The organism is Pseudomonas sp. P42, assembly GCF_017973755.1.
Taxonomy (GTDB): domain Bacteria; phylum Pseudomonadota; class Gammaproteobacteria; order Pseudomonadales; family Pseudomonadaceae; genus Aquipseudomonas; species Aquipseudomonas iridis.
In genome coordinates this window covers 280,548-334,882 of sequence record NZ_JACOPU010000004.1, presented here as the reverse complement: position 1 = coordinate 334,882, position 54,335 = coordinate 280,548, and the positions used below count along the sequence as shown (strand labels likewise).

Below are 54,335 nucleotides of genomic sequence, written 5' to 3'. Positions count from 1 at the left end.
CATGTGTGCCGGGAAATACGCAGTGTGTCGGACACGCCGATTGTCATCCTGACGGCCAAGGAAGACGACCTCGATCATATTCTCGGCCTGGAGTCCGGTGCTGATGACTACGTGATCAAACCGATCAAGCCGCCAGTGCTGCTGGCCCGATTGCGCGCCTTGCAGCGCCGGCAGGTGCCGGACAGCAGTGTGGTGCATTTCCTTGAATTCGGTCAGTTGAGCGTCGATCGCAGTTGCCGCGAAGTGCGATTGGCAGGCGAGATCATCGAACTGACCACCATGGAGTTCGAGCTGCTGTGGCTGCTGGCCAGTGCCGCCGGCAATACGCTGTCGCGCGATGACATCCTCAATCGCATGCGCGGTATTGCCTTTGATGGGCTTAACCGCAGCGTCGACGTGTACATCAGCAAGCTGCGCAACAAGCTCAAGGACAACCCTCGCGAACCAGTGTGCATCAAGACCGTGTGGGGCAAAGGTTATCTGTTCAATCCGTTTGCGTGGGAGTTGTAGATGCTGCGGTTATTCCTCGGGCTGTTTCTGGTGATGACGGTCGGTCTGGTACTGGCGTTGCAGACTGTCGAACACACTTTCAACGCGTTGCTCGACAACCAGATGCAGGCCTACAACCGCGAGGCGGTGCGCGGTCAGGCGTGGTCATTGGTGGACCATTTGCGCGGACCCCAGGGCGCCGATCGTGAGCAGAAACTGGAGAGCTTGCGGCCGCATTACGGCCTGTCACTGAAAATGGTCGAGGCCGATCAACTGGCCCTGACGCCAGAGGAAAAAGCCCAGTTGGCGCAGAATGTGCTGGTGATCCGCGACAACTACACCCAGTTCATCAGCAACATAGACGGCGGTTCGCAGGTGCTCAGCATCAAACTCCCGCCAGAACCGAGCCTGATGCCGTTCTACATCGCCGCGGCTTACGGGATGCTGGCGGTGTTGATCGGCATCGTCCTGTTTTTCTGGGTGCGCCCGCACTGGCGTGACCTGGAGAAACTGCGTCTGGCGGCAGAGCGTTTTGGCGACAACGATCTGTCGGCACGCATTCAGTTGTCCAAACGCTCGAACATCCGCGATCTGGCCGAGCACTTCAATTTGATGGCGGCGCGCATCGAAGGCCTGATCGCCAATCAACGTGAACTGACCAATGCCGTCTCCCATGAGCTGCGCACGCCGATTGCGCGGCTGTCGTTCGAACTCGACCAGCTCAAGCAGTTGCCGGACGCCAGTCAGAACCGCGAACTGATTGCCGACATGTACGCCGACCTTGGCGAGTTGGAGGAAATGGTTTCGGAACTGCTCACCTACGCCAGCCTTGAGCGGGGTGCGACGGTGATCAAGCGCGAGAACATCCAGGCGGCCAATTGGCTCGATAGTGTCGTCGGCAGCGTGGCGCTAGAGGCGGAAGCAGCGGGAGTGCAGTTGTTGATCGGCGAGTGCCGGCTCGACACGGTGCGCATCGAACCGCGCTTCATGGCGCGGGCAGTGATCAACCTGCTGCGCAATGCCATTCGCTATGCCGAGCAGCGAGTGGAAGTGACGCTGGTGCGCACCGGGGACTGTTACGAAGTGCGGGTCAACGACGACGGGCCCGGCGTACCGGTGCATGGCCGGGAGAAGATTTTCGAACCGTTCTCGCGTCTGGATGCCAGCCGCGATCGGCGTACCGGTGGTTTTGGATTGGGGCTGGCGCTGGTGCGGCGGGTGTCGCAGTCCCATGGCGGCCAGGTTGAAGTCGGCGATTCGCCGTGGGGCGGAGCGTCGTTTCGGATGACGTGGGCGCATCTGGATTAATGCTGTTGGCTGTAACGGCCTTATCGCTGGCAAGCCAGCTTCCACAGGATTTGTAGGTGTATCGGGATGGCTTGCGTGCCTGTGCTGACCCCGTCGCGAGCGGGCTCACTCCTACAGTTGAAACGCGGTCCCCTGTGGGAGCTGGCTTGCCAGCGATGAGGCCGGGATCTGCAACATTGATGTTGACTGGTTCACCGCTATCGCTGGCAAGCCTGAATCTCCCACAGGGGATAAAGGCGACTTCCGGAAATTTTTATTGGGTCAGCCCGAGGCGTTCATGCCATTGGGCGATGGACTCTTCAGGGTAACGCTCGAATTGAATCTTGCGGCAGATCGAGCAATAGCAGCGTTGATAAGGGTAGGGGTGGGCACTGGTGAGGCTGAACGAAACCTCGCCGCAATGGCATAGCCTTATAGGTGCATGGGTGCTCTCCGATAGCAGGGTTGAGCGCTTGAGCCTGGATCATTCTGCCGGGTGCCTGCCGGTGTGATTCGACGCGCGCCCGCAGCGTCTAGCCCCTGTGTCCCCGCAATCCCATGGGGCGAGACTTCGGAACCCGGCATGCAAGCGCTGTTGAACGAGATCCTTGACGCTGTCCGGCCGCTGATCGGGCAGGGCAAGGTGGCTGATTATATTCCCGCCCTCGGCACCGTGCCGGCCAATCAATTGGGCATCGCCGTGTACGGCAATGATGGCGAGATGTATTGCGCTGGCGACGCCGAAACGCCGTTTTCGGTGCAGAGTATTTCCAAGGTGTTCAGCCTGGTGCAGGCCATCGATCATTCTGGCGAAGCGATCTGGGAACGCCTTGGCCATGAGCCGTCCGGTCAGCCGTTCAACTCGCTGGTGCAGCTGGAATTCGAGCGCGGGCGCCCACGCAACCCGTTCATCAACGCTGGTGCGCTGGTGATCTGCGATATCAACCAGTCGCGTTTCGCCGCACCGACCCTGTCGATGCGTGATTTCGTCCGGCGTCTGTCGGGCAACCCGCAGATCATGATCGACGGCAAAGTCGCCGACTCCGAATATCAGCATCGCGCGCGCAATGCGGCGATGGCTTACCTGATGCAGTCCTTCGGCAATTTCCACAACGACGTCGAAGCGGTGCTGCGCAGTTACTTCAGCCACTGCGCGCTGCGCATGAACTGCATCGATCTGGCCCGGGCGTTCTGCTTCCTGGCCAATGATGGTTATTGCAAACACAGCGGTGAACAGATTCTGACTCGGCGTCAGACTCAGCAGGTCAACTCGATCATGGCCACCAGTGGTCTGTACGACGAGGCGGGCAACTTCGCCTATCGCGTCGGTCTGCCAGGGAAAAGCGGCGTCGGCGGCGGGATCGTCGCGGTAGTGCCGGGGCAATTCACGGTGTGCGTGTGGTCGCCAGAGCTGAATGCCGCGGGCAATTCGCTGGCGGGGATGGCGGCGCTGGAGATGCTCAGTTCGCGGATTGGCTGGTCGGTGTTTTAACCCTATGGCACGAACGCTGTAAAAACCTGTGGGAGCTGGCTTGCCAGCGATAGCGGCGGATCAGGCAACATCAATTTTGAATGTGCCGGCCTCATCGCTCGCAAGCCAAATCCCACAGGGTTAGTCATGTTTGCAGAAGGTGTATTTCAGCGAAGAATCCTATACATTTTCCGACCGCCCTCTGCATGGTGAATCCGCTTCATGTCTCTTGCGCTCGAACGTCTAGTCGCTGGCACGCCGATCCCTTTCGCTGGTAACCGCGTCACCGTGGTCAGCCCCGAGCTGGCTGCGCGTTTTCAGCCCGGTGACCACCTTTTGGTGGAGCAGGTGAGTGGCGAGTTATTGCTGATTCCGGTGGTGGATCAAAAAGCGGCTTCTGTTGCGATCGAGCGCGCGGCTGCGGCGTTTAGCGCATTGTCGGCGGTGTCGGACGAGGCGATCAGCCAATTCTTCGATCTGTTCGCGCAACGTCTGGAAACTGCCGAATGCTGGGCGCAGATCGAAGCCGCCAACCTCACCGATATCGAGCGTGCCAAGGCACGCGGGCGCTCCACTACACGGCTGCTCGCCGATGAGCGCATGCGCCGCGACATGATTGCCGGTCTGCGGGCCTGGCGTGATGCGCCGCCGACGCGCGGCAAAGTCATCAGCAGCGTCGAGCACGACGGCTGGAAGGTCGAGCAAGTGGTTTCGCCACTGGGCATTGTCGCGTTTGTCTTCGAAGGTCGCCCGAATGTATTTGCCGATGCTGCCGGGGTTCTGCGCACCGGCAACACTGCGGTGCTGCGCATTGGCAGTGATGCGTTGGGCACGGCGCAAGCCATCGTCACTCACGCTTTGAACCCGGCGCTGGCGGCAGCGGGTCTTCCGGCCGGGGCTGTGTCGTTGGTGGAGAGCGTCAATCACGCAGCCGGTTGGGCGATGTTTGCCGATCGGCGCCTGTCGCTGGCGGTGGCTCGCGGATCGGGGCGTGCGGTCAGTCAGTTGGGCAGCATTGCGCAGCAGGCGGGGACTGCGGTCAGTCTGCATGGCACCGGTGGTGCGTGGTTGATTGCCGATCGAGACGCTGACGCTCAGCGCTTCGCGGCCGTGGTGCGCAACTCGCTGGATCGCAAGGTCTGCAACACCCTGAATGTCTGCCTGATTCAGCGCGAACGTACTGCTGAACTGGTGCCGCTGTTCCTTGATGCGTTGCAACAGGCCGGCAACGCACGCGGGCAGGGCTGCAAGTTGCACATCGTCGAAGGCAGTGAAAACTGCCTGCCGACCGAATGGCAGAACGCGACGGTGCAGGTTTATCGTGCCGAGGGTTATCAGACTGAAGCGTTGGCCGAACCACTGGCGGAATCTGCGTTGGGCCGCGAGTGGGAATGGGAGGAAACGCCGGAAGTCAGCCTGATGATCGTTGAAGATCTGGATCAGGCGATTGCGCTGTTCAACCGTTATAGCCCGCAATTCACCGTGTCGCTGATCAGTGAAAGTACGCAGGTTCAGGAGCGTTTTTACAACGCAGTCAACGCACCGTTCGTGGGCAACGGCATCACCCGTTGGGTCGATGGTCAATACGCCCTGAACAAGCCGGAACTGGGGCTTTCGAACTGGGAGAGCGGGCGGTTGTTTGCGCGCAGTGCGATCCTTTCGGGGGATGGCGTATTTACTGTTCGCAGTCGCATGACTCAAACGGATCTCACCGTAAAACGCTGAACGGCATACCTTGTGTAGGAGCTGCCGCAGGCTGCGATCTTTAAAGGCCAGATCAAACGATCGCAGCCTTCGGCAGCTCCTACAGGCGTCTATTCAGGCAGCGGCTTTTGCTTGAACTGCGCAAACTGCCGGTTGCTCGGCCAGCGGTACAAAGGTGCGGCGGTCCGAGGACAACGCATCAATCGAGCCGGTCTCGATGTCGTACACCCAGCCATGCAAATTCAGCAGGCCTTTCTCCTGCGCCAGGCGCACGCTCGGATGGGTCTGGATATTCGCCAATTGCGCGATCACGTTTTCGCGCACCATCGAACTCAATTTCGCCGCGTCACTGGCATGCGGCCGCGCCTCATTCACCACTTTCGCCGACTCGGCATGCTGCAGCCAACCGCTGACAGCGGGCAGGTGATCCATGCACTTGCACTGGGCAATCGCCGTCATCGCACCGCAGTCCGAGTGGCCGCAGATCACAATGTCGGTGACGCCGAGCACCGCCACGGCGTATTCCACCGTCGCCGAAACCCCTCCCGGATGCGGGCTGTAGGACGGCACGATATTGCCGGCATTGCGGATCACAAACAGTTCGCCGGGTTCTTGCTGGGTCAGCAGTTCCGGCACGACACGGCTGTCGGAACAGGTGATGAATAATGTGCCGGGCTGTTGGGTGGTCGCCAGGTGTTTGAACAGTTCGGTGCGTTGCGGGAAGGCTTCGTTCTGAAACTTCAGGAAACCGTCGATCAGGGCTTTCATGTGCATGTCCTCTTCAATGGAGATCGGTGGGCCCGCACGCGAGGTGCGGGCCGGGGCGCATCAGAACGGACGCAGTGGCAGGAACTTGCCGTCGAGCGTGACCACGGCGCGGGAACCGCCTTCCGGGTCTTCGACTTTCTTGATGTCCAGTTTGAAGTTGATCGCGCTGATGATGCCGTCGCCGAATTGCTCATGAACCAGGGCTTTGAGGGTGGTGCCGTAGATCTGGATCATCTCGTGGAAACGGTAGATGGTCGGATCGGTCGGCACGCCGCTGAGGCTGCCGCGCAACGGGATGATTTGCATCGCCGATACATCGGCTGCATCCAGCTCAAGTTTGTCTCCGACCACTTGGGCAGCGTTTTCCGGCAGAGGATGCTGGCCGAGCAGGGCGGCGGTGACGAACGCCAGGCTCAGGCCGGTGCCGTCGGTGAGATCCTGCCACGACAGATTTTTGCGTGCCTTGGCGTCGAGAATGCGGGTGGTCAGGGCCAGGCTGGTGTCGTTGTAGGCGTGGGACTGTTGCATGGTGTCACTCCTTTCAGGGGTTGGCTTGCTGTGTGGGATTGATCTTCTGCCGATTGGCTCATAGCGTCCAAGATCCATATACAATGCTTTGCATAAGCCCTGCCTATAGATGGTCTACCCGATGCTGTTAAGACATTTGCGTTATCTGCTCGCCGTTGCCGATCACGGCGGCTTCACCCGCGCTGCTGAAGCGCTGCATGTGTCACAGCCGACGCTGTCACAACAGATTCGTCAGCTCGAGGAAACCCTGGGCGTGAACCTGTTTGATCGCACCTCACGATCGGTCAAGCCGACCGATGCCGGCGAGGCCTATATCGAATGCGCGCGGCGGGTGCTGGTGGAGTTGGAGGCGGGCAAGCGGGCGCTGCATGACGTAAAGGATCTGTCGCGTGGCACCCTGCGTCTGGCCATGACGCCGACGTTCATGGCGTATCTGGTCGGGCCGCTGGTGCGCGACTACATGGCGCGATTTCCGGGGATTCATCTGGAAATTTTCGAGTTGTCGATGGATGACATTGAGGCGGGTCTGGCGGATGACTCGCTGGATATCGCCATTGCCTTCACCCCGGTGCGCAATGCGGATCTTGAATGTATTCCGGCGTTCACCGAAGCATTGGGAATCATGGTGGGGCGCGAGCACCCGCTGTACGACAGCACGTTGAGGCTGACACCGGATGACATCGCACAGCTGGATTTTGCCTTGCTGGCGCCGGACTACATCACGCGCTTATCGGTGGATGAGTATTTCCGTCAGCACGGCATCACGCCCAAGGTGCGTATTGAAGTGAATTCGGTCAGTACGCTGCTGGAGGTGGTGCGACATTCGCCGATTGCGACGATGTTGCCGGAGGCGATTGCGACTGAGGATCGCGCTTTGCGCAGGCTGCGGGTAGAAAGCGAAGCGCCGCAGCGAGGGGCGGCGTTGTTGCGGCGCAGGAATAATTATCACAGTGCGGCGGCGGTGGCGTTTGTGGAACTGGTGTTGAGCATGGGAAGCCCCTCACCCTAACCCTCTCCCGGAGGGAGAGGGGACTGACCGAGGTGTTGGTGGCTAATGCGCCGACCTGAAATATTGAAGTTTGTATATCGCAAGCACGCTCGAGATCGGCTCCCTCTCCCTCCGGGAGAGGGCTGGGGTGAGGGGATAGATTTAACTAACACCACAAAGCTTACGCCATACACAAAAAAGGGCCTGCTCCATCGCTGGAAGCAGGCCCTCTTGTTATTTAAGTTGTAAATCAGCAGAACCGATCAATCACCCGAACTTCATTCTTGTTCTGCATCGAGTCCCACGCTTGTTTCAGCGTCTGCAGAACATTACCGATGAAGTCCTTGTCGGCCGCGGCTTTTTTGCCGACATAACCTTGGCCGCGGCGGTACATCTTCAGGCGGGCCAGCAGGTTCTGATTGTTGCGGTCGAACTCTTCTTCGCCAGCGTGGGGCGCCAAGCAGTCGATATGCACTTGGCCCGATTTGCTGATCCACAGAATATGGCTGTCGAGGCTGTCTTTTTGCGCAGCGAACATACGAGCCAGTTCTTCGATAGTAGGTTGATTGTTCAGATTCATGATTTTGCCCCTTGACCAGTTTGGTGATCTTTCTAAGTTGATTCGCTAATACAGGTAGCCCATCGGTTAGTTGATCCCTGGCACCGAAACCAGGACGTCAGCGGTCGCCCGTTTGAAATACGGGGTCGTGCATCTGTTGCATGTAGTCGTGTTGAATAACTGCTACGCGATAGCGTCACAACGAGGAGAAGCAGCGAAAACCGGGAGGCCCTTGTCGACATTTTCAGGGTCGACCACAAGCGTCTTGAGAATTTTCGCCAGCGCTTCTCGTCCTTGTACTGGACGTTCAGGCCAGGTCAGCTTCTTCAATCTGCCTTGTGGGCAGCGTGTATCCGGAAAAAACAACTCGGCGGTCAGACGAGTTTGCTCAAGCGTGTTACCCGTGTTCCCGATCGGGGAACGTCTTCATCATGCAAAAGCAAAACGACGCCGTCAACGGTTTTGTAGTGATTATTTTTGTGCACTACATGTTGTCGGACAAAGCTGTTTTGGAATGAGAACGGATCCGTTCAGGCAACGGAAACGGGGCTGCGCAGGGTGTAGAAGGTGCACGGGTAACCGTCTACATCGCGGTGGCTCAAGGTGAATTCGACGCCGACCAATTCCGGCATCAGCCTGGCCCAGAAGCGTTGTGCAGGCAGGTTGGCGTCGATATGGAAAATCTGCCACCGACCGGGGATTTGGCTCAAGAGGGCAGAGACGACAAACTGCGCGACGCCTTGGCCACGCATGCGCCGGGTGACGAAGAAGTAGCCGATATTGAATTCGGCGCCGTCGATGTGGGTATCTTCATCCACCGTGATGAAGCCGGCGAGTTCGCCATCGACGCGGATCAGAAAGGGTCGGGTGGCCGGGTGGCGCCAGTAAGCGTCTTTTGGCTGGAGGGCGAAGAAGCCATGCCCGGCGAGCTTCAGTGGCAGCCATTCGCTTAAGTCGTACATGTAGAACTGCATCAGGTTTTCGATGATTTGCAGTTCGTCACGCTGGGCGGGGTGGAGTTTGATGTCAGGCATGCTTTGGGTTCCTGAGGGTGATGAACCTTTCAGGAACAGTAGCGCGTTTTACTTTTTGGCTGCCGGTTTCGCCGTGCGTTTGGTTGTGCCGGTTGATTTGCTGCGCGTCGATTTGCGCTTGTTCTTCCACGGCGTAGCAGCCTTGCCGGCAGGCGGTGGGCCGCTGATGGTCAGGCTCAGGCCGGAACAGCGAGTCACCTGCTTGCTCATCCACGCCGCTTGCTTGGTGACGAATTCTTCCAGACTCATCTCACCGCTCTGCACCATGTCCAGCGCCTGCTCCCAGATCGCCGTGGTGCCGGGGTCGGCAATTGCTCGGGGGACGGCGTCGATCAGACTGAACGCCGCCGGTGTTGCCGCAAGTGCCTTGCCGTTTTTCACCAGATAACCGCGATCGAGCAAACCCTGAATGATCGATGCACGGGTGGCTTCGGTGCCGATACCGGTCGTGTCCTTGAGCTTTTGTTTGAGCAGCGGATCTTCCACCAGTTTGGCAACGTTTTTCATCGCCTTGATCAGATCGCCTTCGGTGTAGGGCTTGGGTGGCTGCGTCCACAAATCCTTGAGCTTCACATCGGCAACGGCGCAATCGATACCCTGGCCAAGCGTCGGCAAGGTTTGTGGTGCCGGCGCTTCACGGCCCTTGGTCGGTGCCAGTGCCTCGGGGAGTGCGCGCTTCCAGCCCGGTTCGATGATCTGTTTGCCGACTGCACGCAACGCTTCACCGGCGCAATCGAAATCAGCCTGGGTGCGGTCGTATTCATGGTTGGGCAGAAACTGCGCCAGATACCGCGCGCGGATGAGTGTGTAGACCGCTCGGTGCTTGCCCGTCAGGCGTTCAAGGTTCTTCGCCGCAGCGGTCGGGATGATGCCGTGGTGCGCGGTGACCTTGCTGTCGTTCCACGCCCGGGAGCGACGTTGCGGCTCTAGAAAGCCTTGCAGCGCTTCGAGGCTCGGGTCGGCCTGACGCAGTGCCGCGAGAATCCCCGGTGCCTCACCGTGCTGGCTCAGCGGCAGAAAACCGCAATCGCTGCGCGGATAGGTGACGACTTTGTAGGTTTCGTAGAGTGCCTGGGCGATGTCGAGGGTTTCCTGCGCACCGAGGCCGAGTTTTTTCGAGCAGACTTCCTGCAACGTACCGAGGTCGAAAGGCAGGGGCGCCACTTCACGCATGCGCTCGGTGCGCAGCTTGACGACCCGAGCAGTGGCGGCGCTGCCGATCGCGGCGGCTGCTTGTTGCGCGAGTGCCTGATTCAAACAACGATCCTGATCATCACAGACGTCCGACGGCGCGCGCCATTGCGCGGTGAACGGCGTGCCGTTGTGCAGCAGTTGCACGTCGATCGCCCAAAACGGCACCGGCACGAAGTCGGCGATGCTGCGATCGCGATCCACCACCAGGCGCAATGTCGGCGTCTGTACTCGACCGACCGGCAATACACCTTGATAGCCCGACTGCCGACCGAGCAGGGTGAACAGGCGGCTCATGTTCATGCCGATCAACCAATCCGCCCGGGAGCGACCCAGTGCCGAGTGATACAGGCTGAACGTCTCGGCACTTGGCTTCAACGCGGCCAAGGCCTTGCGAATCGACGCCTCGTCCAGTGCCGACAGCCACAAGCGGCGGATCGGCCCGCGATAGCGGCAATGCTCGACCAGTTCCCGGGCAATCATCTCGCCCTCACGGTCGGCATCGGTGGCGATGATCAGTTCGCTGGCCTCGCCGAGCAGGCGTTTGACGGCTTTGTACTGACTGGCGGTTCGCGGCTTGACGGTCATTTTCCATTTGTCCGGAATGATCGGCAGATCCGCCAGTACCCAGCGCTTGTAGCGTGCGTCGTAGGCGTCCGGCGGAGCGGTTTCCAGCAAATGGCCGATGCACCAGGTCACCGTGACGTCTGTTCCCAGCCAGCAGCCGTCGCCCCGGCGCTTGGCACCGAGGACGGCCGCAATGTCTTTGGCCTGGGAAGGTTTTTCACAGAGGTACAGCCGCATAACTACCACGTCGATCAATGTCCGAAGAGGTGCACAGAATGGCCGCACTTACGCCCAGGGGCAACTTTTATCTGTATGGATATACAGATAAAAAGGATTGCCGGAAATGACGGGCATTCCGGGGACGGGGCAAGCACTATCGAAAAATCGATTAGCGCCCTGTCTGTGCCTGTGTCAGGTTTTTTGGCGATTCAACCACGCGAGTGACAGGACGATCTCGCCAGAAGATCGCCGCGGTCTGTCGGAAACTGACTACTCTGAAACAAGGAAGTCCATCCATGGCTCAAGCCAAATCCAAAACCAGCAGCGCCTACGACCAAATCGACACCTTCAGTCATCTGTACGACCGTGGCGTCGGGCTGATCAATGGCAAACCCTCGTTCACTGCTGATCAAGCTGCTGACGAAATTCTGCGCAAAGGCCTGTCGTGGGGCGATAAAAACGCTGACGGCAAGATCGACCTCAGCTACACCTTTCTGACCGAAAAACCGGCGAACTACAATCCGAAGCTTGGCAATTTCGGCGAATTCAGTGCCCAGCAGAAAGCTCAGGCCGTGCTGGCCATGCAGTCCTGGGCCGACGTCGCCAATGTCACGTTCACCGAAGGCAAGGGCGGCGAGGGCCACATGACGTTCGGCAATTATGACGTCAGCACCGGTGGTGCCGCGTTCGCTTACCTGCCGAGCGGCGGCAGCTATGACGGCCAATCGTGGTATCTGATCAACAATCAGTACCAGGTCAACAAGACGCCGGATAACGGCAACTATGGTCGCCAGACCTTGACCCACGAAATCGGTCACACCCTCGGCCTGTCGCACCCCGGCGCCTACAACGCCGGTAACGGCAACCCGACCTACGGCGACGCTAAATACGCCGAAGACACCCGCGGCTACAGCCTGATGAGCTACTGGAGTGAAACCAACACCGAGCAGGACTTCAGCAAGGATGGTAGCGGTGCCTACGCTTCTGCGCCGTTAATGGACGACATTGTTGCCGTGCAGAAACTGTATGGCGCCAACTATGAGACCCGCGCCGATAACACCACGTACGGTTTCTACTCCAACACCGGGCGTGATTTTTACAGCGCGACATCGGCGGCGTCGAAGCTGGTGTTCTCGGTGTGGGACGGTGGCGGCGATGACACGCTGAACTTCTCCGGTTTCACCCAGAACCAGAAAATCAATCTCAATGAGGGCTCGTTCTCCGATGTCGGAGGATTGGTGGGCAACGTTTCGATCGCTTACGGTGTGACGGTGGAAAACGCCGTCGGCGGTTCGGGCAATGACCTGCTGATCGGCAACGCAAAGGCGAACTCTCTGTTTGGCGGTGCCGGCGACGACATCCTTTACGGTGGCGGTGGTGGCGATACGCTGGTAGGCGGGGAGGGGGCAGACACTTTCGTGTTCGGCGCTGCCAGTGATTCGACCAATAACCAGCCGGACTGGATCATGGATTTCAAAAGCGGCCTGGACAAGATCGATCTCTCGGGGATCGCCGAGTTTGCAAGTGGTGCCGCCACGTTGAACTTTGTCAACAGTTTCACCGGCCATGCGGGCGATGCAATCCTGACTTACTACGCGCAGCACGGTCAGACCGGGCTGCTGGTTGACTTGACCGGGCAGGGGCAGGTCGATTTTGCTGTGGGCATGGTGGGGCAGGCGGTGATGACGGATATTGTTGCTTGATCTGAAGTAAAACGGGCCAGTCCCGAACTTGTGGCGAGGGCGCTCACTCCCGCTCGGCGGCAAAGCCGTCGCAAACTCAGGAATCGCGTTATACCTGACACACTGCGATTACTGATTTTGGGGCCGCTACGCTGCCCAGCGGGAGTGAGCTCCCTCGCCACAGTTCATTTGTCCTTGGAGAAACCCATGAAAAGCTCCGGCCCCAGCCCCGTCATCTCCCTCGAACAACTTACAGGTTGCCTGCTGGTGAAATTCCACGGCATCCAGGTTGCCGCGTCCTCCCACGTGCTGGTACTGAACGAAGCCAACTATCCGCCCGTGTACTACGTTCCCCGCGAAGACATCGACGAAAAGTATTTCGCCCGCACCGACCACACCACTTATTGCCCGTACAAGGGCGACGCCAATTACTTCAGCCTGCAGGTGCCGGGGCATGAGGGGGCGAATGCGGTGTGGACTTACGAGAATCCAAAAGTCTCGGTGGCGCCGATCCGCGACTATGTGGCGTTTTATCCGGATCAGGTGAAGTTTGAGGTGATCAAGGCTGATGCCTGAAAAGAGGGTGGCGAGAGAGCAAGCGCTCTCGCCACCGATGGTTCTGGCGTTAACTTCAGTTCTTGTCCAGATCGATATTCTTCGTCTCCCGCAAAAAGATCAGCCCCACCACCAGGCTCACCCCGGTAATCAACACCGGGTACCACAGCCCATAAAAAATATCCCCGGTGTACACCACCAGCGCAAACGATACCGTTGGCAGAAATCCGCCAAACCAGCCGTTGCCAATGTGGTACGGCAGCGACATCGAGGTGTAGCGGATGCGGGTCGGGAACAGTTCGACCATCAGCGCCGCGAGCGGGCCGTAGCACATGGCGGAGATGATGATCAGCGCTACGATCAGGGCGACGATCATCGGTTTGTTGGTCTGCTGCACATCGGCTTGTTGCGGGTAGCCGGCGAGGGTGATTGCGCCGCGCAAGGCAGATTCATCGAAGCCGTCGATTCTCACGTCGCCAACACTGACCTGCACGGCGCTGCCGGCCGGTGCGGCGGCGCTGGAGTAGGGCAGGCCTTGTTTGACCAGGAAGGTTTTGACCTTGTCGCACGGGCTGTCAAATTTCGCCTTGCCCACCGGGTCGAACTGGAAGGTGCACGTCGCAGGGTCAGCCAGCACCGTAATCGGTGCCTGACGGCTGGCCTGATCGATCGCCGGGTTGGCGTAATGCGCGAGGGATTTGAAAATCGGGAAGTACAGCACCGTCGCCAGCAGCAGGCCGAGCATCAGCACCGGTTTGCGTCCGACCTTGTCCGACAGCCAGCCAAAGAAAATGAAGAACGGCGCGCCGATCACCACGCTGATAATCAGCAGGGTGTTGGCCAGCGCCGGATCCATTTTCAGAAACTGGGTGAGGAAGAACAGCACATAGAACTGCGCCGCGTAGAAGGTCACCGCTTGCCCGGCGTTGATGCTGAACAGCGCGATCAGCACGACTTTGAGGTTTTCCCATTTGCCGAAGGATTCGCGGATCGGCGCCTTCGAGGTTTTGCCTTCCTCTTTCATCTTCAGATAGGCCGGCGACTCGTGCAGGCTCAGGCGAATCCAGGTGGAAATGCCCAGCAGCACAATCGACAGCAGGAACGGAATCCGCCAGCCCCACACTTCAAACTGATCGCCAGTGAAATAACGGCAACCGAGCACCACCAGCAGCGACAGCAGCAGGCCGAGGGTCGCGGTGGACTGAATCCAGCTGGTATGGAATCCGCGTTTGCCCATCGGCGCGTGTTCGGCCACGTAGGTTGCGGCGCCGCCGTACTCGCCACCGAGCGCCAGGCCCTGAAGCATGCGCAGCACCACCAGAATGATCGGCGCGGCGATGCCGATGCTGGCGTAGGTCGGCAACAGCCCGACACAGAACGTCGCCACGCCCATCAAAATGATGGTCGCGAGGAAGGTGTATTTACGCCCGATCATGTCCCCCAACCGACCGAACACCAGTGCCCCGAACGGGCGCACGATGAATCCGGCGGCAAACGCCATCAGCGCAAAGATGAACGCCGTGGTGTCGTTGACTCCGGCGAAAAACTGCTTGCTGATCACCGCCGCGAGGGCGCCATAGAGGAAAAAGTCATACCACTCGAACACCGTTCCCAGTGATGAAGCGAAGATGACTTTACGTGTATCCGGGCTGGTTTGCGCGCTGTAGGCGGCGTCCAGCGGCTGAGCGTGTTCTGACATATCGGTATCCCTCACAGTGATTGTTTTTGTTGTTCCACTGGTGTTGCCTGTCCGGGTGCTGCGCGATGCCTTGAATTAACGCGGTTCCCTGTAGGAGCAGCCTGCGGCAGCTCCTACAGGGTTTGGGCCAGTTCCGAAGTTGGTGTGTAGATCCTGGTCGGTGGGTTGAGGATCAGCTGCGCGGCCTTCTCGGCAATCATCAGCGTAGGCGAGCAGGTGTTGCCCGAGATGATCCTCGGCATGATCGAGGCGTCGGCAATGCGCAAACCGGGCACGCCGTGGACGCGCAACTGCGCATCGACCACCGCTTCGCCGTCATTACCCATGCGGCAGGTGCCGACCGGATGGAAAATCGTCGTGCCGATTCGCGCCGCCGCTTCGTGCAGTTGCTCTTCGCTTTGCAGACTGTCACCCGGCAAATACTCGACCGGTTTGAACGCTTGCAGGGCAGGGGCGCTGACGATGCGTCGGGTCAGGCGGATGGCGTCGGCGGCCACGCGCAGGTCTTCGGGGTGGCTCAGATAATTGGGTTGAATCAGCGGCGCCTCTTGCGGATCCGCCGAGCGAATGTCGATGCGGCCACGGCTCTGCGGACGCAAATCACAGACCGACGCGGTGAAGGCCGGGAAGCTGTGCAACGGCTCGCCAAAGCGCTCCAGCGACAGCGGCTGCACGTGGTATTCAAGATTTGCCGACGTCTGCTCCGGCCCCGAGCGGGCAAATGCGCCCAACTGACTCGGCGCCATCGACAACGGCCCGCTGCGGTCGTACAGATAACGCAGGCCCATGCCCATCTTGCCCCACACACTGCCGGCGATCTGGTTGAGGGTGCGAGCGTTTTCCAGTTTGTAGATCAGGCGCAGTTGCAGGTGATCCTGCAGATTACCGCCAACCCCCGGCAACTCATGAATCACGCCAATGCCGAGGCGTTCCAGTAATGGTCGCGGGCCAATCCCGGAGCGCTGCAGAATGCTCGGCGAGCCGACCGAACCGGCGCACAACACGATCTCCTTGCGCGCCTTGAAGCGTTTCACCTGACCTTCATGACGCGCACTGACAGAAGAGGCGCGACCGTCCTTGAGCAAAACACGATCGACCTCAACCCCGGTCAGCACCGTCAGATTCGCCCGGTCACGTATCGGTTTGAGAAAGGCTTTGGCCGCGTTCCAGCGCACGCCGGCTTTCTGATTGACCTGAAAGTAGCCGCAACCCTCGTTGTCGCCCTCATTGAAGTCCTCAACAGAGGCAATCCCACTTTGTTCAGCGGCGCTGCGAAAGGCATCCAGAATCGGCCACGACAAGCGCTGTTGCTCGACCCGCCATTCACCCTTGGCACCGTGAAATTCAGCGCTGCCGGCAAAGTGGTTTTCGCTCTGCTTGAACAGCGGCAGCACGTCGTTCCAGGCCCAGCCCGGATTGCCTTCCGCCGCCCAGCCGTCGTAGTCGTTGGCCTGGCCGCGCATGTAGATCATGCCGTTGATGGAAGAACAGCCGCCAAGCACTTTGCCGCGCGGATAGCTCAGGCTGCGACCTTGCAGACCGGGTTGCACTTCAGTCTTGAAGCACCAATCGGTGCGCGGGTTGCCGATGCAGAACAGGTAGCCAACGGGGATGTGAATCCAGGCATAGTTGTCGCGTCCGCCGGCTTCGAGCAGCAACACGCGCTGCAGTGGATCAGCCGACAGCCGATTGGCCAGCAAACACCCGGCGGGACCTGCGCCGACCACGATGTAATCGTATTCATCGAGGGAAGTCTGCATTCCCTGACCTCGCTTTTTGTTTTTATTGTCGGACACTCTAGTTGTTAGCTTTCGTTAAAAGAATGTTAGTTTTTGCGCAGCCGCTGTGCGTTTTCGAACAGCCTTGATGACCCTCGCTGACAAGGACTCTCCATGTTCGACTGGAACGACCTGCGGTTTTTTCTCGAGCTGCAACGCAGCGGACGCTTGCTCACCGCGGCCCGCCGACTGAACACCACCCACGCTACGGTCGCCCGTCACATCGAGGCCATCGAAAAAAGCCTTGGCACTGCGCTGTTCGTTCAGCACGCCCAAGGCTATGAAATGACCCCGGCCGGGGAGGCGCTGCTAAAGCACGCCGAAGCCATGGAAAACGTCGCGTTGCTGGCCCAGGAAGAAATCACCCAGTCCACCGCACCACTGGGCAAGATTCGCGTCGGTGTCACCGAAGGTCTCGGCGTCAAGTTCCTCGCCAGTCGCATGATCGGTCTGTTCGAACGTTACCCGGGCCTGGAAGTGGAACTGGTCGCGGTGCCGCGCTTCGTCAGCATCCTCAATCGCGAGGCGGAAATCAGCATTCATCTGGAGCGCCCGGCGGCGGACATGCTGGTCACCCGAAAACTCACCGACTACCGCCTCGCGCTGTATGCCAGCCAAAGCTATCTCGACAACGCGCCGCCATTGCACAGCCGCGAAGACCTCGGACGGCATGCCTGGATTGGCTATGTCGATGATCTGCTGTTCAGTCAGGAACTGATGTTCCTCAACAGCTTCTGCCGCAGCCCTCGCGTGGTGTTCCATAGCACCAGCGTCATCGCTCAGCAGGAAGCGGCGCGTTCGGGGTTGGGCATCGCCGTGTTGCCGTGCTACATGGCGGCCCCCGACCCGGACCTGGTGCCATTGCTGCCGGATGAGAGCATCGAGCGCAGTTACTGGATCAGCACACGAAGGGAATTGCACAAGTCGGTGCGGTTGCGGGTGGTTTGGGATTATGTGGTGGGGTTGTGTGAGGCGGAGCAGGGGTTGTTGCTCGGATAGTTTTGCCAGCATCAAACCCTGTGGGAGCGGGCTTGCCCGCGATGGCGGACTGACATTCGACATCGGCTTTGCCTGACCCACCGCTATCGCTGGCAAGCCAGCTCCCACAGGGGGCATCGGTGTTTGTGGGTCAGGTGGGATCATTCCAGGGTTGATTAATATATGGATATCCGTATATTCGGATCTCCATATGTACGAAGCCTGTCCCATGATCACGCCCACCGATGTCTTCAAAAGCCTGGCTGACGAGACCCGCGTCCGCGCCACCCTGTTGATTGCCGATCAGGGTGAGCTGTGTGTTTGCGAGCTGATGTGCGCCCTCGACGACAGTCAGCCAAAGATCAGCCGTCACTTGGCGCAACTGCGCAGCAACGGTCTGCTGCTCGATCGCCGCCAAGGCCAATGGGTCTATTACCGCCTCAATCCGCATCTGCCGGATTGGGTTCGCGAGATCCTGCAAGTGACGTGCAAAGCCAATGCCGATTGGCTCAAAGACAACGCCGCGCGTCTGCACAAGATGGATGGACGTCCTGTCCGCGAAGCGGCGTGCTGCTAAATCATTAATATCTGCTGGAGCAACCCATGCGAATCCTGTTCATGTGCACAGCCAATAGCTGCCGCAGCATCCTCAGTGAAGCGATGTTCAACCACCTGGCGCCCTCGGGATTCGAGGCGTTGAGCTCCGGAAGTTTCCCCAAAGGCCAGGTCTTGCCGCGCAGTCTCTTGACCTTGCAGCAGGCCGGCATTGCCACCGATGGCTTGTACAGCAAGGGTAACGATGCGTTCGAAAGTAACCCGCCGGACATCGTCATCACCGTCTGCGACAAGGCTGCCGGCGAAACCTGCCCGGTGTACTTCGGCCCGGCATTGAAGGCGCATTGGGGGCTGGAAGATCCGTCCGAAGTCACGGGCGACGAAGCGGCGATCGACGCTGCTTTCCACGCCACGTTGGCGCGCATCGAGCAACGCTGCAAAGCCTTCCTCGAACTGCCCTTCAACCGCCTCAGCCGCGACGAACTCAAACTTGAACTCGACCGAGTCGGTACGCTTTAAGGAGGCATGACAATGTCAGACCACTTGCCCAATCTTGATCCAACCCTGTTCGAAGGCTTGCCAGCCTCCGCCTCGGGCGAGCACAAACCACGCATCCTGTTGCTCTACGGATCGACCCGTGAGCGCTCGTTCAGTCGCTTGCTGGTAGAGGAGGCCGCGCGCCTGCTCGAGCACTTTGGCGCCGAGACGCGCATCTTCAATCCGTCCGGTTTGCCACTGCCCGACGACGTCCCGGTCGACCATCCGAAAGTGCAGGAATTGCGTGAACTGGTGTTGTGGTCGGAAGGCCAGGTCTGGTGCTCGCCGGAACGCCATGGCGCGATGTCGGCGGTGTTCAAGGCGCAGATCGACTGGGTTCCGCTGGAACTTGGCGCGGTTCGCCCGACCCAGGGCAAAACCCTGGCAGTGATGCAGGTTTGCGGCGGCTCGCAGTCGTTCAACGTGGTCAATCAACTGCGCGTGCTGGGTCGCTGGATGCGCATGTTCACCATCCCCAACCAATCTTCGGTGCCGAAGGCCTGGATGGAGTTCGACGAAGCGGGGCGGATGAAACCGTCGCCGTATTACGACCGGGTCGTCGATGTGATGGAAGAACTGGTGAAGTTCACTGTGCTGCTGCGCGACCGCCAGGACTTTCTGGTTGATCGCTATTCGGAGCGCAAGGAAAGCGCCGAGCAACTGATGGCGCGGGTCAATCAGCGCTCGATTTGACCGTAAACCTGGCCCGCCCGGTATTTGCCGGGCGGGCTTTTTCATGTCCGTCGGGCGGTGAAACTAAAACATCTGGCCAGGGGTCACTCAATCTGCGGAGGTCAATTCAACCCGAACGACCTCGACCCTCGAAGACGCTGCCGTGGCCACACACCTGGATCGCCGAAACAACCTGTCGTTGGACAGCCTGAATTTCTTCCTTGCCGACGTACGCGACGGCCTCGGTCCCTATCTGGCGATTTACCTGCTGGCGGTTCACCACTGGGACCCGGCCAGCATCGGCCTGGTGATGACCATCGCCGGGATCGCCGCGCTGATCACCCAGACACCGGCGGGCGCCCTGGTCGACAACACACGCTACAAGCGGGCATTGATCGCGATTGCCGCGCTGCTGGTCACCGGCAGTTGCCTGCTGCTGCCGTTCGTTGCGTCATTCAGTCTGGTGACCTTGACTCAAGCCCTCAGCGCCGTCGCTGCGTCGATCTTCGCGCCGGCCATCTCGGCGATCACCTTAGGCATTACCGGGCCACGCGCCTTCACCCGACGCACCGGCCGCAACGAAACGTTCAACCACGCGGGCAACGCCTGCGCCGCCTTGTTGGCCGGATTGTTTGCCTACCTGTTCGGCCCGGTGGCGGTGTTTTACCTGATGGCGGTGATGGCGTTGGCCAGCATTATCGCGGTCGCCTTTGTCTCGCCGGCGGCCATTGACCATGGCCTGGCACGGGGCCTGGATCCCGGCGGTGCAGGGCATGGTGCGCAGCCCTCGGGGTTCTCGGTGTTGCTCAAGAACAGACCGCTGCTGATGTTCGCCGTGTGCTGCGCGTTGTTCCACCTGGCGAACGCGGCCATGCTGCCGCTGGTGAGTCAGAAACTGGCACAGGCCAATCTGCAGATGGCCACGCCGCTGACCTCGGCGTGCATCGTCGCCGCGCAACTGGTGATGGTGCCGGTCGCCTTGCTGGTCGGGGCCAAGGCCGATGTCTGGGGGCGCAAGCCGTTGCTGCTTGCCGGGTTCCTGATTCTGCCGTTGCGCGGCGTACTTTACGTGCTGTCCAACGACCCTTGGTGGCTGGTTTCGGTGCAATTGCTCGATGGCATCGGCGCCGGGGTTTTCGGCGCGCTGTTTCCGGTGGTGGTGAAAGACCTGACCCTCGGCACCGGCCACTTCAATATCAGCCTGGGTGCGTTGTCGACGGTCTTTGGCCTGGGCGCGGCCTTGAGCAATGGTCTGGCCGGATTCGTGGTGCAGGCCGCCGGCTACAGCGCTGCATTCCTGACCCTGGCGGCTGTGGCCGCAGCGGCGCTGATGCTGTTGTGGCTGACAGTGCCGGAAACGTTGCCGCGCTCGACTGCGCAGGATGATTTGCAGGAAATGCCCCCGCCGCTAATAGTGCCGTGAACCTGGCAGCCGGATCATTGGCCGTCAGGAATCGACAGCGTCGCGTGTAACCCACCTTCTTGCCGATTGACCAGGGTAATACGTCCGCCCAAGCGGGTAGCAATGGTGTTGACGATGGTCAGCCCCAATCCCGCGCCCTGTGCATTGCCCCGGCTGTAGAAGCGTTCGAACAGTCGGGCGCGATCCGCTTCATCGATTCCCGGCCCCTGATCGTCGACGCTCAAATGACAGAAGCCGTCGGCTCGGGTCAGGGTCACGGTGATAACGCCATGTTCCGGGGAGAAGTTGGCGGCGTTGGTGATCAGGTTGTTCAACGCAATGTCGAGGGCGGCGGCGCTGGCCATGACGTGGAACGGTTCGGCGCTGTCCTCGAAGGTCAGTTCCAGCTGTTTGCTTAACAGCCACGGCGTCAGTTGCACCAGGCTGTTGCGCACGGTTTCGCTAAGGTCGATGCGTTGCAGCGGCGGCGGGTCGGATTTCGGTTCGAGGCGTGCCATGGTCAGCAACTGGTTGACCAGACGGCTGGTGCGGTCGACGCCGGAGATCAGAAACTCCAGGGATTCGCGGCGCTCCTGCTCGGTGCCGGCCTCCAGCAGGTTTTGCGCATGCACGCGCAGCACCGCCAGCGGGGTGCGCATTTCGTGGGCGGCGTCAGCGATGAAACGGCGTTCGCGGCCGAGCACTTCCTGGATCTGCGCGAGCATGCGGTTAAGGGCAGCTTGCATCGGCTCCAGCTCGCTGGGTAGCGGCGTGAGTTGCAGTGGCTCCAGCGAACCACTGTGGCGGGCGCGCAGGGTGGCGGCCATGTTCGCCAGTGGCTTAAGGCCCCAGCCGATAGCGAGCCAGATCATCGCCGCCAGAATCAGGCTGCCGAGCATATTCGGCCACAGGGTGTGCCGCACGATGCGGTCGACCAGATCGGCGCGCACATCATCGCGCTCGCCAACCCAGATGCGCAGGCCGTTCTGTTTGTCTTCCAGCATGAACGCCCGCCATTGCCGGCCTCTCAAATCCACCACGTCGCTGAAGCCCGGTCGGGTCGGCGGTGCGGTGAAGGAGGGCGCGCTGGCGGTGTGTACCAGCACTTCACCTTTGGGGTTCCATACCTGAAAGGCGATCTTGCTTTCGTAAGGATGGCCATCGACCCGTGGCTTGGCTTCGCCCAGGGCCTGATTGAACGCTTGATACAACTGCGCGTGTTCGGTACTCGCCATCGGCATGCGCATCACGCCTTGCAACAGACGCGCGTTCTGCGCCAGTTGAGCATCGTAGACTTCAGCGATTTCGTGGTTGCTGTCATGCACGTTGAACGTGCTGAGCACTGCCAGGCCGGCCAGTAGCAGGCCGATGATCAGCGTCAGCGTGCGGCGCCGGATTGAAGTCATCGACGCTCCTCCACCAGATAACCCACGCCACGGATGGTGCGGATCAGGTCGGTGGAGAACTTTTTGCGCAGGTGATGGATGTGCACTTCCAGAGTGTTGCTTTCGGCTTCCTCGTTCCAGCCGTAGAGCAACTGGATCAGTTGGTCGCGGGTCATCACCCGACCCGGCGGTGAGAGCAATTCGTGCAGCAACTGATATTCCTTGGGGGTCAGCGCCACAGGTTGGCCCTGATAACTGACCTGCTGGGTGCCGGGGTTGAGGCTGATGCCCGCGTGCTCTATCAACGCCTGGGCGCGCCCGGCACTGCGCCGTAACAGGGCGCGCAATCGCGCCTTGAGTTCGGCCAGATCGAACGGTTTGACCAGATAATCGTCGGCCCCGGCATCGAGCCCGGCGATGCGGTCTTCGGTGGCATCGCGGGCCGTAAGAATCAGCACCGGCAGATTCGAACCGCTGTCGCGCAAACGGCGCAGCACTTCGAGGCCGTCCATGCGCGGCAGACCGAGATCAAGTACCGCCAGGTCGAAGGTTTCACTGAGCAGTGCATGCAACGCACTGCTGCCGTCCTTGAGCCAGTCGACGGTGTAACCCTCACGCCCCAGCGCCTGATGAATGCCTTCACCGAGCGCGACGTCATCCTCAATCAGTAATAAACGCACGCGCACTCCTATCAGTCGAGTTTCTTGTTGACGTCCACCAGCAGGGCGGCGATCTCTTTGCGGCGCCCGGCGTCAGCGCTTTCGCGGCCTGGGCGCGGTGCGGCTTGCAGGGCTTTTTGCAGCGCTGCCTTGGCTTCAGCGTAGCGTTTTTCACGGTAGAGGTGATCACCCCAGAAGTACAGGCTGTCGATGCCGTTGGGGTTCAGTTGCAACGCCTGCTTGAGCAATTGCTCGGCCTTGTCGCTGTCACCAAAACCGATCGGCCAGCCCGGCACCCGGTCGTACAGCGCGGCGAGGCTGGTGTAGGCCGAGCCATTCAAGGCTTTGGGATCCAGGGTCAGGGATTTTTCCAGGTCAGCCTTGGCGTCCTTGGCTTTGCCCAAGGCGCCGAGCCCACCTTCGGCGCCGGCCCAACTGCTGGTGACGATGCCCTTCCAGATCCACGCTTCGGCTACGGCGGGGCGTTGCGTGGTAAAGGCAGTGGCCTCGGTTGAGAGCTGTTCGAAGGCGGCGGCGCGCTGTTTTTCCGCGACTTCATATTGGATGTGCGCCCAGCTCTGCTGGATCCCGGCAAGGCGTTGTTGATCGGCGGCGTCCAGCGCCCAGACGGATTGGCTGAGGGCACCGAGCAGCAGGCAGGCGAAGACTTTTTTCATGGTTTGAGGGTCTCGTTTCCGGTTTTTTCGCTGAAGCGTCGGATCAGCGGCAACTGCTTGCGCAGGCCACGATCCACCAGGTGCGGCAGTAAATTGTTCAGGCGTACGAAGAACCGCTCCGGCCACCCCAGATACAAATCGCGGCGACCGCCGGCGATTGCGTGGATCACCGCCGACGCCACGGTTTGCGGGTCATCGACGTTGGCCTTGAGTGCATCGTTCAAGGCTTGCGCGGCCGAGCTGTTCATCGACGTGCGGGTGGCGCGCGGCGCGACGTAAAGAACGCTGACCCGCGTGTCAGCCAGCTCCCGGCGCAGCGCTTCGGAGAAGCCGCGCAAGGCAAACTTGCTCGCGCAGTAACTGGCATAACCGGCATAGCCGATCGAGCCATAGGTGGAGCCAACATTAACCACCATGGCGCTGTCCGCCTGCTTGAGCAGCGGTAACAGCAGTTTCGTCAGGCAGATCGGCGCACTGACATTCACCGCCAGCATGGTGTTGATGTCGCTGTCGTCCAGCTGTTCGAGCATGGCGAAGTGGTTGACCCCGGCCGCGTTGATCAGCAGGTTGATACCGCCGATGCCCTCGGCGGCGGCCAGCACTTTGCGCCGGTCGCTGAGGAAGGTCAGGTCGGCGCCGACCCAGTACAGATTTTGCGGATACCGCTCAAGCAACGGCAGCAGCGCTTCCTGATGCCGGGCCACGGCCAGTACCCGCGCACCGGCAGCGCACAAGGCACTGGCGATGGCCATGCCGATACCGCCACTGGCGCCGGTCAGGACAACACGCGCTTCATGCAGCTGCATGTTGAGCCTGCACTTCACGCGGCAATCCACGGAACATATCGGTGTACAGGCGATACACGACTTTCGAGGCGTGGATCACGGCGGCCTGGTCTTGCGGGTCCTCGAGCTGGTTCATCAAGCGGCGATAGGACTGCATGTGCTCGATGTCCAGCGAACCGTGGGAACTGAGGTAGCTGAACGCCGTTTCCGGCAACGCCAGCCGCTCGCGAATGCTGCCCGCCGCGTGGGTGGCCAGGGCAATGCTGGTGCCTTCAAGCACATTGACCATGCCGAACAACCCCACCGGATTGCCCCGGGCGATCAGGTCGTACAGAAAGCTGACCATCAACTCGATCGACAGCGACGGCTGACCATCGCGCACCGCATCACGGTCACCGCCACACGCGGCAATATCGTTGAGCACCCACTGTTCGTGGCCGTATTCTTCTTCGATGTACTCGCACACGGCTTTGCGCAGCCACTCCAGGCGTGTCGGCAAACGCGCGCCGCAAGCCATCATCAACGGCACCGTGTGGCGCACGTGGTAATAGGCCTGGGCGAGAAATTCCCGATAGCTCTCAAGGCTGACCTTGCCTTGCAGCGCATCAACGATGATCGGCAGGTTGAACAGCTCGTGGCGTTCCCGTTGTGTGGCTTCTTGCAGGGTGTCGAAAAAACTCATGATGCGGATGCCTCGCAGATAACGGATTCGGTTAATTGGGTGTGGTAATGCGCGACAATGGCTTCGCGGCGCGGGCGGCCATTGGCGGTGAGCAGGCCATTGGCGGCGGTGAAGGGGTGCGGTAGACGTGTCCAGCGATGTACCTGGGCGTAATCGGGCAAGGCTTCGTTGGCTTCGGCGACGGCCGCAGCCAGATCAGCGTCGCTGCAATCGGCGCGATGCGGCCAGAGCAGGGCGTGGTTGTGCGGCATCGCTTCGCCGTAGACGAAGGCCTGGGCGATGTGGCGGCGCTGGGTCAGCTCCGACTCGACCCATTCCGGGTTGACGTTGCGCCCGAAACTGGTAACGAACTGATGCTTCTTGCGACCCTTGAGAAAGAGGAAACCTTCCGGGTCGAACTCACCCAGGTCGCCGCTCGGCCACCATTCTTCGGCGTACGGCGCATCCCCCAGATAACCCAGCAGCGGCGAACCCTTGATCAACACTTCGCCGTCCTCGGCCAGACGCACTTCGACATGCGGCAGGGGCCTGCCGACGCTGCCTGGGCGCCGGGCACCAGGGCGATTGAGGCACACCACCGACGCACATTCGGACAAGCCATAACCTTCATAAACCGGCAGGCCGACACGTTGCGCACGGTGCAGCAGATCTTCGGAAACCCGCGCGCCGCCGACGGCGGCAAAACGCAGTTTTTGCGGATCGAAGGCTTTTTGCTCGGCGGCGCTGACCAGCATCAGCAACAGCTGCGGCACCAGAATCAGGCTCTCCGGTGCACGGCTGGCCAGATAACCCAGCAGGCGCGGCACATCGACGCCGCTGGCGCCCTGGATGCCGAGGGTCTTCTGACTCGGCAGACTCAACATCGCACCGGCATACAGCGCCGCATAACAACCGAGGTTTTCCAGCAGAATCGCCAGCGGTAACAGCGCCAGATGATGCGCCGGACCGGTCGGCTCGCTCGCCTGAACCAGCTCGCGTGCAACCCGCAGTAAGCTGTCGGCGCTCAGGCATACCCCTTTGGGCGTGCCGGTGGTACCGGAAGTGAAGGTCAGTTTGGCGGTGCCGGCGGGCATGCGGCTCGGTCCACTGAATGTGCGGCACCAGAACTCGCCGTTTTTCACGTAACCGGCGCCGAGCAATTCGGCCTCCAGCTCTGGTTCAGCAATCACCCGTTCAGCCTGACTCAGCTCCAGACAATGGGCGCGTTGCGCCGGGCTGAAAAACGGCGGCAGCGTCACACAGGTCAGGCCTTCGAACAGCACCGCCAAATCCCAGAGCATCGCGTCGACGCCATTATCCAGCACCAGTGCGACCACTCGCACGTGTTCATCGCGCAAACGCTCCTGGCGATACAGCACCTCGGCGTAGAGGGTCGTGTAATCGATTTTCAGCGTATCGCCCCACAGCGCGACCGCGTTGTCATTGCGCCCGGCATGGCTGCGCAGGGTTTCCTGAAAGCGTTGCAGCTCAAGCGACATGGAAAGCTCCTTCAATCGAAGTCGGCAGTCCCAGCCGGTTGAACAGTCCGATATTGCGCAAATGGATAAATCCGGCTCGGATATTGCCGACGTGAACCCAGGGTTTGCTCTCGTAATAACTGCCCCAATATTGACGCTCGTCACCCAGTCGCTCCGGGTCTGCGGCGCATAATGTCACTGGCTTCAGGCCGAGACGATGGAAGCTGTTGACCAACCCGATGTTGCCGGTGAACGTCACCCACTCCAGACCGCCCATGGCCAGTAAGTAAGTGATGGCGATGATGCTCAGACGCGCACTGCCGGTGTCGCTGGCGGCAAGGTTGCCGACTTCGACGATGCCGTTGCGCGTCACCGGGCGATCCGCCGCCGCGCTGATCAGCGGCTCGATCGGTTCATCCAGGTAGCGCTCAAGAAACAGCGGCTCCAAATGGGCCCGGCGGACACCGGCCACCGCGCACAGCTCACCTGCGGCGTTGTGCATGCCGAACAGCTCGGGCATGAAATGGCGGATGTCAGCGCCGTGCGCTTTGCGAAAGCGCTGCTGAATAAACGTCTCGAATGCCGACCGTTGCCCGTCATCCGGCAAGGCATTGGTCAGCGTCATCTGCGGCGTATCGGCTTGGCCGAAGTGCAGGGGCAGGGGGATGTTCCAGTCGAATTCGGGCATGGGCAGAACGCCTCCCTCAATAGGTTTGAGAGGAGTATCCAAGCCATTTCTTAACGAAGTCTGAAGGTAAAAAAAGGTTAACCTGTGAGCCGATCTTCAGACTGTCTTAAGACTGGCCGGGCAGGCTCACACCGTCGGTTCGCCCGGCTAAAGGAACGTGACCGTCGAGCGCATCGACCGTCACTCACGACAATCACGAGGCGCTACTTATGACCCGCGACAACGCCGTAAACCGTTATGGAAAACTTTCAATCACGATGCACTGGCTGATGCTGGCGCTGTTCGTCGGCGTCTACGCGTGCGTCGAAATCAAGGGCTACATGCCCAAGGGCAGCGAAGCGCGCGGCCTGCTGATGGGCTTTCACGGCCTGTTCGGTGCCAGCATCTTCGCTCTGGTATGGATCCGTCTGCTCGGTCGCCTGACCCCGCGTCCACCGATCACCCCCAAACCCCCTGCGTGGCAAACCGGCATCTCGCACCTGATGCACCTGGCCCTCTACGGCCTGATGATCGCCACCCCGATCCTCGCCTGGCTGATGCTCGCCGCCGGCGACAAACCGTTCCCGTACTTCGGCTTCCACATACCGGCCCCGGTCGCCATCGACCCGGACTTCGCCAAGCGCCTGAAGTACTGGCACGAACTGATCGGCAGCACCGGCTACTGGCTGATCGGCCTGCATGCGTTGGCGGGGTTGTTTCACCATTATTGGGTGCGCGATAACACGCTGGTGCGGATGCTGCCGGGGCGCACAGGTTCACGCTGATCATCTTCCACCCCAATCCCTGTGGGAGCGGGCTTGCCCGCGATGGGGCCGTGGCAGCCGACATTATCAGTGGCTGACACACCGCCATCGCGAGCAAGCTTATGCCACGGGTTTTGCGCTGTCGGGTAGAGCAGGGCAGTTGCCGGATCCGCACTTCGCGTCCACGCTTAGGCTTTGCCGACAAGGAGCGTCCGCCGACCCTCCGTCGCGAGCCCACGGAGCGTGCAGCATGAGCGAAGACAACAAGGTAAAAGGCCCGGCGTCCTACTTCCCCTCCATCGAAAAGAAGTACGGCCAACCCATCGACCACTGGCTGAACCTGCTCGCCAGCGTCACCGACAAAAAACACATGGAACTGGTGGCATGGCTCAAGGAAGAACACGGCATGGGCCACGGGCATGCCAATGCGTTGGTTGCGCATCATCTGGCCAGCGGCAAAAAGTGAGGGCAGGGCAGTGATGAACTACCAAAAATCCAAAACCAGCCGAAACCCCTGTGGGAGCTGGCTTGCCAGCGATGGCGCCGGCCCAGCCACCACCTGAATCCCAGACCAGCCCCAAAACCTGTGGGAGCGAGCCTGCTCGCGAAGACGCCAGCCCAATCACCGAAAATCCCAAACCAGCCGAAACCCCTGTGGGAGCTGGCTTGCCAGCGATGGCGCCAGCCCAGCCACCACCTGAATCCCAGACCAAAATAAACAGACAACCCCGATGCTGTTTAAACGAAGCCTCCAGTAACGACCCAAGCCCTACAACGTCTTGCGCCATCGCCTACGACTACGCCAGAATCCGCCGGCTTGTGCGTCTAGGTCGCGGGTTTTATCGTTTGTCGGTCACTGAAAAACAGTGATCGGGTTTGGTAGCCCGCCATAACTAGTCGCATCGTGCACCGTTCGCAGACCCCGTCGGGTCTCTGCTCAATGGTGGCCATGCGCAGGACACCTTCGGGTGTGCCGGGTCCTAGTTACCGGTCTACCAACCCGCGTACGGCCGCCACCCTTCGTTTGGTAGCGAAGGTGAAGGCTCCTTTTATTAACTAGGAGTTTCACCATGTTCAAACCAACACCCAACCCGCCAGAAACCGACCCCACATCCCCCTACGAATCCCCCGATTCCAGGAAATTTCACGAAGCCGCCGAACGCGCCCTCGACCACTACCTCAAGCCTGCCGACCAAATCATGGCCAGCACCAACGAGCCTGACCGCATGTACTTCGCCAACCCGAAGTACGACACCGAATCCCTGCTAGCCAACGCCAGCGAAACCCTCGGTTCGGCCAGCGAAATGCTCAACAACTTCGCCGCCATGCTGGACATCTCCCACCGCAAAACTGCGCTGGGAATCGCGCAGGTCGTAATGCTCGGCGAACTGGCCGTAAACCAAGCGCTGGACAACGTCGTAATCACGAAATAGCCCTCGGCCAAGACGAGGGGAAACCCTCGTCACATCACACTGTCTCAACCGCGCTGGCACACGGCCACGCCTTGCGCCCCCAGGCCTCGGCTGTCACCCTTCGGGCCGTTCTCAAGGATCAGAGCAAGGAATCAAGGATTGAGCGGCTACGTCCCCAACCCCCCGAAAAATTATCGCTACGAAGAAGCCAAACCCGTCGATATCCACGCCCAGCGTTGGGCTGAATACGAAAAACACGGGAAAGAACCCGCACCCGAGCCTGAGAAAATCGGCATCGCGTTGCGGATTGGGTTGTTCTTTGATGGCACTGGAAATAATGCGAATAACACGGCAGCTGGGTTGCTGTGTGGTGCGCAGCATCCGATTGCGCCTGAGGATATTCCTGCGAGCTGTCAGCCTTATATGGGGGACCCAGACAGCAGCTATGGTGCCGACGCAACCAATATAAAAAAACTCGCCGACCTGTATTACGAATCCCCCATTGCCGAAGGCGAGGGCTCGATAAAACAGGTGTCCCGCCCTTTATATATCGAAGGCATCGGCACCCTGGCAAATGAAAAAGATAGCGTTGTCGGCCAAGGTACGGGACGCGGAGAGACGGGAGTCGCCGGGCGCGTTCAGACGTCATTTACCTTTATCAAGCAAGTTGTTGAAGACGCCCTTCAAGAAAATCCAAACAGTGAAATAGCCTCCATCACCTTTGACACCTTTGGGTTTAGTCGAGGGGCAGCAGCGGCTCGCCATTTTTCAAATGAAATTGTGAGAGGCAAGCAGGGACCTTTAAGGGATTTACTGACCTCTTACGCGAACAATTTCAGTCGTACCTTCAACGAGCAGTACGGAAGTAGCATTAACATGGGCTTTATCGGGCTGTTCGATACAGTGCCCTCGATCGCTGGCTTCACCAATTTTGGTCGAGTTAAGAGTTCCATCGCCCCAGGTATCCGGCTTTACCTTGATCGGCGCTTCTTCCGCGACGTCGTCCACTTGGTTGCCCGCGATGAATGCCGGGCAAACTTCGCTCTCAGTCGAGTAAAACCCGACTATCCGGAATACACATGTCCCGGCGTCCACTCGGATATCGGCGGAAGCTACCTCGACGAAACTGAAGAGTGCGTGTTGGTCAGCCCAATGCAAGCGCTTGATGTGTGGATCAATACTGATGTCACAACCACCTCAATTTATCGGGACGCAGCCAGAGTAAAAAACCAATGGGTAGCCAAAGGGTGGCCGGCTCATTTATTGGAAGTCGTTACACCTGAAGCATTTGACTTACCAACCGATTTGCAAGACAGGCTGGGGCCTAAGCAAAAACGCGTTTACGCCGGGCTCCAACTCAAGCGTCCGGTCAGTGGAAAGCTTTCAACGGTTTATCTCAGGGTGATGTATCAACTGGCGAAGGAAAAGGGTGTTCCTTTTACTGACATACCAAAGCGAAGCGAGTATGCCGTGCCGCAAGAGCTGCAAGGCATGTGTGACAAATTCCTCGCCGGCGACTTCAGCACTACTCCAGAAGAAGAACAGTTGCTGAAACTGAAATACATCCACACCTCTGCCAATTGGAATCATCCACTAGGTCGAAGGGATGGTAGCGGTCTGGAGGCTGTTTACATCAACGCACCTACCGAGGATCGCATTCGCGTACAACATCCTCACGTAGCTGACTGGAAACTCTGGTAATGAAAATAGCTGTAGCCCTTCTGGGCGTTTTACTCCTCACGGGCTGTCAGGTTACAAACGCCAACCCGGGTGAAAGCGACCCCAAATACCCTTGGTGGGAACTGGCGTTCATCAAGCCTAATTTCATGAATGTGTGGGTTGAAGACAGCTCGGTGGAAGACATCAATGGCAAAACCTTCTTGCGTGCGGGAGGAGGTAATGCGAGTGGTGCCGAACCTAATGACGAGAAAGAGTCCGCCCGTGGATGGATCGGCGTTGGCGGTACCGGGAAACCAGTGATTGGTGCGGGTCTACCAAAGCGTATTTTCGTACGTTGGCAATCCATACCAGAGCAAAAAACCTACCGGGCTTGGGTCGATATCCCAGAAGAAGCGAGACAAGTGATGGAGACATCCACACACCAACGCTGCCCCGAGACACCTCAGAAAACGGCACGGTTCATGGCATCGGTCTACTTAGGACTTGCCCCAGGTGGTGTCGTACAGGTGTGGGTAAGAGATTTATGCCGGCGCCCGGTTAAAGTCGCTCGTGCCCAAGCTGAGTTGGAGCCATTAGGACCGGAGCAGGGTAAAAACGGCGGGCAATATGCCTACCCAGTGAGTGAAAAGGCTAAGCGCTATATCGAGAAGTACGGCATTCCTTACGGAAGTTGGTAAGCGAAGGACCAATACAGCTAAGCATCAGGCTGCCATGTACATTGTTCTTGGCCGGATGCCAATCTTCAGATCCGCTATCAGGCAAAACCGATCCCGAATCCGAGTCGTGGTAGCTCGAGTCTACCGAGCCCGTATACATGAGGGCGTGGGGGAGGACAGCGCCGTCAATGATCCAGGGCGATCAGTTTATGAGCGTGCACACTCTCTGGCCTCGATGCGGCCGCTCGAAAGCCGCCTGAGAATATCAAGCCAGAGTTTGAATCACGTGTTTCTGCTTTGATCGTGAGCCAACACATACCCTTTCGCTGTCAACTTGGCAGTCAGGAACCGTAATGCTCGACGAAAGACCGGATGGCAGTCGGCATAAGGTAAATTATCGAATGGAGCCCAAAAAAAGCTGAAGCTATGGCCATGGTCATCGAGCGTGAGATGGTTCCATTGCTGCGGCAAATTTTCCTGCGTGAAACACAGTTGGAATGACCATATCTGGTCGAGATGCTCTGCATCCCAGCAACCCATGTCGCTGACCAGCGAGGCAGTCCCTATGCCGGATTCTTCGCTCAATTCACGCAGCGCGGTCTGAGCTGGAGTTTCACCTGGCTCAATTGTCCCTTTTACCAGTTGTACACCTGCTGTTGGATGGCGGAACAGAAGGATATGGGTGGCAGGAAAACTGGAGAGGATGACGGGACAGGCCTTGTTCGGTGACATGGCGATTTCCTTATCGGCAACGATGCTCACGTTTTTCGGCCTCATCCTCTGCGTGAGTGGGCCAGATATTCTGATGTTGGCTAATGGCGATGGCTGCCACCCAGGAGACTGATCTATTTTCAAGATCCGTTTTTTAAGAAGTATGAAAATAAATCCGTCCCTGAAAACATCTGCTCAAGTCTGGCTGATATCCAGCAATCGAGGCATGGCAATCGCCAGATAATCCTTCGTATCGAGCACCATCGACGCATCCAGCCGCCCCGCGTTGAAGGCTATTTCAGCGTAGCGTGTGGTCAAGGCCGGATCGACGATCAATTGAATCCGGTCATCGAAAACAAAGGGAGGGATGGCGCCGATCCGGCACCCGGTCAGTTCCATGGCGGTTTCGGCCTTTACCAGCTCGGCCTTTTTCCCGCCCAGGGCCGCTCCGACTTTCTTCATGTCCAGCTTCTGGTCGCCCGGCAGGATCACCAGTGCATAGGGGCCGGCCTGACCCTTGAGTGAGCAAAGCATGGCCTTCGCGCCTTGGCCGGGCTCGGTGCCACGGATTTCGGCGACGCGCGCCGACTGGCCCTCGGCATCGTGCATCAACACCCGGTAGGAGGCTGAGCGGGCATCGAGTAGTGCCACGAGGCGATCGAACATGGGGTGCATGTAGTTTTCCTCTGGTTTACAGGAACAGGTCGTAGGACAGTTTGCTGATCAGAATCACCAGCAACACCAGGAACAGAGCCCGGACAAAGGGCACGCCTTTATGAACCGCCAGCCAGGTGCCGGTGAGCGCGCCCAGGATGTTGAATGCCGCCATGGGGATTGCGATCAGGTAGAGCACGTTACCTGTCGGAATGAAGAACATCAGTGCTGCTACGTTGGTCGCGATGTTCACCAGCTTGGCCGATGCCGAGGCATGAAGAAAGTCGAAGGCGAAGCACCGGATAAACAGGAAGATCAGGAAGCTGCCAGTGCCGGGGCCGAACAGACCATCGTAGAAACCGATGGCACCGCCGATGACGATCGCCAGCAGTTTTTCCTTGGTACCGATGTGCATGGGTTTGTGCAGGGCGCCGAAGTCTTTTTTCCAGAAGGTGTAGATCGCCATCAGTACGATCAACACCAGCACCGCCGGCCGGATCACCGACTGGGGTACGAACGACACCGTGGCGGCTCCGAAGAAGGCCATGACAAAAGCCGCGCAGGCAGCGGGGATTACAAGACCCCAGTCGATCACCACCTTGCGCACGAAGGACCGGGCCGCGAATGCGGTGCCGCAGGCGGCCGCGACCTTATTGGTACCCAGCAGCGCCGCCGGTTGAGCGGTGGGCAGCACGTTGAATAGCGCGGGAATCTGGATCAGTCCGCCGCCGCCCACCGCCGCATCGATCAGGCCGGCGGCGAAGGCGAACACGCAAAGGATGACAATATCGACCATGAATCAGGCTCTGACTATATAGGGTTGATGAGGGTCCAGCGGCATCACGCGTGCCGGATCATTGACCCCGAAGACGCGCAACATCCAGCGATCACGGCCGTCGTAGCGGGGTGTAAAACCATCCCGGGCATGCAGGGTTTGCTGGTTCTTGAAGATCAGCATGTCGCCTGGTTGCAGCAGTATGTGGTGCACGACATCGGCATGATTGGCGGCGGCGGCGAACAGTTGGAGGGCGAACTGCGCATTGGCGCAGGTCGTTTCGACACTTGCTTTGTTGTAGCGGCAATACAGGCCATCGGTTGCGCTTCTGTACAGCAAAGGGACGTTTTCCAGCACATTCCCCTGTTTGCCGAAGGAGGCCGGTCGGCGAACGATGAATTTCGGCCGTGACAATTCTTCCTCGACCCAGTCCGGCAGAATGGCCAGCACCTCGTCAATGGCGACGATGCGCGTCGGCACGTCGAGCTCGCAGCGCAGGCCGGTCAGGGACAGGTACTCCGGGCAGGCCGACAACTGCGAGACGGGTTCGCAGGTCAAAGGCAGGTGAGGGTTGTCGATATGCATGTCCAGATCCGCGCGCGAGCCATAGGAGCTCTTTTCGGTTTCTCGCTTGTGCTTGGGCGATACGTGACGGAATACGGTGTCGCTGCTTTCACCCTCGTACGCCAGCGGACGGGTTTGCAGCGTTTGCAGCACGGACAAAATAGCCCCGGCCAGCGTCGACAAGTTCTCGATACCCGGCTCCAGGTCATAGGGCGTGGCGGGCAGTTGCGGGTCCAGCGGCAGCCCCCTGACGATCATCGCCACTTCAGGGGACTGTGGGAAATTGCGTAGCTGCTGAGTTTTCTCGGTGCACAGGACACTTTCCAGCAACTGCCCCAGGACCGGCATGTGGCGGATGCCCGAGGCGCTATCGGTCACGTCCAGCGATGCCAGAGCGGCCTGAAGTGTGTGTTGTTCTTCGAGCGACAGATGAATTTGTGGTATCTCCCGTCGGATAGAAGTCACTGATTTCTTTTCCAGCCATTCATGAATGACTTCATCAACACAAGCTGCGGCTTTCCCGATTTCTTTATCCAGCTTCGACACGTCCGTGCGCTCCTGTTTGCCCAATCCTTGTGGGTTGAACGGGAAGGTTAACGGAAGGGACTTTTTTGTGTTGCAATGCCGCGTTGTGAAAAATGCAATGAGGTGGAGAGTGGCGTTGAATATGTTGGGGGACCTTGAAGCCTTCGCGACCGTGGCTCGCAAGCGCAGCTTCGTCGCCGCGGCACGGACTCTGGGGCGCTCCCCCAGCGCACTGACCCGCGCCGTTCAAGCCCTGGAGGAAAGTGTGGGGCTCAAGTTGTTCAATCGCTCGTCCAATGCCGTGAGCTTGACCGAAGCGGGTGAATGCTTATTGCCCCACGCGTACAAGATGCTCGATCTGCAACGTGAGGTGGATGAAGACCTGGCCGGTCTCGGCGGCCTGGCCTCCGGCTGGATCCGTTTTTCCGCCCCCGAGGTTCTCGCAAACGGGGTATTGCCCCGGTTGATCGCGCAATACTGCGAGCGTTATCCAGACGTCAACATCGATGTGATTTTCACCGATGAGATCATCGATCCGGCCAAGAGCAAGCTGGACTTCTCGATTCGCGGCGCGTTTCCACAATCCAGCGAATTGATCGGCTTTGCGCTCTGGAGTTACTCACGCTATCTGTATGCCAGCCCCGACTACCTGGAGCGCAACGGCATGCCCGACTCCATCGAGGCACTGGAGTCGCATTCGCTGATCCTGCATACGGCGCCACGGATTCTCAAGGAGTGGAATTTTCGCAGTGAGGAGCAGGCCATCAGCTTTCGGGTTCACCCCAAATTTCGTTTCAGCTCCGGTCTGGCGGTATTCCAGGCAGCCCTGGCAGGCGTCGGGATCGCCCGCTTGGCGGACTGGATGGCGGAGCCCGAAGTGGAAGCGGGGCGCCTGTGCCGGGTTTGCCCTGAGTACAAACTCACCTCCAGCAGCGGCGAGAGCCCACAGATGCACGCGGTTTACCCGGCCGGAAATTTGCCACTGCGGGTGAAGGCATTGATGGAGATGATCCGTGGCTTGGGTGAAAGCCTCGAATGTAAACGCGGGTCAGCACTGATATGAGGTTAGGGGGCGTTCAGCCCTGTCCGCTCACTATCGAGAACACGCTGGGGTTTTGATGTTTACCGGACGACGTCATGAGTGCTTGGCCGATTGTGGCCTGTTACGAATGGCTGTAATCGGCCAAAAGCGGCCAGTCCGTGTCGATGAAATACGTTGGTGATTCCAATTTCAAAAGAACAGTGGGGAATACTCAGTTTGATCTAGGCTTGAATGAAATAACGCGGAGAAAAACACATGTCCCTCGCTCCCGGAAATCTATTGGCCCTGGCTTTGGGTGTCTTCTTTTGTGGATCCGTGCTCGGACAAGGGGTAGCAGACACCGATTCTCCACCGGCGATACTTCCGTTGGAGTCCGAGAGTGCGCCGAGACTCATTGCGTACCCGCCGCTTGCCGAGCCGCTCGCCCGCGGAGTTGTCATCATCCAGTTTCGAACAGAGCACGCCAGGATCATGCCGGTATTTGGCAAAGCGGCTGTTGAGGTATCACCACGTTTAGGTCACCTTCACGTGACCGTCGATGACTGGAAAGGTACATGGGCGCACACAAGTGAAGACCCAATTATCCTGGTCGGACTAACGCCTGGTACTCACAAGGTTCTTCTGGAAGTGGCCGACCCGACTCACAAGATCATCACCAGTACGACAGTGAGTTTTATCGTGCCGGAGAAGAAACCAACGGAGGCTCCCCGCACTGACGATGATCACGTAGTAAAACCCTAACTGCTGTGCAACGATCGGCCAATAGCGGACGGCGTATGACAAGGAGCTTCTACAATAAATGCTCGCGTAGAAAATCGATGAACGCCATCGTCCGCGCCGAGCGTCGCCGCTCACGACTGAGCACGGCGCTGACAGGCAGCGCACTGGTCTTATAATTGTCGAGTACGGTACGAACCGTGCCCTGGTCAATGTCAGCTGTGAACAGCCATTCTGGTGAGAGGGAAATACCCAAGCCGGAGAGAACCATCTCGCGGATGGCCTCGCTGCTGTTACTCGTGACGTTGCCTTGAATACCTACATCGAGCTCCTATGCAATGTGCGTAAATTGCCAACGGTCGTAATGCTTAAGCAAAGTGAAGCCGATGCAGTTGTGATCTGAGAGTTCGTTGGGCTCACGTGGCACGCCGTGTAGATCCAGGTAGCTGGGCGCGGCATAGACACGCCGCGGGCTATTGCTCAATGGCAGTGCCACTAATCCCTCGCTCTTCACCACGCCAATGCGGATAGCCAGATCGATATTTTCTTTGAGCAGGTCTTCATTGTGGTCACTCAGCCGCAGGTCAATCCGGACATCGGGATGGCGTTGCAGGAATGTCCCTATGAGCGGCGCGATGCATAACCGTCCATAACTGACCGGGGCGGCGACTCGTAAAGGGCCGGCGATCTGCTCCTGGCCACTGGTAAAGCTACGCGTGGCAGTTTCAACTTGGCCGAGAATTTCCTGGCAGTGGTCGTAGAAGCGTTGACCTTGGTCGGTCAGGGCCAGGTGGCGCGTGCTGCGTGCGAACAATGGCCCACCCAGATACTGCTCCAGCGCGCGCACTTGCTTACTCACTGCCGGCTGCCCCATGTTCAGTTCACGGGCGACCGCCGAGAAAGACCCGCGCTCCACGACGCGAACAAAGACGTGCATGCTGTCGAACAGATCCATCGAAGATTGGGTCTCTTTGTGGAATAAGTCATATGCGAACTGGGTTTCTTATCGGAATGATTAAAGCGCGGCAATCTGTAAGCGTCCATCCCAACACAGGTTCCCGCCATGAAACAGTCCATGCTTGCTGCCATCGCCGAGTCCGCTCAGTCCCCTCTGGCCATCCGTCACATCGATCGCCCTGTTCCCGGTAAAGGGCAAGTACTGGTCAAGGTTCACGCCGCAGGAGTCAATCCGCTCGATACCAAAATCGCCGCCGGCGCAGGGGCTCATGCCCGCCAAGCGCTGCCGGCAGTGCTCGGCCTTGACCTCGCCGGTACGGTCGTCGAACTGGGTGAAGCGGTCGAGGGTTTCACCGTAGGCCAGGAAGTCTTCGGCATGCCCGGCGGGATCGGTGGTGCCCAAGGCACTATGGCCGAGTACATTGCCGTGGATGCCCGGCTGATCGCTGCCAAGCCACACACCCTCAACATGCGTGAGGCGGCTGCATTGCCTTTGGTGTTCATTACCGCATGGGAAGGTCTGGTCGATCGCGCCAATGTCCGCGCCGGTCAGCGTGTACTGATTCATGGCGGCGCAGGTGGAGTTGGCCAAGTGGCTGTGCAACTGGCTAAGGCTCGCGGTGCCGATGTCTACGCCACCGGTTCGGCGGGTAGTCTGGACTTCATTCGCTCGCTGGGGGCTACGGCGATCGACTATCAGGCACAGAGCGTTGAGGACTATGTCGAGCATTACACGACTGGTGAAGGATTCGACATTGTCTACGACACTGTCGGCGGCAGCACACTGGATGCTTCATTCAAAGCGGTGAAAGCTTATACAGGGCACGTGCTGAGTTGCCTCGGTTGGGGCCAGCATAGCCTGGCGCCGTTGTCGTTCAAAAGTGCAACCTACTCGGGCGTCTTCACCTTGGCGCCGCTGCTCACCGGCAAAGGACGCGAACACCACGGTGCTATCCTGCGCGAGGCCGCTGCGCTCGCGAATGCTGGTCAACTGACAATCCGCGTGGATCAACAGCATTTTGCGCTGCCAGACGTCAACGAGGCATTTCGCCAAGTCGCCGAAGGCCGCGGCAGGGGCAAGACGGTAATCCAGGTTGTAAGTGCGTAGCCCCTTGTAATCTCTTCAAAGCGCAATCGGCCAAAAGGCGTCCGCCTATGGCCGATTGCTGCCTGTCATGACTGACCGAAATCGAGTCCTCACGGCAGACAGCTCGGCCACTGGTCTCAAGTGTCATCTTATTGAGCAGCCCAATGCTTCATCTCTTCTGCAATGAAGTGATTCACCAGGTCGCTGTACATTTTCTCGATTGCATCCGGATTTAGGCCCTCCGCCTCTGCCCACTTGCGTCGAGTTAATAGCATGGCCTTGAACCGCTCTGGTGCACGAACTGAAGTCGCCGAGGTCTTGAACTTCGAGGCCGCGAGTACGTAGTGAAAGCGCTTGCCCAACAGCTGAATGACAGCCTGATCAAGGGCATCGATCTCGCGCCGGATTTCCTCCATGCCTGCACACGCTTCTGGCTGCAAATGATTGATGACTTCCATGTAGGGGGACTCCGTTTGTTGAATAAATCTTGGGACTTCATCGTCCTGTTCCGACAGTTAGCAGTCCTTAATGAATAGCTGCCCAATATGGGCTAAAACTGGCCCACCCTCGATTTCGCACCTGTTCAACCTTCTCCAGACCCACTAAATCTATTTATGGCGTCATTCCGCGATGATGTTGAATGCGGTAGCTGCCAACACCTCCCCGTTAACCATTAATTTCACCCCATGTCCCCCAGCAAAATGCTTGCGCGTCGTAAAGTCCTTAATTACTTGGCGCCGTCCAACCACCACACTCCCAAACCCCGGCAACACCACCGTCTTCAACTTGAAAACCTTCCCCGAAACCCCGCCATTTGCCTTCACATAGTCGATCGCATAATCAATCACCAGCCGTTGCTCTTCAGCCACCGTCGACTTCAGCACAAAAGACAGCGTAATCGCTTCTCCCAGCCTCACCACTGCCGGCTCAATCTTCACATCCAGCAACTCGACCTCAGGTTTCCCCCCGGCCCCAATCACCGTCAACGCCCGCAAATCCCCCTGTTTGATCAAACTCCGCAACGCATGCTTCGCAATCCACGCCGTGTGTTTGTTTTCCAGCGACCAGCCTTCGATCGTGTCGAGCACCCACTCGGGATGCACCTTCGTCACGTCATTCAAATGATTCGCCACGGACTTGCGTACGTACAAGCTCTCATCCGCTTTCAACCGATCCAGTATCCCTGCGGCCAACTGCGGATCCGCCTGCACCGCTTCCAGCCGAAACGACCACGGCAGGCGAGGGCGGCTGCCTTCGCTGGCGAGTCGGCGGATGTGGTGGTTTTCGTCCTGGGTCCAGTCGTGCATCCGTTCCAGCGAACGTTCCAGGTTGCTGCGCAGGAAGTGGCGGATGGCGAATTCGGAGGAGCCGAAGGTGGTGAAGTACTTCAGGGCTTCCATGGAGGTATCGAACGCATGGCCGCCGTAGCTGGCGACGTAGTTCGGCAGGAACATGCTGACGAATCCACTGTTCAGTCGTGGTGCGAGTTCGCGCAGCACATCGAGGGAATCCTCGTAGTTCAGCGGCAGCACCGCATGTAGGCTTTCACTCACCCGCGCCATCCGCTGCATCACCGACAACTCAGCCAGCCCATCATTGGCATGCTTCAAGAACGCCTTGGCCTTAAACGCCGGGTACACAGCGCTCATTTCTGTGGCGATGTGTTGCAAACGCTCAGTGTTAAAGATCTCTTTCAGTGCCGGTGCGGCGGTTTCAGGCGCGCTCATGATCAGGACATCGGCGTGCTGACGAACGCTTCAAGCGTTTCAGCGTAGGCAGTGTATTGGGCGATACGCGGGTAGCGCGCCACATCAATCTGGTCGGGGACGACGAGGTCGGTGAAGCTCCAGGCGACGGCAAGACTGATGCCGGCCTGGGTGAGGGTGCCGTCGGTGGGTAAGCCGGTTTTTTCGAGTTCGTGTTCGAGGGCGGTGAAGGCGGCGGCGAGTTGGCCTTCGACGCGATCGACCCACGGTTGGTACTGGATGTCGGCCGGGCGCAGGTTGCGTTCGTAGTAGAGCTGCACGGCTTTTTCGCAGGCGGCGAGGCTGAGGCCGATCAGGCGCAGGGCTTGGGCGCGCTGGTTCAAGTCTTTCGGCAGCAGGCTTTTGCCGGAGGCGGTTTCGAGGTAGTCGAGGATGAGGGTCGAGTCCATGAGGACGACACCGTCGTCGAGGATCAGGGTGGGCGCCTTGACCACCGGGTTGATCTGCTGGAATTGCTCGAAGTGGCGGAACACCGAGACTGACTCGTGTTCGAGGTCGATCCCTAAGCGTTTGGCGGAGATCGCCACGCGGCGTACGTAAGGGGAGTCCAGCATGCCGATCAGTTTCATGACGCGTTCCTTCAAGCCAAACCGGTGGGGTAGGCATAACCTAGCCGAGGTTGAAGGAATTGTCAGTCGTCGAATCCGGCTTGTTCGTGGATCTCATCGACATTCAATTCCAGTCGATAGGCCACGGCCACAAACAATGCCTGGCACAAACACAATGTCGCACTCAACGAACGAAAAGCCAGCGCACTTCCTTCATTGACCAACAACACGCTGTTGGCGCGTTTGGCCAGTGGCGAGAGGAGGCTGTCGGTGAGGATCAGGGTGCTGGCCTGTTGTTCGCGGGCGTGGCGCAGGCAGTGTTGGGTTTCCCTGGCGTAGGGGGTGAAGCTGATGGCGATGACCAGGTCGCCTTCGCGGATGCTGCGCATTTGTTCGCGGTAGCTGCCACCGAGGCCGGAGACGAGGTGGATGCGTTTCTGAGTGTGTTGCAAGTTGTAAACGAGATAGTCGGCAACGGCGAAGGAGCGGCGCACGCCGACGACATAGATGTTGTCGGCGTTGACGATCAGGTCGACGGCTTTTTCGAAAGCCGTGTCGTCAAGTTCGCGGCCCAGACGTTCGATGCCGGAAAGGGTGGCGTCGATGCACTCGCGGGCGAGGTCGCCGTCGCTGGCTTTCTGCGACTGGTTGGCGATCATGTTGCGGATGCGTTGCTGGTAGTTCTGCACCGGCGAGGCTTTGTGCGTGTAGGCGGTGCGGAACAGGGCCTGCATTTCGCTGAAGCCGCTGAAGCCGAAGCGCTGGGAAAAGCGCACGATGGCGGACGGGTGGACTTCGCATTCGCGGGCGATGTCGCTGATGCGGTCGACCATGATCCGGTCACTCTGCTGGCTCATGTAGCTGGCAATGCGTTTAAGCTGGCGCGGCAGGGTTTCGTATTCTTCGGTGATCAGTTGCAGCAGACGCTCGGCAGTGATCGGGGGGCTGGCGAGGGTGGGCTCGTCGGTGGCCGGCAGATCGGGGCGGGGCATAAGTCATCCTTCTGGCTGATCGATATCGCTGTGGCGAGATGTGGCTGATGTTAGTGGTGGTTTACCGGGTCTGCCTGGCTGAAACGATGCACTGGCAGACGAAAAAATTGCGATCAAATGGCGCTTGGTTAGCCGTTTGTCTTCTATATACAGCCGCTCGACTGAATTTCTTGCTATAAACGCACTCCGATAACCGCAATGAAGCCTGTGTCAGAGCCATTTCCGGGCCTTGTCGGACAAATTCCCAGTATTTAGAGTTGCTGATGCCTGAAACGGGCCTTAGACTGCCGCCCCTCGTAAATTGAGTGCCGGGTGGCATTTGCAATAAACGATGCCTTTTCGTCGACCGGACACGGTTCGCCGGAACGCTCCCTATTTCGCCTTAATGCACGTTTTTTTATAGAGATATCAATGACAAAGGACAAGTTGCTGGCCATGCCGGCAGATGACTACATGAATGCTGAGCAACACGCTTTCTTCGCAGAGCTGTTGCAGAACATGAAAGTCGAAACCCACGAGCGCATTGAGCAAAACCGTATCGCCATCGAGAGCCTGGATACCCCGGCTGATCCGGCGGACGCGGCTTCGGTTGAAGAAGAGCGCACCTGGCTGGTCAACGCGATCGATCGCGACCAGCGCATGCTGCCGCAACTGGAACAAGCCCTTGAGCGCATCAAGGAAGACAGTTTTGGCTGGTGCGACGACAGCGGCGAGGCCATTGGCCTGAAGCGCCTGCTGATCAGCCCGACCACCAAGTACTGCATCGAAGCTCAAGAGCGTCACGAGCAGATCGATAAGCACCAGCGTCAGGCCTGATTCCGTGCGGTGACCCATGAATGTCGGTCACCCTGAAAAGATCGCAGCCTTCGGTAGCTCCTTTTAGAGCGGCTGAAGGCTGCGATCTTGTTTTTTTTCGTCTGCGATATTCCGGGCTGTTCCATTGACCTGCTGCAAGACATCACGACTAACGGACCATAGATAATGGCGTTGTAGTGGCGTTTAATGCAGTCACAATAATGAGAACAAGCGTGGGGTGTTGATATGACGAGAGATGGATCTCTGGTTGGGGCTTTGCCTGCACCAGTGCTTTTGCCGAAAAACCGCTGGATCGCACCGACCCTGCAAAGCATCGCCCTGATGCTGATGGTGGCCGGCATGACGCTGGGTGAATGGTCGCTTTACGTTGGCATGCCCTTGGCGGTGCTGATTGTCTGGCTGCCGCGCCTGCGCACCCGAGCCGTCTCCGATGCACCGCCTGCCGACACCGGCAGCGCCATGTCCGAACTGACCCGCGACCTTTCCTACACCACCAGCCATAACGCCCTGTCGGCGGCCGGCGTGGCATTTTCGGTCAAGGAACTGGCGAGCAAGCTCGAATCGCAACTCGATGCCGCGGCACGGATTGTCAGCAACGCCGAAGTGATGATCGCCACCGAGCACGCGACTTCACAGCTCAGCCGCGATGCACTTGCAGCCGCCAGCGAGGCACATCACAGCAGTGCGGCGGGGCGCACCGAATTGATCGATTCGATTTCGCGCATGCGTCAGCTCAGTCAGCGCGCCAATGCCAGTCGTGAATTGATCGAAGCCTTGAGCCTGCGCAGCGATGACATTCAACGTGTGACGTTGGTAATCCAGTCGATTGCCAGTCAGACCAATCTTTTGGCGTTGAACGCGGCGATCGAAGCGGCGCGGGCTGGCGAGCATGGCCGCGGGTTTGCGGTGGTGGCTGATGAGGTGCGTGGGTTGGCAGCGCGGACGGCGTCGGCGACTGGCGAAGTGGGCGAGATGGTCGCCGACATTCAGCAACGCACCGCGCAGGTGGTGGAGCAGATCCGTGAGCTGTCCAGTGACTTGCACACTGGCGTCGAACAGGTCGAACACACCGGCCAGCACTTGGATAACATTGCTCGGCTGGCGGCCGGGGTGGAAAGTCAGGTCGGCGAAATCGCCCATGGTGCCGAGACCAATCGTGAGCAACTCGACAGTCTGTTCAAGGCCATCGAGCAGATGCGCAGCGATCTGGCGATCAGCGATCAACAGACCCGCCGCCTCGCCGATGCGGCGGTGCAGATGGAAGGGCAGGCAGAAACCATCAGCGAACGTCTCGCCGAAGTCGGTCTGGATGACTATCACCAGCGCATTTATGATCTGGCGCGCGAAGGGGCGAGTCAGATTGCGGCGCGTTTCGAAGCGGACGTCGAGCAAGGGCGGATCAGTCTCGAAGATCTGTTCGACCGCCAGTATCAGACGATCGCGAATACTCAACCGACCAAGTATCAAACCCGATTCGACCGCTATACCGATCAGGTTCTGCCGGCGATTCAGGAACCGTTGTTGCCGCGTCACGAGGGTCTGGTGTTCGCCATTGCCTGCACGCAGCAGGGGTATGTGCCGACGCACAATCAGGTGTTCAGCCAGGCACTGACTGGCGGTGCGCAGGTCGATGCGGTCAACAACCGGACGAAGCGCAAGTTCGCCGACCGCACCGGGATTCGCTGTGGCAGCCATCAGCAACCGGTGTTGTTGCAGACCTACACCCGTGACACCGGCGAGTTGATGCACGACCTGTCGGTGCCGATCACGATAAAGGGCCGACACTGGGGCGGCTTGCGTTTGGGTTATAAACCGGAAAGTCCGCGCTGATCGATTGTTACGCTTGATGCAATGAATCTGTGCACGCGCGTCGCTGTTTGCGCTGCGGCGAAGTCATTAACATGCCTGCTTGGTTAGGTAGCTAATGAATTTCGGAGGTCCGCATGCATTGCAGGGTTGATGTTGCCGTGATGATTGGCAGTGGCGTGCCTGCCGGTCTACGCGCGATGGGGCAAAGCGTTTGCTGGGTTGTTTTGCTCAACGGTGAGCGACGTGGCACCGCGTTTGCCAGTCGCGATGAGGCCGAGGAGTGCAGGGCTGCGTGGCTCGCGCAGTTGAAGGCGGAGGTTGGCGACAGCCTGCACTGATCGGGTCACTTGCCGTCGTGCAGGCGTACGTTCAGTTCATCGAAGACAATTGCCCTGTCGTCGTCTTTGCCAATCCACTCTTCAAGTGTCTGTTTTTGAGCTTCCGTCCAGAAATGCGCATCAACCAATTTGGTGTTGGCGTCCAGCGGATGCTTTTCGATGAAATCGTCGATTTGCGTATCCTCTGAAGGCAGACCCAACTGATCGAACAGGGTTTTCAGGTTGTATGTTTCCAGATCCATCGTGTGCTCCTTTTGCGCGCGCCGGGATGGCGTAGTCGACACTCTCTCTATCTGAGGCAGCCACTGGCCAGGAGTTCGATTTGTAATTCGAGTGAGCGGGCGAGCGCGCAAGCCTCGTTATGATCCTCGCGGAAACCTCTTACGCGGCCGGTCGACTTTTCTTTAATGTGAAAGAAAGCGTTACCTGCAGGTACCACCTGAAAGCGTGGCGTCTGGTCGTTCGTTACGGATTCCGGCAGATCTTCCATACCGGTGATATGCAGGATCACAGGCGATTTGAGTCGGGCGTCAGCGGGCATGGCGAAATGAGTCAGAGTGCACATATGAAGTCCTTTTCATCAGTTGGCCGATATTTACAGGCCGTTGTGGGTAGTCTTAATGAGCATCGCTGCTCTAGAATCGCCAGTACCTGTTGACGACAGCGCTTATCTAAAGCAATTTTTCGCAAGCGATATGTCGGAAAAAGAGCTTTTCTTCGTGAGAATTTTCCCTAAAGTTCGTAGTCAACTTTCTCTCATGGCGAGTGAGGATTTTTCCTTCAGGCTTTGGCGACGTTGGAGTGAGTTTCGCGAGTGACAATCCAGTAGTCTTACGAACCTCGCGTTGAACGAGCGCTCTGCTCAGTTCAGGTTTTTATTTGAGTCAATTGGCAGTGCCATCGGCCTGGCCGTTTTTTGCCGTGCGCGTTTCCCGTGTGCGGTTTTTCAGATGTGGGGATGTTTCTTTGGCAGTCAGTAATCTCGATATGCATGCTTTGTTCGTGCTGGGTGATTTGCGTGCAAAGCTGGTCAAGCAGTTCCAATCGCGTTTTGTTTACATCACCGAGCAAAGCGCGGAAGGCATTTACGTTGCCGAGATCGACACGCAAAGTGCGTTGGTAGTCGATGACAAACCAGGACTGAAGCTCAAGGTCGGCGACCACTTCAGTGCATCGGTCTTGCCCAGCCGTGAAGGTGGCAAGATGGATATCCGTTTTCGTGAAATAAAACTCACGGTTTATGGGCTTGGCGATTACGCCTTCGTTGATAGCGCTGATGGCCATGCGATCCTGTTCAAGGAAGGTCACAGCGTGGTGACCGTGTTCGCCGCCAATGAGCAATTGCAGGAAGGCCTGACCAAGACCCTGAAAGCCGTCACTGGCAAAGCCGCGAAGTGGCGCAAGGGCGAACTGGTGACCTTCAAGGCCAGCGAGTGATCGGCGGTTTGAGTCGCGCCGATTTTCATTCGCAGAACATCGACAAGGCGCGTGATGAGGCCGGGCGATTGTTCGCCATGAAGGCCGAGTTGCAAGGCGCGTGGCTGGGATGGGTGGCCTCGCAGATCTATGCGTTGCGTCCAGCGAAATACGCCAGCATGGTCAGACGCGAGCTTCAAAGCTTGCAGGAAAAGTCTGAAAGCTAACCTCGTCTGGGGCCATGCCCTGAAAAAGCAGGAACCTCGTCTACAGTCAGTTGACTGAGTATTCAGAGGCTTGCGGTCTTCTGTCAGGCCATCCTGTCATTGCTGTGAACAGCACGAGGTGTAATGCATGAACGGATTTCGACGGTTATTGGCCGCCAGCGTGGCGACATTCGGCCTGCTGGCGTCAGCGCAATCGACGATGGCAGCACAGGCGCCGATCCATTTCGCCGACCTGAATTGGGAAAGCGGCAGCCTGATCACCGATGTCTTGCGGATCATCGTCGAGAAGGGCTACGGGTTGCCAACCGACACCTTGCCCGGCACCACCATTACCCTGGAAACCGCGCTGGCCAACAATGATATTCAGGTCATTGGCGAGGAGTGGGCTGGGCGCAGTCCGGTGTGGGTCAAGGCTGAGGCTGAAGGTAAGGTGGTGAGCCTGGGCGATACGGTCAAGGGCGCCACCGAAGGCTGGTGGGTGCCGGAATACGTGATCAAGGGTGACCCGGCCAAGGGCATCAAGCCGCTGGCACCGGACTTGCGCAGTGTCAGCGATCTGAAGAAATACAAGGACGTGTTCAAAGACCCGGAAAACCCGAGCAAGGGGCGTTTCCTCAACAGCCCGATTGGCTGGACTTCAGAAGTGGTCAACAAGCAGAAACTCACGGCTTACGGGTTGCAGGACGACTTCACCAATTTCCGCAGTGGCTCGGGTGCCGCGCTCGACGCCGAGATCAGTTCTTCTATTCGTCGCGGTAAACCGGTGCTGTTTTATTACTGGTCGCCGACGCCGTTGCTGGGCAAGTTCAAACTGGTGCAGCTGGAAGAGCCGCCGTTTGATGCCGAGGCATGGAAAACCCTGACTGACGCTGATAATCCCAACCCGAAACCAACCCGCTCGCTGGCGTCGAAACTGTCGATTGGCGTGTCTACGCCATTTCAGAAGCAGTATCCGCAGATTGCCGAGTTCTTCAGCAAAGTCGATTTCCCGATTGCTGAGCTGAACAAGGCGTTGGCCGACATGAGCGAGAAGCACACCGCACCGCGTCAGGCGGCTGAAGCGTTCATGAAGGCGCATCCGGATGTGTGGCAGGCGTGGTTGCCGAAGGATGTGGCGGATAAGGTGTCGGCTGATCTGAAATAGAGGGTTGATGCCACAGGCCTCATCGCGGGCAAGCCCGCTCCCACAGGTTTTTCCGTCGAATACAAAATATGTATACGACACCCGTCACTGTGGGAGCGGGCTTGCCCGCGATGCTTTTAGAATCGGGTCTGCACCGCCAACTCAAAGGTGCGTGGTGTACCCAGGTAATACGCTGGCGATACATGCGCAAACTCGGCATACACCTCATTCGTCAAATTACGCACCCGACCGGTCACGGTGGTGTGCGAATCGACCTTGTAACTGAGGAAGCTGCCAAACAGCGTGTACGACGGCACGGTCAGGGTGTTGGCGCTGTCGGCAAATACCGATGCGACGTATCGCGCATCGACCCCACCTTGCCATTGCGGCGAAAAATCATAAGTCAGCCAGAGGTTGCCAACCCGGTCCGGGACATTGGTGGGCGTGTTGCCCTTGCGCGAAACCACGGCGCCCGCGGCGTTTTTTTCCGTGAAATCATCGTACTGCGCGTCAACCCAGGCGAAATTGCCCTCGGCCAGCAGTCTGTCGGTAATGCGCAAGGAGCTGGCAATCTCGATCCCTTTTGACGTCTGCTGGCCCACCGCAATGCTGCGGGTCGGATCCAGTGGATCGGTGACGGCGAAGTCCTTTCGCTCAATGGTGTAAGCCGCCACGGTCGCCGAGCCTCGCCCGTTCAGGTAGTCGAACTTGCTGCCGATTTCCCATTGCTTGCCGGTCGATACGTCGAAGTCCTGTGTGCCGTTGGGTTGTTCAGCCGCGGTGCTGTATTGCACGTAGACGTTGGCCGAAGGGATGAACTGGTAAGTCAGGCCTGCGCGCCCCGTGACAGGCTCCCAACTGCGCTTGAGGTGCCTTGGATTGGCGGCGGTCACGGCGCGGTGGTTGGTCACGTCCAGATCGATGTCGTCATAACGCAGGCCGGTGAGCAGCGACAGTTTGTCGGTCAACGCCAGACGGTTTTCCACAAACAGCGCTTTGGTGGTGACCTCGTTGGTCTTGTCACTGATCAGTGCGGGGTTGGTGCCGGGAATTTCGTAGAAATACCCAGGACGATAGTGGTTCGGGTTTACCGCGCTCGCGTCTTTTATGTTGAGCGGCGAGTTGGTGGTTTGGTTGACCTTGTATTCGAAACCGCCGGACCACGTCGTATCAAGTCCCAACCAAGTGTTGTCGTGGCGCAGTTCGAACTGGTTGCCGTTCTGTTCGCCTTGGTGCCGCACCTGATACGCCGTCGAACGATTCACTGCCGAGTTGTCGGCGTTGTATTGGTAGGTCTCGAGATTGCGGTAATCGCGTTGGCTGTCGAGGTGGTACAGCGTATTGCGCAGGGTGGTGCTGTCGTTTATCCGGTAGTCGATGATCGACCGCACCCAGATTGTCCGCTGTTCGTAGCGGCCGTCCTCGACGTTGTAGTTGTTGAAGCGATTGTGTTTATCAATCTTCAACTCGCCGGCCTTGGGGTTAAGTGCGGGCGTGCCCCAGTAAGGGCTGTCTTCGTGTTCGTCCTGATACTCCAGGGCCAGGGTATGCGACAGGTTTGGTGTGAAATCGCTGAGTATCGAAAACGCCACGCTCCAGGCATCGCGCTCCTGTCGATCGATGTAGCCATTGCTGGTGTTGTGGCTGACGTCCAGGCGCGCGTAGTGCTGCACCTCGCTGCCTGGATCGGTCAGCGCATGGTTGAGGCCGAACGCGGTTTCGGTGGTGTCGTAGGTGCCGTAACTGACCCTGCCTTCAACGGCCCGTTCATCGCGGGTCGCCAGTCTGGTCACGTAGTTCAACGAACCACCGACCGAACCTGCGCCATTGATTAGTGACGACGGACCGCCCACCAACTCCACTCGGTCATAGATCCACGCATCGACAGGACGGGCGAGGCCTCCGGAAACGTTGATGCCGTTGAACATCTGCGTGATCTGGCTGCTGGTGAAGCCGCGATAGGAGATGAATCCGCCGAAGCCTGGCGGTGCGATGGCATTGACGCCGGGCAGGGTGTTGGCGGCGTCCTGGAAGTTCTGTGCGCCGTGGCGCTCGATGTCGTTGCGATTGGCGATAGCCACCGAAGCGGGTGTGTCGCGGACGCTCAAGCCGAGTCGCGAAGCCATGCCGCTGGACTGGTCGAGGCTCAGGCCCGGTTCGCTGCCGGATTCGCCATCAATGTTGATCGGCGCCAGTTCCATGGTGGATTGCGCCCAGGCGTTAACGGACAGGCAGCCGCACAGGCTCGCCAGCAAAGTGAGTTGTTTCATCATTGAATCCTGAATGCATGTCTAGGAGTCAGCGCACAGGCAAACGCCGCGCGTTGGCGCAGTGGGCCGACAAATCAAAAAGGCAGGAACACTCAGGCGAGCGGTGGGGCTCGTGGGTTGGCCGAGGGCCAGGTGAAGCGGGCTGGGAGGTCGGCGCTGGCAATGGGCGCCAGCGGCGGGCTGTGTTGTTCCGGGAGGATCGCCAGGGTCAGGCTGGAGTTGAACGCTGGCCCCATGCCGCCGCCGACAGAACACAGCGGACAGCCGAAGGCTTTGGACAGCGTCGGCAGTTGTTCTTCGCTGGGATTGGAGGCCAGCGGCGCTTGAGTCGCCGGGTCGACTGTACAGAACTGGCCGCCGATGCCGTTGAGCTGCATGCCGACCATTTGCCCGTGACCGATGCTGCAAGCGAACACGTTGAACAGGACGCAGCAATAGAGCATCCAGGCCAGCAGTGATCGGTCGGAACGGGAGAATTTCATGGGGCGGCACTTTACCTTACCGCTGATCGGTCGTGCACTTGAAAAAAATGCGACTAGGATGATTTGTTCAAATCCCTTTCAAGGATTTCAACCATGACCTTTGTGTTGGCTCAATGGCTGGTGACAGTGTTTGCGGTGATCAGCCTGGTGCATGTGTATTGGGCGTTGGGTGGGCAATGGGCGGCGGTGGTGGCAGTTCCGCAGGTTCCGGTGGAAGGTTTGGTGGCCACGCTACGACCGGCGTTCAAGCCATCGGGATGGCTCACGTTGTTGGTGGCGGCTGGGTTATTGGCGATTGCCGCGCTGGTGTGTCTGCGGGTCGGGTGGGGCGTGGCGCCGGTTCATCACAAGGCGTTGCAGTGGGTGATCAGTGTCATTGCGTTGCTGATGTTTGCCCGGGCGATTGGTGATTCGCATCTGGTGGGGTTTTTCAAGGAGGTGAAGGGCTCACGTTTTGCGCGGCTGGATACGTGGGTTTATTCGCCGTTGTGTGCGGTGTTGGGGGCGGGGTTGTTGGCGGTGGCTTGGATTTGAGGCTGAGCAGATTTATGTGATGACCGGGCCTGCCCGCGAAGAGGCCCGCCCCGGCACCACAAAGTCTGAATTCAGCTACCGCTTTCACTGGAGCGACTACTGACTTCCGCCGGCACATCATCCCCGGCCATGCGTTTGCGGAACAACGCCGCCCGCGCCAGTAGCAACGTGGTCACCGGTACCGTGATTGCCAATAAAATCGGAATCAGCCAGGCATGCAGCACCGGCCCGGACTTCAGCGCTGAAAAACAAATGATCGAGGCTAGCGCCACACACCACGCTCCCAGCGTCGACGCCAGTGCCGGCGGGTGCATGCGCTGGAAGTAGTCCTTCATCCGCAGCAACCCGATTGCGCCGATCAAGGCAAACACGCCGCTGAGCACCAGCAGGATCGCCACAGGAATCTCAACCCAAAGAGACAGTTCCGCGTTCATTCGATGACCTCGCCACGCAGCAGGAATTTCGCCAGGGCAAACGAACCGACGAAGCCGAACAGCGCGATCAGCAGCGCTGCCTCAAAGTAAGTGTCACTGGAATAGCGAATGCCAAGAGTCAGCATCATCAGCATCGCAACGATGTACAGATAGTCCAGCGCGAGTACCCGATCTTGTGCCGATGGCCCTTTGAACAGACGCAACAGCGTCAGCAGCATGGCCAGACAGAAAAGAAACAGCGTCAGCAGAATCGCATTCGACAGTAATGGGCTCATTCGAAAATCTCCATCAGCGGCCGCTCGTAAGTGCTCTTGAAGTGCTCGATGAATTGCGCTTCGTCATCAAGATCCCATACGTGTACCAGCAGAATGCTGCGATCCAGCGCCAGTTCTGACCACACCGTGCCGGGCACTACCGTGCAGATCATCGACAATGTCGCCAGACCATGGGCGTCTCGCAGGTCCAGCGGCACTTTGATGAAGCTTGAGCGCGGCGGACGACGACCTGCATTCAGTACACCCCAAGCGACGATCAAGTTGGACATCACCACATCACGACCAACCAGAAGGAGCAGCCGCACGATTGTCCATGGACGGCGAATACGCACTTGCTTGGGACGCAATTTGCGCATCATCAATGGCGCCGCGAAACCAAGTATTGCGCCGAGCAGCAGGTTGCCGGGGCTGATTGACAGGTTTAGCGTCAGCCACAAGATACACAGCGCCAATGAAAGCAACGGTGCCGGAAATACACGCTTCATGGCTGCACCTCCAACAGGGCGGCCTTGCTTTCCGGGCTCGGTACGGCGCGAGTGCCGAGCACGGCATTGACGTATTGCTGGGGATTATTCAATGCGTCAGCAGTGGCCTGGGTGTAACGCATCAGCGGCTCAGCTTTGAAGGTCAGGACGATGCTCAGCCCCAGCAGCAGGAAAATCGGCGCACATTCGAGTTTGCGCAGCAGCGGTGACGGGCGCTCTTCTGGCGTCCAGAAGCGCTGGATGCCGAGACGCGAGAATGCCATCAACGCTGCCAAGCCGGACAGTATCAACAGCGCCAGCAGCGCCCATGCCGCGTTGGAAATCGGCGCGGCGGTGCCCAATCCCAGCGGATTGAGTAACGCGCTGATCAGGTTGAGTTTGCCGATGAAACCGGACAGCGGCGGCATGCCGATGATGAGCAGGGCGCAGGCGATAAAGCTCAAGCCGAGAAACGCCATGGTCCATGGGATGACCTGGCCGACCACGGCTTTCTGCTCGTCGTCGAGGTTGATGCCTTTGGGCGGTTGCAGGGATTCCTGTGGTCGCGGCAGCAATTCGCTTTCGTCTTCCAGTGGAATTTCGTTGGCCGAGCGCGAACGCTCGATCAACTCGGCCAGCAGGAACAGCGCACTCAACGCCAGCGTCGAACTGACCAGATAGAACAACGCCGCACCGATCAGGTTCGGCTGCGCGAAACCGACGGCCGACAGCAGAATTCCCGCCGACACCAGAATGCTCAGGCTGGCCATGCGCTCAAGGCGTTGCGCGGCAAGAATCGCCAACGCCGCGCAGGCCATGGTCACCATGCCGCCGTAGATCAGCCAGTCGCCACCGAAGAACGCCGAGGCTCCGGCTTGGGCGGAGAACAGCAGCGTCCACAGGCGCAGCAGGGTGTAGACGCCGACCTTGGTCATGATCGCGAACATCGCCGCTACCGGTGCGCTGGCCGAAGAGTAGGCCGGCACCAGCCAGAAGTTCAGCGGCCACATGCCGGCCTTGGCCAGGAACGCTACCGCGAGAATGCCTGCGCCGGCGTGCAGCAGACCTTGGTCGGCTTCCGGAACCAGCGGAATTTTCACCGCCAGGTCGGCCATGTTCAGGGTGCCAGTGACGCCGTAGATCAACGCCGCGCCGATCAGAAACAGCGACGAGGCGAGCAGGTTGATCGAAATGTAATGCAGCCCCGAAGAAACCCGTGCCCGGCCCGAGCCATGGAGCAAGAGGCCATAAGAGGCGGCCAGCAGCACTTCAAAGAACACGAACAGGTTGAACAGGTCAGCGGTCAGGAACGCGCCATACAAACCCATCAACTGGATCTGGAACAACGCGTGGAAGCTCGATCCCGCGCCGTCCCAACGTGCCATCGCAAACAGCAGGGCGCTGACGCCAATGACCCCGGTGAGCACCAGCATCAGCGCCGAGAGCCGATCAACCACCAGCACGATGCCGAACGGCGCCTGCCAGTTGCCCGGCAGGTAAACGCCGATCGAGCCGGGCACGCCGGTGGTTTGCGTCCATTGCAGCAGCATCACTGAGATGAACAGGCCGAGGAGGCTGGAGAACAGGTTGATTTTCGCCTTCAGCGGGCGGTGCCGCTCGCCGAGCATCAGCATGATCGCGGCAGTCAGCAGCGGCAGCAGAATCGGTGCGGCGATCAGGTGAGTCATCGCCATCATTCTTTAGGCTCCCGGCCGTCGACGTGGTCGGTGCCGGTCAGGCCGCGCGAGGCGAGCAGAACGACGAGGAACAATGCGGTCATGGCGAAGCTGATGACGATTGCGGTCAATACCAGCGCCTGCGGCAGCGGATCGGTGTAGTGCAGCAAGTCCTGGGTCACGCCGTCCTTGATCACCGGCTCCTTGCCGATGAACAGGCTGCCCATGCTGAAGATGAACAGGTTGACCGCGTAGGACAGTAGGCACAGGCCCATGACCACCTGGAACGTACGTGGGCGCAGGATCAGCCAGACGCCGGAGGCGGCGAGAATGCCAATGGCGATTGCGATGACTTCTTCCATCAGACGGCTCCTTTGCTGGCAACGGCCTTGGGCAGGGACGCGTTCTTGTGACCACGTACCGATTGGTGGGCGAGAGCGGTGAGGATCAATAGCGTCGAGCCGACCACCACGCCGTACACGCCAATGTCAAAGAACAACGCGCTGGCGATATGGATGTCACCCAGCAGCGGCAGGGTGAAATGCCAGGTGTGGGTGGTGAGGAACGGATACCCGGCCACCATCGCACCAAGCCCGGTGGCGGTGGCAAAGAGCAGCCCCGTGCCCATCCAGCGCAGTGGCCGCAG

59 protein-coding genes and 2 pseudogenes (2 of these 61 cut by a window edge) are annotated in these 54,335 nt (G+C 59.1%); 27 read left to right on the top strand and 34 right to left on the bottom strand.

Annotated features, from left to right (window positions below):
• Nucleotides 1-510, top strand: partial view of a response regulator gene (locus H8B20_RS14720; protein WP_210623931.1) — the 3' portion only. It extends 198 nt beyond the left edge of the window; the window shows 510 of its 708 coding nt (coding positions 199-708); its start codon lies off the left edge, out of view; the stop codon is at nt 508-510.
• A complete protein-coding gene (locus H8B20_RS14715; RefSeq protein ID WP_210623668.1) occupies nt 511-1,797 on the top strand; it encodes an ATP-binding protein in 1,287 nt (428 codons plus the stop codon).
• A gap of 316 nt (nt 1,798-2,113) precedes the next feature.
• Here the strand turns inward: H8B20_RS14715 and H8B20_RS28290 are convergent.
• Nucleotides 2,114-2,212 (bottom strand): annotated as a pseudogene (locus H8B20_RS28290) (GFA family protein); the annotation flags it as partial.
• 147 nt (nt 2,213-2,359) lie between these two features.
• Here H8B20_RS28290 and glsB point away from each other — a divergent pair.
• Together glsB and H8B20_RS14705 are read left to right on the top strand one after the other, a co-directional pair.
• Nucleotides 2,360-3,268 carry a glutaminase B gene (gene glsB / locus H8B20_RS14710; RefSeq protein ID WP_047301820.1) on the top strand — a complete coding sequence of 303 codons (909 nt, stop codon included), beginning with the start codon at nt 2,360-2,362 and terminating at the stop codon, nt 3,266-3,268.
• A gap of 201 nt (nt 3,269-3,469) precedes the next feature.
• A complete protein-coding gene (locus tag H8B20_RS14705; RefSeq protein WP_210623666.1) occupies nt 3,470-4,972 on the top strand; it encodes an aldehyde dehydrogenase family protein in 1,503 nt (500 codons plus the stop codon).
• A gap of 93 nt (nt 4,973-5,065) precedes the next feature.
• On the opposite strand, the gene H8B20_RS14700 is transcribed toward H8B20_RS14705, so the two are convergent.
• On the bottom strand, nt 5,066-5,719 hold the full coding sequence (locus tag H8B20_RS14700; RefSeq protein WP_115147428.1) for a carbonic anhydrase: 654 nt from the start codon (nt 5,717-5,719) through the stop codon (nt 5,066-5,068).
• Nucleotides 5,720-5,779: 60 nt separating this feature from the next.
• Nucleotides 5,780-6,247 (bottom strand): cyanase, encoded by a 468-nt coding sequence (gene cynS / locus H8B20_RS14695; RefSeq protein WP_042559621.1) that lies wholly within the window; start codon nt 6,245-6,247, stop codon nt 5,780-5,782.
• A 121-nt stretch (nt 6,248-6,368) separates the two neighbouring features.
• Here cynS and cynR point away from each other — a divergent pair, with 121 nt between their 5' ends.
• The gene (cynR, locus tag H8B20_RS14690) at nt 6,369-7,256 is read left to right on the top strand and encodes a transcriptional regulator CynR (RefSeq protein WP_210623664.1); all 888 of its coding nucleotides are present in this window, start codon (nt 6,369-6,371) and stop codon (nt 7,254-7,256) included.
• Between the two features lie 229 nt (nt 7,257-7,485).
• Here cynR and H8B20_RS14685 read toward each other — a convergent pair whose 3' ends face one another.
• From H8B20_RS14685 to H8B20_RS14675, 3 genes are all read right to left on the bottom strand, one after another.
• Nucleotides 7,486-7,815, bottom strand: a complete 330-nt coding sequence (locus H8B20_RS14685) for a hypothetical protein (RefSeq protein ID WP_042559618.1) — start codon at nt 7,813-7,815, stop codon at nt 7,486-7,488.
• Nucleotides 7,816-8,324: 509 nt separating this feature from the next.
• Nucleotides 8,325-8,828, bottom strand: a complete 504-nt coding sequence (locus H8B20_RS14680; RefSeq protein WP_210623662.1) for a GNAT family N-acetyltransferase — start codon at nt 8,826-8,828, stop codon at nt 8,325-8,327.
• A gap of 48 nt (nt 8,829-8,876) precedes the next feature.
• The gene (locus H8B20_RS14675; protein ID WP_210623660.1) at nt 8,877-10,823 is read right to left on the bottom strand and encodes a DNA topoisomerase III; all 1,947 of its coding nucleotides are present in this window, start codon (nt 10,821-10,823) and stop codon (nt 8,877-8,879) included.
• A gap of 278 nt (nt 10,824-11,101) precedes the next feature.
• Here H8B20_RS14675 and H8B20_RS14670 point away from each other — a divergent pair, with 278 nt between their 5' ends.
• Both H8B20_RS14670 and H8B20_RS14665 read left to right on the top strand, forming a co-directional pair.
• Entirely contained in the window at nt 11,102-12,508 is a 1,407-nt protein-coding gene (locus H8B20_RS14670) for a serralysin family metalloprotease (RefSeq protein ID WP_210623658.1), read from the top strand.
• A gap of 186 nt (nt 12,509-12,694) precedes the next feature.
• Nucleotides 12,695-13,063 (top strand): DUF427 domain-containing protein, encoded by a 369-nt coding sequence (locus H8B20_RS14665; protein ID WP_210623656.1) that lies wholly within the window; start codon nt 12,695-12,697, stop codon nt 13,061-13,063.
• A 55-nt stretch (nt 13,064-13,118) separates the two neighbouring features.
• Here the strand turns inward: H8B20_RS14665 and H8B20_RS14660 are convergent, their stop codons facing one another.
• Nucleotides 13,119-14,741 (bottom strand): MFS transporter, encoded by a 1,623-nt coding sequence (locus H8B20_RS14660; protein ID WP_047301808.1) that lies wholly within the window; start codon nt 14,739-14,741, stop codon nt 13,119-13,121.
• 113 nt (nt 14,742-14,854) lie between these two features.
• Nucleotides 14,855-16,501, bottom strand: a complete 1,647-nt coding sequence (locus H8B20_RS14655; protein ID WP_210623655.1) for a GMC family oxidoreductase — start codon at nt 16,499-16,501, stop codon at nt 14,855-14,857.
• A gap of 132 nt (nt 16,502-16,633) precedes the next feature.
• On the opposite strand from H8B20_RS14655, the gene H8B20_RS14650 reads away from it, so the two are divergent.
• The 5 genes from H8B20_RS14650 to H8B20_RS14630 all read left to right on the top strand — a co-directional run bounded on the left by H8B20_RS14650 (nt 16,634) and on the right by H8B20_RS14630 (nt 20,684).
• Nucleotides 16,634-17,518 (top strand): LysR family transcriptional regulator, encoded by an 885-nt coding sequence (locus H8B20_RS14650; protein ID WP_042559611.1) that lies wholly within the window; start codon nt 16,634-16,636, stop codon nt 17,516-17,518.
• Nucleotides 17,519-17,726: 208 nt separating this feature from the next.
• A complete protein-coding gene (locus tag H8B20_RS14645; protein WP_210623653.1) occupies nt 17,727-18,074 on the top strand; it encodes a metalloregulator ArsR/SmtB family transcription factor in 348 nt (115 codons plus the stop codon).
• Nucleotides 18,075-18,100: 26 nt separating this feature from the next.
• Nucleotides 18,101-18,571: an arsenate reductase ArsC gene (locus H8B20_RS14640; RefSeq protein WP_042559610.1), complete on the top strand. Its 471-nt coding sequence runs from the start codon at nt 18,101-18,103 to the stop codon at nt 18,569-18,571.
• Nucleotides 18,572-18,583: 12 nt separating this feature from the next.
• A complete protein-coding gene (gene arsH, locus H8B20_RS14635) occupies nt 18,584-19,282 on the top strand; it encodes an arsenical resistance protein ArsH (RefSeq protein WP_210623646.1) in 699 nt (232 codons plus the stop codon).
• A gap of 142 nt (nt 19,283-19,424) precedes the next feature.
• Nucleotides 19,425-20,684 carry an MFS transporter gene (locus H8B20_RS14630; RefSeq protein WP_210623645.1) on the top strand — a complete coding sequence of 420 codons (1,260 nt, stop codon included), beginning with the start codon at nt 19,425-19,427 and terminating at the stop codon, nt 20,682-20,684.
• Between the two features lie 14 nt (nt 20,685-20,698).
• Here H8B20_RS14630 and H8B20_RS14625 read toward each other — a convergent pair whose 3' ends face one another.
• Genes H8B20_RS14625 through H8B20_RS14595 form a run of 7 tightly spaced genes read right to left on the bottom strand, consistent with a single transcriptional unit; the run spans nt 20,699 to nt 26,996 of the window.
• Entirely contained in the window at nt 20,699-22,069 is a 1,371-nt protein-coding gene (locus tag H8B20_RS14625; RefSeq protein WP_210623643.1) for an ATP-binding protein, read from the bottom strand.
• Entirely contained in the window at nt 22,066-22,728 is a 663-nt protein-coding gene (locus H8B20_RS14620) for a response regulator (protein WP_042559606.1), read from the bottom strand. The genes H8B20_RS14625 and H8B20_RS14620 overlap by 4 nt, the downstream gene beginning before the upstream one ends.
• A gap of 11 nt (nt 22,729-22,739) precedes the next feature.
• Nucleotides 22,740-23,384, bottom strand: a complete 645-nt coding sequence (locus tag H8B20_RS14615; RefSeq protein ID WP_042559605.1) for a tetratricopeptide repeat protein — start codon at nt 23,382-23,384, stop codon at nt 22,740-22,742.
• Nucleotides 23,381-24,190 (bottom strand): SDR family oxidoreductase, encoded by an 810-nt coding sequence (locus H8B20_RS14610; RefSeq protein ID WP_210623641.1) that lies wholly within the window; start codon nt 24,188-24,190, stop codon nt 23,381-23,383. The genes H8B20_RS14615 and H8B20_RS14610 overlap by 4 nt, the downstream gene beginning before the upstream one ends.
• On the bottom strand, nt 24,177-24,851 hold the full coding sequence (locus tag H8B20_RS14605) for an iron-containing redox enzyme family protein (RefSeq protein WP_210623640.1): 675 nt from the start codon (nt 24,849-24,851) through the stop codon (nt 24,177-24,179). Before H8B20_RS14605 ends, H8B20_RS14610 begins: the two co-directional genes overlap by 14 nt.
• On the bottom strand, nt 24,848-26,329 hold the full coding sequence (locus H8B20_RS14600; RefSeq protein ID WP_210623637.1) for an AMP-binding protein: 1,482 nt from the start codon (nt 26,327-26,329) through the stop codon (nt 24,848-24,850). Before H8B20_RS14600 ends, H8B20_RS14605 begins: the two co-directional genes overlap by 4 nt.
• On the bottom strand, nt 26,319-26,996 hold the full coding sequence (locus H8B20_RS14595; protein ID WP_210623636.1) for a thermostable hemolysin: 678 nt from the start codon (nt 26,994-26,996) through the stop codon (nt 26,319-26,321). The genes H8B20_RS14600 and H8B20_RS14595 overlap by 11 nt, the downstream gene beginning before the upstream one ends.
• A 209-nt stretch (nt 26,997-27,205) precedes the next feature.
• On the opposite strand from H8B20_RS14595, the gene H8B20_RS14590 reads away from it, so the two are divergent.
• The 5 genes from H8B20_RS14590 to H8B20_RS14570 all read left to right on the top strand — a co-directional run bounded on the left by H8B20_RS14590 (nt 27,206) and on the right by H8B20_RS14570 (nt 31,508).
• Nucleotides 27,206-27,760, top strand: a complete 555-nt coding sequence (locus H8B20_RS14590) for a cytochrome b (protein ID WP_210623634.1) — start codon at nt 27,206-27,208, stop codon at nt 27,758-27,760.
• A 229-nt stretch (nt 27,761-27,989) separates the two neighbouring features.
• Nucleotides 27,990-28,205 carry a DUF4287 domain-containing protein gene (locus H8B20_RS14585; RefSeq protein ID WP_042559598.1) on the top strand — a complete coding sequence of 72 codons (216 nt, stop codon included), beginning with the start codon at nt 27,990-27,992 and terminating at the stop codon, nt 28,203-28,205.
• A 604-nt stretch (nt 28,206-28,809) separates the two neighbouring features.
• Entirely contained in the window at nt 28,810-29,172 is a 363-nt protein-coding gene (locus tag H8B20_RS14580; RefSeq protein ID WP_042559596.1) for a DUF6124 family protein, read from the top strand.
• 138 nt (nt 29,173-29,310) lie between these two features.
• A complete protein-coding gene (locus H8B20_RS14575; protein WP_210623633.1) occupies nt 29,311-30,852 on the top strand; it encodes a phospholipase effector Tle1 domain-containing protein in 1,542 nt (513 codons plus the stop codon).
• A complete protein-coding gene (locus H8B20_RS14570; RefSeq protein WP_047301778.1) occupies nt 30,852-31,508 on the top strand; it encodes a DUF2931 family protein in 657 nt (218 codons plus the stop codon). Before H8B20_RS14575 ends, H8B20_RS14570 begins: the two co-directional genes overlap by 1 nt.
• 261 nt (nt 31,509-31,769) lie before the next feature.
• Here the strand turns inward: H8B20_RS14570 and H8B20_RS14565 are convergent, their stop codons facing one another.
• The 4 genes from H8B20_RS14565 to H8B20_RS14550 form a co-directional block, all read right to left on the bottom strand.
• Nucleotides 31,770-32,219, bottom strand: a complete 450-nt coding sequence (locus tag H8B20_RS14565; RefSeq protein WP_210623930.1) for an NUDIX hydrolase — start codon at nt 32,217-32,219, stop codon at nt 31,770-31,772.
• A gap of 174 nt (nt 32,220-32,393) precedes the next feature.
• Nucleotides 32,394-32,873 (bottom strand): YbaK/prolyl-tRNA synthetase associated domain-containing protein, encoded by a 480-nt coding sequence (locus tag H8B20_RS14560; RefSeq protein WP_210623631.1) that lies wholly within the window; start codon nt 32,871-32,873, stop codon nt 32,394-32,396.
• 16 nt (nt 32,874-32,889) lie between these two features.
• A complete protein-coding gene (locus tag H8B20_RS14555; RefSeq protein WP_210623630.1) occupies nt 32,890-33,648 on the bottom strand; it encodes a sulfite exporter TauE/SafE family protein in 759 nt (252 codons plus the stop codon).
• Nucleotides 33,649-33,651: 3 nt separating this feature from the next.
• Nucleotides 33,652-34,737: a TauD/TfdA family dioxygenase gene (locus tag H8B20_RS14550; protein ID WP_210623628.1), complete on the bottom strand. Its 1,086-nt coding sequence runs from the start codon at nt 34,735-34,737 to the stop codon at nt 33,652-33,654.
• Nucleotides 34,738-34,846: 109 nt separating this feature from the next.
• On the opposite strand from H8B20_RS14550, the gene H8B20_RS14545 reads away from it, so the two are divergent.
• Both H8B20_RS14545 and H8B20_RS14540 read left to right on the top strand, forming a co-directional pair.
• The gene (locus H8B20_RS14545) at nt 34,847-35,779 is read left to right on the top strand and encodes a LysR family transcriptional regulator (RefSeq protein ID WP_210623627.1); all 933 of its coding nucleotides are present in this window, start codon (nt 34,847-34,849) and stop codon (nt 35,777-35,779) included.
• A gap of 234 nt (nt 35,780-36,013) precedes the next feature.
• The gene (locus tag H8B20_RS14540; protein WP_210623625.1) at nt 36,014-36,499 is read left to right on the top strand and encodes a DUF6130 family protein; all 486 of its coding nucleotides are present in this window, start codon (nt 36,014-36,016) and stop codon (nt 36,497-36,499) included.
• A 49-nt stretch (nt 36,500-36,548) separates the two neighbouring features.
• Here H8B20_RS14540 and H8B20_RS14535 read toward each other — a convergent pair.
• Nucleotides 36,549-37,430 (bottom strand): annotated as a pseudogene (locus H8B20_RS14535) (LysR family transcriptional regulator).
• Between the two features lie 108 nt (nt 37,431-37,538).
• Here H8B20_RS14535 and H8B20_RS14530 point away from each other — a divergent pair.
• Nucleotides 37,539-38,540: a zinc-dependent alcohol dehydrogenase family protein gene (locus H8B20_RS14530; protein ID WP_210623623.1), complete on the top strand. Its 1,002-nt coding sequence runs from the start codon at nt 37,539-37,541 to the stop codon at nt 38,538-38,540.
• Nucleotides 38,541-38,668: 128 nt separating this feature from the next.
• On the opposite strand, the gene H8B20_RS14525 is transcribed toward H8B20_RS14530, so the two are convergent.
• The 4 genes from H8B20_RS14525 to H8B20_RS14510 form a co-directional block, all read right to left on the bottom strand.
• Complete coding sequence (locus H8B20_RS14525) at nt 38,669-38,977, bottom strand: isochorismate lyase (protein ID WP_210623621.1); 309 nt, start codon at nt 38,975-38,977, stop codon at nt 38,669-38,671.
• A 162-nt stretch (nt 38,978-39,139) separates the two neighbouring features.
• Complete coding sequence (locus H8B20_RS14520) at nt 39,140-40,246, bottom strand: DNA alkylation repair protein (protein WP_210623620.1); 1,107 nt, start codon at nt 40,244-40,246, stop codon at nt 39,140-39,142.
• Between the two features lie 2 nt (nt 40,247-40,248).
• The gene (locus tag H8B20_RS14515) at nt 40,249-40,854 is read right to left on the bottom strand and encodes a glutathione S-transferase (protein ID WP_210623619.1); all 606 of its coding nucleotides are present in this window, start codon (nt 40,852-40,854) and stop codon (nt 40,249-40,251) included.
• 62 nt (nt 40,855-40,916) lie between these two features.
• Entirely contained in the window at nt 40,917-41,825 is a 909-nt protein-coding gene (locus H8B20_RS14510; RefSeq protein ID WP_115147347.1) for a MurR/RpiR family transcriptional regulator, read from the bottom strand.
• A gap of 411 nt (nt 41,826-42,236) precedes the next feature.
• On the opposite strand from H8B20_RS14510, the gene H8B20_RS14505 reads away from it, so the two are divergent.
• From H8B20_RS14505 to H8B20_RS14495, 3 genes are all read left to right on the top strand, one after another.
• Nucleotides 42,237-42,641, top strand: coding sequence for a TraR/DksA family transcriptional regulator (locus tag H8B20_RS14505; RefSeq protein WP_047301757.1), 405 nt, complete (start codon nt 42,237-42,239; stop codon nt 42,639-42,641).
• Between the two features lie 225 nt (nt 42,642-42,866).
• Nucleotides 42,867-44,471, top strand: a complete 1,605-nt coding sequence (locus tag H8B20_RS14500) for a methyl-accepting chemotaxis protein (protein WP_210623617.1) — start codon at nt 42,867-42,869, stop codon at nt 44,469-44,471.
• A gap of 113 nt (nt 44,472-44,584) precedes the next feature.
• Nucleotides 44,585-44,788: a hypothetical protein gene (locus tag H8B20_RS14495; protein WP_210623615.1), complete on the top strand. Its 204-nt coding sequence runs from the start codon at nt 44,585-44,587 to the stop codon at nt 44,786-44,788.
• Between the two features lie 5 nt (nt 44,789-44,793).
• Here the strand turns inward: H8B20_RS14495 and H8B20_RS14490 are convergent, their stop codons facing one another.
• Together H8B20_RS14490 and H8B20_RS14485 are read right to left on the bottom strand one after the other, a co-directional pair.
• Entirely contained in the window at nt 44,794-45,030 is a 237-nt protein-coding gene (locus H8B20_RS14490; RefSeq protein WP_042559581.1) for a DUF2789 family protein, read from the bottom strand.
• A 47-nt stretch (nt 45,031-45,077) separates the two neighbouring features.
• Nucleotides 45,078-45,353, bottom strand: coding sequence for an RNA-binding protein (locus tag H8B20_RS14485; protein ID WP_042559580.1), 276 nt, complete (start codon nt 45,351-45,353; stop codon nt 45,078-45,080).
• A 401-nt stretch (nt 45,354-45,754) separates the two neighbouring features.
• Here H8B20_RS14485 and H8B20_RS14480 point away from each other — a divergent pair, with 401 nt between their 5' ends.
• The 3 genes from H8B20_RS14480 to H8B20_RS14470 all read left to right on the top strand — a co-directional run bounded on the left by H8B20_RS14480 (nt 45,755) and on the right by H8B20_RS14470 (nt 47,575).
• Nucleotides 45,755-46,225, top strand: coding sequence for a hypothetical protein (locus tag H8B20_RS14480; protein WP_080896030.1), 471 nt, complete (start codon nt 45,755-45,757; stop codon nt 46,223-46,225).
• Between the two features lie 8 nt (nt 46,226-46,233).
• On the top strand, nt 46,234-46,431 hold the full coding sequence (locus H8B20_RS14475; RefSeq protein ID WP_210623613.1) for a hypothetical protein: 198 nt from the start codon (nt 46,234-46,236) through the stop codon (nt 46,429-46,431).
• 127 nt (nt 46,432-46,558) lie between these two features.
• A complete protein-coding gene (locus H8B20_RS14470; RefSeq protein ID WP_150592186.1) occupies nt 46,559-47,575 on the top strand; it encodes an ABC transporter substrate-binding protein in 1,017 nt (338 codons plus the stop codon).
• A 116-nt stretch (nt 47,576-47,691) separates the two neighbouring features.
• Here H8B20_RS14470 and H8B20_RS14465 read toward each other — a convergent pair whose 3' ends face one another.
• Both H8B20_RS14465 and H8B20_RS14460 read right to left on the bottom strand, forming a co-directional pair.
• On the bottom strand, nt 47,692-49,824 hold the full coding sequence (locus H8B20_RS14465; RefSeq protein WP_210623611.1) for a TonB-dependent receptor: 2,133 nt from the start codon (nt 49,822-49,824) through the stop codon (nt 47,692-47,694).
• Nucleotides 49,825-49,916: 92 nt separating this feature from the next.
• Nucleotides 49,917-50,306 carry a DUF2946 domain-containing protein gene (locus H8B20_RS14460; protein ID WP_042559576.1) on the bottom strand — a complete coding sequence of 130 codons (390 nt, stop codon included), beginning with the start codon at nt 50,304-50,306 and terminating at the stop codon, nt 49,917-49,919.
• Between the two features lie 93 nt (nt 50,307-50,399).
• On the opposite strand from H8B20_RS14460, the gene H8B20_RS14455 reads away from it, so the two are divergent.
• Nucleotides 50,400-50,840: a DUF3995 domain-containing protein gene (locus H8B20_RS14455; RefSeq protein WP_210623609.1), complete on the top strand. Its 441-nt coding sequence runs from the start codon at nt 50,400-50,402 to the stop codon at nt 50,838-50,840.
• A 71-nt stretch (nt 50,841-50,911) separates the two neighbouring features.
• On the opposite strand, the gene H8B20_RS14450 is transcribed toward H8B20_RS14455, so the two are convergent.
• The 6 genes in view from H8B20_RS14450 to H8B20_RS14425 are tightly spaced (each overlapping or abutting the next) and all read right to left on the bottom strand, a layout consistent with a single transcriptional unit that may run on beyond the window.
• Nucleotides 50,912-51,274 (bottom strand): Na+/H+ antiporter subunit G, encoded by a 363-nt coding sequence (locus tag H8B20_RS14450; protein WP_042559574.1) that lies wholly within the window; start codon nt 51,272-51,274, stop codon nt 50,912-50,914.
• Nucleotides 51,271-51,549 (bottom strand): K+/H+ antiporter subunit F, encoded by a 279-nt coding sequence (locus H8B20_RS14445; RefSeq protein ID WP_042559573.1) that lies wholly within the window; start codon nt 51,547-51,549, stop codon nt 51,271-51,273. Before H8B20_RS14445 ends, H8B20_RS14450 begins: the two co-directional genes overlap by 4 nt.
• Nucleotides 51,546-52,034: a Na+/H+ antiporter subunit E gene (locus H8B20_RS14440; RefSeq protein ID WP_042559572.1), complete on the bottom strand. Its 489-nt coding sequence runs from the start codon at nt 52,032-52,034 to the stop codon at nt 51,546-51,548. The genes H8B20_RS14445 and H8B20_RS14440 overlap by 4 nt, the downstream gene beginning before the upstream one ends.
• The gene (locus H8B20_RS14435; RefSeq protein ID WP_047301749.1) at nt 52,031-53,710 is read right to left on the bottom strand and encodes a monovalent cation/H+ antiporter subunit D; all 1,680 of its coding nucleotides are present in this window, start codon (nt 53,708-53,710) and stop codon (nt 52,031-52,033) included. The genes H8B20_RS14440 and H8B20_RS14435 overlap by 4 nt, the downstream gene beginning before the upstream one ends.
• A complete protein-coding gene (locus tag H8B20_RS14430; RefSeq protein ID WP_016775082.1) occupies nt 53,707-54,051 on the bottom strand; it encodes a Na+/H+ antiporter subunit C in 345 nt (114 codons plus the stop codon). Before H8B20_RS14430 ends, H8B20_RS14435 begins: the two co-directional genes overlap by 4 nt.
• Nucleotides 54,051-54,335, bottom strand: the final stretch of a protein-coding gene (locus H8B20_RS14425; protein ID WP_210623607.1) for a monovalent cation/H+ antiporter subunit A. 2,634 nt of this gene lie beyond the right edge of the window; the window shows 285 of its 2,919 coding nt (coding positions 2,635-2,919); its start codon lies beyond the right edge, outside the window; its stop codon occupies nt 54,051-54,053. The genes H8B20_RS14430 and H8B20_RS14425 overlap by 1 nt, the downstream gene beginning before the upstream one ends.

Bases quoted from the DNA above. Each gene is read 5' to 3' on its own strand.
- H8B20_RS14715 (WP_210623668.1), top strand. From the start codon at position 511: ATGCTGCGGTTATTCCTCGGGCTGTTTCTGGTGATGACGGTCGGTCTG.
- glsB (WP_047301820.1), top strand. From the start codon at position 2,360: ATGCAAGCGCTGTTGAACGAGATCCTTGACGCTGTCCGGCCGCTGATC.
- H8B20_RS14705 (WP_210623666.1), top strand. From the start codon at position 3,470: ATGTCTCTTGCGCTCGAACGTCTAGTCGCTGGCACGCCGATCCCTTTC.
- H8B20_RS14700 (WP_115147428.1), bottom strand. From the start codon at position 5,719: ATGAAAGCCCTGATCGACGGTTTCCTGAAGTTTCAGAACGAAGCCTTC.
- cynS (WP_042559621.1), bottom strand. From the start codon at position 6,247: ATGCAACAGTCCCACGCCTACAACGACACCAGCCTGGCCCTGACCACC.
- cynR (WP_210623664.1), top strand. From the start codon at position 6,369: ATGCTGTTAAGACATTTGCGTTATCTGCTCGCCGTTGCCGATCACGGC.
- H8B20_RS14685 (WP_042559618.1), bottom strand. From the start codon at position 7,815: ATGAATCTGAACAATCAACCTACTATCGAAGAACTGGCTCGTATGTTC.
- H8B20_RS14680 (WP_210623662.1), bottom strand. From the start codon at position 8,828: ATGCCTGACATCAAACTCCACCCCGCCCAGCGTGACGAACTGCAAATC.
- H8B20_RS14675 (WP_210623660.1), bottom strand. From the start codon at position 10,823: ATGCGGCTGTACCTCTGTGAAAAACCTTCCCAGGCCAAAGACATTGCG.
- H8B20_RS14670 (WP_210623658.1), top strand. From the start codon at position 11,102: ATGGCTCAAGCCAAATCCAAAACCAGCAGCGCCTACGACCAAATCGAC.
- H8B20_RS14665 (WP_210623656.1), top strand. From the start codon at position 12,695: ATGAAAAGCTCCGGCCCCAGCCCCGTCATCTCCCTCGAACAACTTACA.
- H8B20_RS14660 (WP_047301808.1), bottom strand. From the start codon at position 14,741: ATGTCAGAACACGCTCAGCCGCTGGACGCCGCCTACAGCGCGCAAACC.
- H8B20_RS14655 (WP_210623655.1), bottom strand. From the start codon at position 16,501: ATGCAGACTTCCCTCGATGAATACGATTACATCGTGGTCGGCGCAGGT.
- H8B20_RS14650 (WP_042559611.1), top strand. From the start codon at position 16,634: ATGTTCGACTGGAACGACCTGCGGTTTTTTCTCGAGCTGCAACGCAGC.
- H8B20_RS14645 (WP_210623653.1), top strand. From the start codon at position 17,727: ATGATCACGCCCACCGATGTCTTCAAAAGCCTGGCTGACGAGACCCGC.
- H8B20_RS14640 (WP_042559610.1), top strand. From the start codon at position 18,101: ATGCGAATCCTGTTCATGTGCACAGCCAATAGCTGCCGCAGCATCCTC.
- arsH (WP_210623646.1), top strand. From the start codon at position 18,584: ATGTCAGACCACTTGCCCAATCTTGATCCAACCCTGTTCGAAGGCTTG.
- H8B20_RS14625 (WP_210623643.1), bottom strand. From the start codon at position 22,069: ATGACTTCAATCCGGCGCCGCACGCTGACGCTGATCATCGGCCTGCTA.
- H8B20_RS14615 (WP_042559605.1), bottom strand. From the start codon at position 23,384: ATGAAAAAAGTCTTCGCCTGCCTGCTGCTCGGTGCCCTCAGCCAATCC.
- H8B20_RS14610 (WP_210623641.1), bottom strand. From the start codon at position 24,190: ATGCAGCTGCATGAAGCGCGTGTTGTCCTGACCGGCGCCAGTGGCGGT.
- H8B20_RS14605 (WP_210623640.1), bottom strand. From the start codon at position 24,851: ATGAGTTTTTTCGACACCCTGCAAGAAGCCACACAACGGGAACGCCAC.
- H8B20_RS14600 (WP_210623637.1), bottom strand. From the start codon at position 26,329: ATGTCGCTTGAGCTGCAACGCTTTCAGGAAACCCTGCGCAGCCATGCC.
- H8B20_RS14595 (WP_210623636.1), bottom strand. From the start codon at position 26,996: ATGCCCGAATTCGACTGGAACATCCCCCTGCCCCTGCACTTCGGCCAA.
- H8B20_RS14590 (WP_210623634.1), top strand. From the start codon at position 27,206: ATGACCCGCGACAACGCCGTAAACCGTTATGGAAAACTTTCAATCACG.
- H8B20_RS14585 (WP_042559598.1), top strand. From the start codon at position 27,990: ATGAGCGAAGACAACAAGGTAAAAGGCCCGGCGTCCTACTTCCCCTCC.
- H8B20_RS14580 (WP_042559596.1), top strand. From the start codon at position 28,810: ATGTTCAAACCAACACCCAACCCGCCAGAAACCGACCCCACATCCCCC.
- H8B20_RS14570 (WP_047301778.1), top strand. From the start codon at position 30,852: ATGAAAATAGCTGTAGCCCTTCTGGGCGTTTTACTCCTCACGGGCTGT.
- H8B20_RS14565 (WP_210623930.1), bottom strand. From the start codon at position 32,219: ATGTCACCGAACAAGGCCTGTCCCGTCATCCTCTCCAGTTTTCCTGCC.
- H8B20_RS14560 (WP_210623631.1), bottom strand. From the start codon at position 32,873: ATGCACCCCATGTTCGATCGCCTCGTGGCACTACTCGATGCCCGCTCA.
- H8B20_RS14555 (WP_210623630.1), bottom strand. From the start codon at position 33,648: ATGGTCGATATTGTCATCCTTTGCGTGTTCGCCTTCGCCGCCGGCCTG.
- H8B20_RS14540 (WP_210623625.1), top strand. From the start codon at position 36,014: ATGTCCCTCGCTCCCGGAAATCTATTGGCCCTGGCTTTGGGTGTCTTC.
- H8B20_RS14530 (WP_210623623.1), top strand. From the start codon at position 37,539: ATGAAACAGTCCATGCTTGCTGCCATCGCCGAGTCCGCTCAGTCCCCT.
- H8B20_RS14525 (WP_210623621.1), bottom strand. From the start codon at position 38,977: ATGGAAGTCATCAATCATTTGCAGCCAGAAGCGTGTGCAGGCATGGAG.
- H8B20_RS14520 (WP_210623620.1), bottom strand. From the start codon at position 40,246: ATGAGCGCGCCTGAAACCGCCGCACCGGCACTGAAAGAGATCTTTAAC.
- H8B20_RS14515 (WP_210623619.1), bottom strand. From the start codon at position 40,854: ATGAAACTGATCGGCATGCTGGACTCCCCTTACGTACGCCGCGTGGCG.
- H8B20_RS14510 (WP_115147347.1), bottom strand. From the start codon at position 41,825: ATGCCCCGCCCCGATCTGCCGGCCACCGACGAGCCCACCCTCGCCAGC.
- H8B20_RS14505 (WP_047301757.1), top strand. From the start codon at position 42,237: ATGACAAAGGACAAGTTGCTGGCCATGCCGGCAGATGACTACATGAAT.
- H8B20_RS14500 (WP_210623617.1), top strand. From the start codon at position 42,867: ATGACGAGAGATGGATCTCTGGTTGGGGCTTTGCCTGCACCAGTGCTT.
- H8B20_RS14495 (WP_210623615.1), top strand. From the start codon at position 44,585: ATGCATTGCAGGGTTGATGTTGCCGTGATGATTGGCAGTGGCGTGCCT.
- H8B20_RS14490 (WP_042559581.1), bottom strand. From the start codon at position 45,030: ATGGATCTGGAAACATACAACCTGAAAACCCTGTTCGATCAGTTGGGT.
- H8B20_RS14485 (WP_042559580.1), bottom strand. From the start codon at position 45,353: ATGTGCACTCTGACTCATTTCGCCATGCCCGCTGACGCCCGACTCAAA.
- H8B20_RS14470 (WP_150592186.1), top strand. From the start codon at position 46,559: ATGAACGGATTTCGACGGTTATTGGCCGCCAGCGTGGCGACATTCGGC.
- H8B20_RS14465 (WP_210623611.1), bottom strand. From the start codon at position 49,824: ATGAAACAACTCACTTTGCTGGCGAGCCTGTGCGGCTGCCTGTCCGTT.
- H8B20_RS14460 (WP_042559576.1), bottom strand. From the start codon at position 50,306: ATGAAATTCTCCCGTTCCGACCGATCACTGCTGGCCTGGATGCTCTAT.
- H8B20_RS14455 (WP_210623609.1), top strand. From the start codon at position 50,400: ATGACCTTTGTGTTGGCTCAATGGCTGGTGACAGTGTTTGCGGTGATC.
- H8B20_RS14450 (WP_042559574.1), bottom strand. From the start codon at position 51,274: ATGAACGCGGAACTGTCTCTTTGGGTTGAGATTCCTGTGGCGATCCTG.
- H8B20_RS14445 (WP_042559573.1), bottom strand. From the start codon at position 51,549: ATGAGCCCATTACTGTCGAATGCGATTCTGCTGACGCTGTTTCTTTTC.
- H8B20_RS14440 (WP_042559572.1), bottom strand. From the start codon at position 52,034: ATGAAGCGTGTATTTCCGGCACCGTTGCTTTCATTGGCGCTGTGTATC.
- H8B20_RS14435 (WP_047301749.1), bottom strand. From the start codon at position 53,710: ATGATGGCGATGACTCACCTGATCGCCGCACCGATTCTGCTGCCGCTG.
- H8B20_RS14430 (WP_016775082.1), bottom strand. From the start codon at position 54,051: ATGGAAGAAGTCATCGCAATCGCCATTGGCATTCTCGCCGCCTCCGGC.